The following is a 57671-nucleotide window of genomic DNA, read 5'->3' as shown; positions in this document are numbered from 1 at the left end:
TGCCTGAAGGCAACGAGGTCATCACCAGCGAGACGCGCGGCCAGTGGGTACACATCAAGACCATCACGGCGGGTCATATGGTCAGCCCGGTCAATGGCGGCTATTTCGGATGGGAGGACCAGAATGTGCCGTGGAAAAGTGAAACCGATAGCGCGAAAGTCACGCCTAAAAACGACTGGGGCTGGCTGTACAAGCCGAACCTGCACGGGATCAAGGAACCGGACCCGGTGGGTCTGGTGGTGATTCCCCCAAAGCCGGTATTCGTCAAGGCCGGGACGCCGCTCGGCCAGATCGGTGAGTATCACGATTACGAGCGCGCGACGCCGCTGCCGCCTGTGCCGAAGCGCCAGCTTTTGCATCTTGAAGTATTTGCCGACGATAGCTTCAGCGCCTTTCTGGACAAAAGCCGCGCGCGGGCGGCACAGTTACCCGTCGATCAGCGGACCCTCCTGGTGATAAATGTGGGTGCGAAACTGGTGAAAGACATTTCTCCGGCGGATCGCAAGTTGTGCAGTTGGCATGTCCTGTATCGGGCTGATGTGACACCGGACAGTCCCGCAAGCGGTCCTTGGATCAAGGTGCAACCGCGATATTACGACTCGACCACAGCCCTGCTTATGCCCGAGGGGCCACCTGTCTGGATTGAGCGCGAGAAACTCGCAACCGCAACGGCCGCAACGCCCGCATGGAGCCAGTTCCCGCTTAGCCTGCAAAAGATGGCTGACCCGGCGAACGCATTTATGCTGGTGTATCCACGCAGTCAACTCGACGGATTGAGCGCGCGGGACAAGGCCGTTGACGACGGCAAGACGCACTGGTGGTGCGTGAAATTTGGCAATGCAGACGGCCGCACGGCTACGGGCTGGGTCTGCGAAAAGGACCATCCCGGTACACAGTGGCAGAGTCCGTGGGCATGGCCTGGGTTTGAGAAGGTGGACGCCACCGGTATCGATCTCGCAGATGCCTTCAGGCGCAACCTGGTCCTCACCGGTGCGGCGGACTGGAAGGAACAGAAGGAATTCGAACCATCGATCACAGCAGTCAATGGCAGTCCGTTGTTGCAGAAACTAGAACAGACGATTGCAAAGCTGGCTCCCCCTCCGACCTACGGTGCCAGTAGCAAGCCCAAACAGGAGAATCCTGCTGGGAAGGTCACGGCCAAGGCCATGCAGACCGCAATGCGCACGCCATGGCTCGCGCAAGCGCTATCACACCTGATCCTGCGCTACGAAAGCGAATGGGGCGGAGATATGTCGCGATGGGACGCAATTACGCCGCTGATGCGAAACGCAAAGGAAAACTAGCTGGTTGAGTTGCAACGTATCCATAAGCTGCAATGGTGGAACGATGTGAAGGGCGAGATTGCAGGTTTTCCTCCCAGCGCGACGGTGCTGCATATTCACCCTATTGGTCTGATCGCGAATTTCAGCGGTTGTCCCCCGACATGTAAAACAGAAGTGTTCGAGTTTGAGACTACGGAAGGTACATTCAGAATCTCCAAGAAATCTTTTCAATTTATTCTTTCTAATGAAGGCTATAAGGATCATCCGTATGTTCCAGGCGGCGACCAATCAAGCGGCGTAACGATTGGCTATGGCTATGACTTGGGGCAACAGAGTCCTGCTCAAATTGCAACCGATCTGAACGACATTTTTTCGCCTGCTCAGATCACCCGACTCCAAAGAGCGGCTGGAAAGCATGGAGATCAAGCCAGACATATACAGCCTTCGCTGGCAGACATACCTGTCACGATGGATATGGCCTTGCGTTTGGCGACGGTCATGAAGCGACGATATGCTCAACAGACGGTTGACGCCTTTCCGGGCGCCTCAAATCTTCACCCTCATTGCTCGGGCGCGCTCCTGGATCTCGTGATTAATCGCGGTCCAGGGATGCAGGACAAGCCTGGGCAGAAAACGAGAGTACATATGCGTGCGATTCGGGCTGATATTAGTGCAAATAATGTATCTGACGTTCCACTCCAATTGCGTGCCATGAAAACACTGTGGGAGTCGGTTACGCAAAAAGGACTTCTGATTCGACGCGATGAAGAAGCGAATTTGTTTGAAGAAGGCATGAATTGCAATTGCTGGAGATAAATAAATGAAGCGAATTAGTATGCTATTGGCGGGATTATTTATGCTGTCAAATTCCGCTCATTCCAGGTCGGTATGTGACAGTCAGATAACGCGCGAGATTGAGACTTGTGCTGAATCAAATTTCAAGGAAGCTGATTTTGAATTAAATCGCGTTTATCAGGCTATGGAAAAAAATTGGGTGGATGCGGATCGCAAGAAGCTACAGCAGGCGCAACGCTACTGGATTAAGTACAAGACCAAGTACTGCCAAGCAGCATTTGATGAAACCAGCCCAGGCCAGGAAGCGAGTATCGATAAATTTTCCTGTTTGGAATCGGTAACGTCCACGAGGACCCGCGAACTCCTTTTCCTTGATAACGCGTATGGTATGAATGATTTTAAGCAGGCTTTAAATTTCATGGCGAATGAATATGAACATGGCAATGAGGGACAGGTACTCATTAAATTAGCTCAGGATACGCCAGATGGAAAAAATCAGGACTGGTTGCAATACGTCGAAGCTAATTGCCAAATGACTCACGCCAAGCTTCGAGAGGAGCACGGCGTTTGTGTAGCGAGGATGAATTTTTACAAAAACTGGTAACCTCACGATGCCGAATGAACAGCACTGCTACAACGAGACGCGGAAATTACGGAGGATGATTCGCGATGCTGACCGACTCGGATTCATTGCCGACATCCAGATGGTAAAGAAGCTGATATTTTCACTGCTACTGCTTTCTGCAAGCGAACTATGCTTCGCATCCGCTGCTTCCAGCCCTTCACCGTTGGTAATTCCGGCCGATCAAATCAAAGAGGGCTGCACCGTAGAATTCATTTCGGAGCGCCCCACGAATGAGACTAACGCGCCTGGCTCGCAACCTCATGAAATAGCCGTGAAATGGATTTGCAAAGGAGTCGCAACTGCCACTATTGATCGATATCAGGTTGAAGGCGGAAGCCCACAAATAATCACGACCCTATTTTTAAAAAGAAAAATTTTTGTCGCGTTAGCGAAATGGCCAGTTACCTCTCATGCATCCGACTTCCAGGGAGATTTTTATAAAGTCTACATATACAAATATAACCGCGAAAGCAATACGCACCCGTTTATACGCGACGACAAGATGATGGATAAGTTCGGTCTGGGATGGGATGGAGTGAAAGATGGGATCACTGTCACTTATCCATTCAAGGATGCGGCGTTAATTCGCAGCAGACTGAATCAATTAAAAATTATTAATATGAACCGAACACGCTCATGATAATGATTGGTCATATTTTCATGAAAAAAACTATATTCTCCATTGTTTCCGCGTGTTGCATTTCTCAAGCTAATGCTGCTGCGATTTCCAAAACGATCAGGGTGGACTCTCCACATGACAGTCGCACAACCGACGTGACGATTAAAGTGGGAGATCGCCATGGCCCAATTGAATTTTACGAGAATGAAAAATTGATCGGAACATATCGCAACTTGACCGTAAATGAAACCTCTCTTTCTTCTGGCGTATTGCCTCTTGCCGGAAAAGGACTTGCTCTCGTAATAGATTCAAACGGTTCCAGAAACAAGTTTCATATCGTGGCACCAATAAATCGGTCCGGCAAAAAATTTTACGTCAACTGCGCGTACAAAATCGCCTACGACGCCGTTGACGACCTGCTTTCGGTTGGGACATCGTGCAATAAAACAGAATTAAGCAAAATTGACGTTTCCACAATGATTAATCAAGACGGGATGACGCTATACAGCGATAAACCAAAGTGGCTTAAAACCGTTCCTCATCCTGCATGCCCCAACGCGGTCGGGTTGAATTATGGCGCTTATCGCATTGCACGATGCAGTGCTGGCGGAGCTTCGGATTCTAAAGATCAAATAATAAAAATTTTCAATAAAAACGGCAGCCTGATTTTTTCCGTTTCCGGCTATGAGTTTATCCCGAAAACCAATGGTTCGCACTTTTCATTACTGACGGACCTTAAAGATCAATCAGTCATATTTGATGGAAACATCCAGTGTTTTTATAAAAATAACGGCACTGCAGCTTCATCACGATGGACCGGGAAAATTTCCAACCGATTAACTATTAATTACACAATTTCCAAAATTAACGGATGCTTGAAAGTCGACCGCTCCTATATCAGGAAAAAAGTGAACGCCTCCTTAAATGGATATAGCAATGGTAATTTATTTTATTTGCTGGAAACGGACGAGCGCAACGCATCAACTGGTCTATTCATACTCAATCAACTCTCTGATAATTTTCATGGGGTATGGGTCGGAGTTCCACCGAAAGACGCGTTGACCGTAAATTAAACCGGAGGAAACTCATGCAGAACATGTTCTCAGCACTGCCGCACGACAACAATGCAAATCCCTTCTTCAGCATCATCCCCGCCTATGTCCTGTACTTCACGGACGACAATGGAATCCCACATGTCCGCTCCGAACGAACCGAACTCGGTAGGGCGATCACCTGCTTCCTAACGCCTTTCGACGCCATGATCGAAGCGGCTCACCTCACAAGACTCGGCAAGCCGTATCTGGTCATGTCCGCGTCGGATCTCGGTCGATACATGTTTCGCGACCTCGACGGACGCGGCCTGGTCGCCGACATACACCTCGGCTGGCCCACCAAAAGCGGCCGGCTTCTACTTCGACCCAGCGGCAGGTTGGCAAGATATTCGAGGGTGACGCACCAATGGGCTCGTGACCCACTCATGTTCGAAGTCGACGACATCGCGCTCGCCGAGTACGCCAAGCTTCGCGAACTCGCCGGCCTCTATGCGTGGCAGGAAACCGCAAGGGAATTTCTCAACTAGCCCCCCGAGCGCCGTTATACCGCAATCGAATACGCAATCGACTCAATCGGTTCAGTCGAACGATCGGGCAAAGGCGCTTCGGAATGTGAAAAGATCGCCTTATTCGATCCCGAGTTTGAGCAGTGGCATTTCGTGCCCCCTGCGGCACCATGACGAAGACATAAAGTCAGTTCCCACCTGATACAAACCTGTTTTCAAGGAATTAAGAATGAGCCAACGTTTTGATATCCGCGAAGGCGATGCCACCACGGCGGGAGGAACGGTCTACGCAAACTCGCAAGCCCACCAGCTTCACGGTCGCGCGGTTGCCTATGAGGGCGATCCCGTTTGGTGTCCCAAATGCAACACAACGGGCGAAATTCTCTGCGTGGGCAGGCGTTTGCCAAACCGAGGGGTCGATGGCCGTGAACAGGCGTTGAGCTATGACTGGTGCCTGTGCAAGTGCGAGCCCAAGCCGTTGCTCATCGCCTCGCAAAACCAGTCGGGAATGTGCGCCTGAGAATCAGGCAGGTAAATCCAAAGGCGGCCTTCAGCCAATGGAAAGGTGTGATTGTTCCGCACCTTCCTTTGCGGCAATGACCGGAGGGAACGAAATACCCCATTCACGCATCCCCGCCGCCTACCCCCTCGCCTCCCGCATCCGCTCAGTCAGCAGCCGATGCATCAACCCGATTTCCCCCACCGCATCCGCCTCCAGCGACGTCAGCCCGTCTCGCTGGGGAAGCTCACGCCGTATCGGCCGTAACGTCCGATTCAACGCAGCGTCGATGTCGGCGCTCGTGGCGGCGATCCACGTGCCGAGCTCGTCGTGCATGCTGTGCCGGTTCGTGCTCAGGCGCAGTTGCGTCGCCGTTCCCGCCATTTTTCGCAACAGGCTCAGCATCGTCAGCGACACCGTATCGACCATCGAGTCTTCGAGCTTTTCGAGTCGAACGCGGCCGATGGCCTCCTCGGCGTTATTGCTGCCCAATCCAGCGGCGCGGCGCAAGCGTTCAATGTCGTTTTCGCCCCGGCCGGTGTCCTCCAGTGCGGCCCTGAGATACGCGAGATTGGCTCGCACCGCCTGGCTCAAGTAGGCCCGGTAGTCGGCCTTTTCGCGCGTCGGCCACAAATAGAACGTGGCCAGCAGCGCCAATACACAACCGAGCACATTGTTGCCCAGACGCGTGAGCGCATAGGCGAATTCGCCGACGCCCGGCGTCGCAAGGTCGGCGACCAGCACGAAGGTCGGCGTCAGGAAAAGCACAAAGAGGCTGTAGCTGACAGGGCGTAGCGCCATCGTGGCCACCACCAGCGGAAACACCGCCAACGAAATACCAAGAGGCGAATGGATCGCATAACCAATGCCGGCCGCCAGCACGCCGCCGACGATGCTGCCGGCAGCGCGCTCGATACTCCTCGGCCAGGTCGCGGCGATGGACGGTTGCAGTATCAGCAGCGTCGCCATGGTGGCCCAGTAGCCGAATGGCAGCCCCAGCGCCCGTATGACCAGAAAGCCCGTCGTCGTCGTGACGCCCACGCGCGCAGCGTGGCGCATTCCGACAGACTGACTCGACAGGTTCGCCTTGAGTGTCGACCACGTGCGCGTCAACAGCGTGGCGGCGCCAGCCTGCCACCCCCCGGGTTGCGCAAACGCCGGCGCGAAATCAACCAGTTCGAAGTCGGATTTAAGCTTCACGGGTTCCATCAGTGCGGCTTCAAGTCGCCGGGCAAGGCGGCGCAAACGTCGTTGCAGATCGGCGAGACGGCTCCATTGCGCTTCGTTGGCGGCTGCGCCGATTCTTCGCAGCGCCTCGCCCATCCCGCTCAGCAGTCGAGCCGCGCGTCGCGCATGCCGCAAGTCGTCCGGGACTTTTTCGCAGGCGCCGGTAACCGCGATCAGATAGGCAAACAGCGCTTCACTTTCGGTCAGCAGGGCGAGGAGATTGTCGTAGGTTTCCCGGCCACTCGTTCTCGATCCAGGCACGTTCGCGAGTGCCGTACGCGAGCGCTCCAGCGCAACGCGCGCATCGGCGCGAAATTTCGCGGCATGCGTGGCCCACGCGCCGGGCGCCGCGCGCTGGTCGAGCAGACGGGCACTGTCGAATGCGATATCCGCCAGGCGCAGATACACGGCACGCAGCGAAGCCCGGCTCGCACCGAACGGATGGATGCGCCACACGGTCAGGCTCAGCACGATGGCAAACAGGCAGCCGGCCAGGTAGATGCCAAGAAATGCCATGCCCTCCCGGAGCTCGCGCATCGGCCGGTCGACCATCACGACGCACGCGGTCGCAGCGAGAATCGTCACCTGCGATGTAGCGGCGCCCCAAATCCTGCCGAACGCACCGAGCGTCGTGAATGCCAGGACGGCGAGCGCCGCGAACGCCGTGCCCGCACCGGAGGCGAAGGCCGTCAAACCGCCGCACACGGTCGACAGAAGCGCAAAGCCCATCATTGACGCGAAGCGGGCCCGATTGGAGCCGGCCGCGTCGGCGAGACAGGTCCAGAAAGCGCCGATCGCAGCCCATGCAAAGGTCGGGTCGTGCAGCAGATTGCCAAGCACCAGCATGGCGGTGGCGGCACAGGCGGCTCTCAGTCCTTCCGACAGATTCGCCTCGCTCGCCGAAAACGAAACCATCCACACCGGCCGTCTGCGGTAGATCGCGGTGACGACGGCATATAAGCGGCTCGACCCGCGTGGCGACGATGGGTTGGACTTGCGATTCAGCATCCGGACGGTGGCTCCCAAAAACGCGCGTTGGCACTGCATCAGCGCATTGATACGCCGACGGCAGGAAGTCTGCCGCGGCCACCGCATGATAAGGGTTTACACCTAACTATAAAAATGCCTTCGGTTCATCTTCGCGATGCGCTGCGTCTATGCCTGGAACAGCGGCCCCGGCGCGCGAGTGTCAAATACGCATTGAGCGCCAAATGGGACCTCTGAAAAAGCCGGCCATGAAAAAACCGCGCGGCCCTTTCAGGCTCGCGCGGTTTTTCATCAACCACCGGTGTGACGCAGCTTACTTCTTGTAGTTCGCGGCGCCGTCAGTGATTTCCTTGTGCGCGGCTTCGATGCCTGCCCAGCCGTCGACCTTCACCCACTTGCCCTTTTCCAGCGCCTTGTATTGCTCGAAGAAGTGCTTGATCTGGTCTTTCAGGTACGCCGGGACATCGTCGATCGACTTCAGGCCGGCGGTCATCGGGCAGATCTTGTCGTGCGCGACAGCGATCAGCTTTGCGTCGACGCCCGACTCGTCGGTCATTTGCAGCATGCCGAGCGCGCGTGCGCGGATCACCGAGCCGGCCAGCAGCGGGAACGGCGTGATCACCAACACGTCGACCGGGTCGCCGTCGCCCGACAGCGTTTGCGGAATGAAGCCGTAGTTAGCCGGATAGCGCATGCCGGTGCTGATGAAGCGGTCGACGACGAGCAGGCCCAGGTCCTTGTCGGCTTCGTATTTCACCGGGTCGCTTTGCGCCGGGATTTCGATGATGACGTTGAAATCTTGCGGAAGGTCTTTGCCTGCAGGGACGTGATTGAAGCTCATAAGCGCTCTCTGATCAGATGGAATTCGGAACACGGCTTGCGGCGCGTGAGCTCGAGTGGCGTACATCGTGAAACGCGCCTCGACGAGCGGCGCCGCGGCCGGACATGGCGGAATGCGACATTATAGCGAATCGGCCGATGGCGCCTCTGCGGGGATCGGCGCGATAATCATCGGGCGTCGTTCGATTGTGCCTCTCGTTTGTGAACACAAGGTTGTGAACCTCAGTTTGTGAATCTGCAAGGAGCATGCATGAAAGAAGCCAGGCATTTCATCGGCGGCGAGTGGGCCGCTGCTTCAAGCGGCGAGACAATCGCCATGCTCGATCCCTCGGACGGCCAGCCGTTCACCCAGTTGGCGCGCGGCACCGCGGCGGATATCGAGGCCGCCGTCCACGCCGCCCGGCGCGCCTTTGAAGGCGCCTGGGGCAACGCAAGCGCCGCCGAACGCGGCCGCGTGCTGTACCGGCTGTCGATGCTGGTCGCCGCCCGTCAGGAAGAACTCGCCCAACTCGAAGCCCGCGACACCGGCAAGCCGCTCAAGCAGGCGCGCGCCGATTCGGCGGCGCTAGCCCGCTATTTCGAGTTCTATGCCGGCGCAGCGGACAAGCTGCACGGCGAAACGCTGCCCTATCAGGCCGGCTACACGGTGCTGACGATCCGCGAGCCGCATGGCGTGACCGGCCATATCGTGCCGTGGAACTACCCGATGCAGATTTTCGGCCGCAGCGTCGGCGCGGCGCTCGCCACCGGCAATGCGTGCGTCGTCAAACCCGCCGAAGACGCTTGCCTGTCGGTCCTGCGCGTCGCCGGCCTGGCGGCCGAGGCGGGTTTGCCGGCCGGCGCGCTGAATATCGTCACCGGGTACGGGCATGAGGCGGGAGCGGCGCTCGCGCGCCATCCCGGCATCGATCACATCTCGTTCACCGGATCGCCGGAAACCGGCAAGCTCGTCACGCAGATGGCCGCGGAGAACCACGTGCCGGTCACGCTGGAGTTGGGGGGCAAATCGCCGCAAATCGTGTTCGCCGACGCGGATCTCGACGCGGCGCTGCCCGTACTGGTGTCGGCCATCGTGCAAAACGCCGGGCAAACCTGCTCGGCAGGCAGCCGCGTGCTGATCGACCAGGCCATTTACGAGCCGCTGCTCGACCGGCTGAGCGGCGCGTTCCAGGCGTTGCGAGTCGGTCCGTCACATGCCGACCTCGACTGCGGGCCGCTCATCAACGCGAAGCAGCAACAGCGCGTGTGGGACTTCCTGTCGGACGCGCAGCACGACGGCATTCCGATGGCGGCGCACGGCGAAGTGATTCCCGAAGCCCCGGAAAGTGGTTTCTATCAGGCGCCCACGCTGCTGCGCGACGTGCCCGCGAGCCACCGTCTCGCGCGCGACGAAGTGTTCGGCCCAGTTCTCGCCGCGATGTCATTCAGCGACGAAGACGAAGCGCTCTCGCTAGCAAACGGTACGCAGTACGGGCTGGTCGCCGGTATCTGGACGCGCGACGGGGCCCGTCAGATGCGCCTCGCGCGGCGCCTGCGCGCGGGCCAGGTGTTCATCAACAACTATGGCGCAGGGGGCGGGGTCGAATTGCCGTTCGGCGGCGTCAAGCATTCGGGTCATGGCCGCGAAAAGGGTTTCGAAGCGCTGTATGGCTTCACGGTGTTGAAGACCATCGCGATTCGTCACGGTTAGGCGCGGTGAGTATCACAGCGCGTCGGGCATCACGCATCACCATCCACAGCAAAGAGAGGAGACATCATGCGGTTGACAGGTAAAACGGCCATCGTCACGGGTGGCGGCTCGGGTTTCGGCGAAGGCATCGCGAAGACCTACGCGCGCGAAGGCGCGAACGTGGTGGTCAACGATCTCAATGGCGCGGCAGCCGAACGCGTGGCGAGCGAAATCGCGCTGGCCGGCGGCAAGGCGATCGCGGTGGCCGGCAATGTCGCGCAACGCGAAGACTGGCACACACTGCGCGAGGCCGCGCTCGAAGACTTCGGCAGCGTGCAGATCGTCGTCAACAATGCCGGCACCACGCATCGCAACAAGCCGGTACTCGAAGTCACGGAAGCGGAGTTCGACCGCGTCTACGCGGTGAACGTCAAAAGCATCTACTGGAGCGTTCAGGAATTCGTGCCGTATTTCCGCGAGCAAGGCGGCGGGATCTTCATCAATATCGCCTCGACGGCCGGCGTGAGGCCGCGTCCGGGGCTCGTCTGGTACAACGGCAGCAAAGGCGCGGTGATCATCGCGAGCAAGTCGCTCGCCGTCGAACTGGGCCCGGACCGTATTCGCGTGAACTGTGTGAACCCGGTGATCGGCGAGACGGCGCTGCTGTCGGAGTTCATGGGCGTGGAAGATACGCCGGAAAATCGCAAGCGCTTCCTCGCGGGCATTCCGCTCGGCCGGTTTTCGACGCCGCAGGATATCGCCAACGCGGCGCTGTATCTCGCCTCGGACGAAGCGGAGTTCATCACCGGCGTGTGCCTCGAAGTGGACGGCGGCCGCTGCGTGTAGCGTCATTCTTGAAGTCAGTGTTTTCCCCGGGTATCGATTTAGCATGCAAACCACCCAGCACGGCTAGAATCGATCGACGGCGATACTTCATTTCCACAAGAAAAGAGGACACACCATGGGTAGTCCCGCAAATCCGCTCCACCATCCCGGCGCGGGCGCGCCACCTTCCACTTTCGAAGAGGCAACCTACCGCAAGGTCACCTGGCGGCTCGCGCCGTTTCTGATGCTCTGCTACGTGGTCGCGTATCTCGATCGCGTGAACGTCGGCTTCGCCAAACTGCAGATGACCACCGATCTCGGGCTGAGCGATGCGGTATACGGCTTCGGCGCAGGGATTTTCTTCCTCGGCTATTTCATCTTCGAAATTCCGAGTAACGTGATCCTGCACAAAGTGGGCGCACGCGTATGGATCGCGCGGATCATGGTGTCGTGGGGCGTGATCTCGATGCTGACCATGTTCGTCACCACGCCGACCATGTTCTACGTGATGCGCTTCCTGCTCGGACTCGCCGAAGCGGGCTTCTTCCCCGGCATCATCCTGTATCTCACATACTGGTACCCGTCGCATCGGCGCGGCCGCATGACCACCTGGTTCATGACGGCAATCGCGTTGTCCGGCGTGATCGGCGGGCCGACGTCGGGCTATATCCTGAAGAGCTTCAACGGCATGAACGGCTGGCATGGCTGGCAGTGGCTGTTTCTGCTCGAAGGGATTCCATCGGTGATCGTCGGCATTCTGGTGTTCCTGATGCTGGACGACCGTGTCTCGAAGGCGAAGTGGCTCACCGAGGAAGAAAAGCAGTTGCTCGAACGCCAGGTAGCCGCCGAGGAAGCCACCAAGCACGACATGCCGATCCGCGAGGTACTCACGAACGGCCGCGTGCTGATGTTTAGCCTCACCTACTTCTCGTTCGTGATGGGCCTCTATGGCGTGAGCTTCTGGCTGCCGACCATCATCAAGGCGACCGGCGTGACCGACGCGTTCAGTATCGGCCTGCTGTCGGCGATTCCGTTCGCGGCCGCGGTGGTCGCGATGGTATTCGTGTCGCGCAGCGCGGACCGCAACCGCGAGCGGCGCTGGCACATTGCATTGCCGGCGTTCGCGGGCGCGATCGGCCTGGTGCTCTCCGTGGTGTGGGCGCACAACACGGTGCTGGCCATGGCGTCGCTCACGCTCGCGACCATGGGTATCATGACCACCCTGCCGCTGTTCTGGAGTCTGCCGACGGCGATCCTCGCCGGCACGGGCGCGGCGGCCGGCATCGCGATGATCAATTCGATCGGCAACCTTGCGGGCTTTCTCAGCCCGTATGCGGTCGGCTGGCTCAAGCAGGCGACTGCCGCGAACGATTCCGGCATGTACATGCTGGCGGCGTTCATGATCCTGGGCGGTTTGCTGGCGATCAGCGTGCCCGCGAAGATGGTCGACAAGTGAGGTGGCCTGTCTCGTGACGTAAGGCGGGAAGCGCCGTCAAACGCACTACGTCGCGAGTCACGGGTCACGCATCACGCAGTCAACGAAAAAGCCCCCGGCATTCATCAACGCCGGGGGCTTTCTTACTTGCTTCTACTGGGGCACCCGATCAAGAGAATGCCGCGGTGAGCAAAGCATCAAACCACATTCATCGCCAACGCACTCTCGCGATAGTGCTGGCTCGCCTTATCCGCATCGCCAAGCTGTTCATGCAGACGCGCCAACGCGCGATGCGAACGGATCTTCAAGGTCTCGTTATCGGCGAGTTTCAGCGCACGCTCGAGGAACGATTGCGCCTTGCCCCACAACTGCTGGTGCAGACACAAGCGGCCCAATGCGAACAGCAAGTCAGCGTCTTCCGGTCGATCCTTTTGCCACGCTTCGGCCTTCTGGATCAGCGGCAATGCATCGCCCGCGGAAGTGTCCGGATAACGGCGCAGCAAACGCGCGTCCCAGTTCTGCGCCAACGCCTCTTCGACGATCTTGCGCGCTTCCTGCGGCCGATTCAGCGACACCAGCAACTCAGCCGCAAGATCGGCAAGACGCGGCGAATGACGTTCGGTGGTCGACAGCGAATTCCACAACTCCAGCAACGCGTCGGCGTTGTGACGCCGGTCGCGCAGCAGGTTTTCCGCCGCGAGCTGACGCAAACGCACCGCCACCGCCGGATGGATCGCCTCGCGCTTTTCCAGCGTCTTGACGAGCTTGAGCACTTCGCCCCAGTTCTTCAATTGCTGTTGCGCGCGCAACATGATCTGCTGCGCGTGAATCCGCCGTGCGCCCTGCGATTGCATTTCCGTGAGCGCGGTCAATGCGCCGTCGGCATCGCGGCCGTCGGCGCGCATATCGGCGGTCGCCATCAGGCGTGCGTCCTGCCAATCGGCTTCGTCGATCTGTGACAGCCATTCGTCGCGCCGTGCGTATTCATGCATACGGTGCGCCGCCGTGGCCGCGATCAACCCGGCCGCGCCCTTGTTGTCGCCGTTCGCGAGCGCATCTTTCGCGGCTTTTTCGGCACGCGAAAAACGCCCGGCATACAGATTGCCGATCGCGTCACGCAATGCGGCATGCGCCTTTGCGACACGCGAGCGAGCGCGATAGGCGGCCACGCGCTGCGGCATGCGCCAGATATTGCGCACGATGCGCAGCAGCGCGTACACCAGGATGAACAGCACGACCAGCCCGACCACGAACAGATTCAGCGAGATGTCGATGCGGTACGGCGGATAGATCAGCAGCACCTGCCCCGTGTCGAAGCGTCCGACCACCGCCAGCACCACCGCGATGGCGAACAGCAACGCGAGCCATAGAAGTCCCCGGATAGCCATGATTAACCTCGGCTCCGGTATTGATTGACGGCCTGCAGGCTCGTGTTCAGATTCGGCAGTTCAACCGCGACCGAGCCCGCATCCACCTGCTTGACGAGATCGATCACGGTCTGCGTCTTCTTCGATGTGTTGTCGAAGTAGCGCGTAAGCGTGGTGTCCGCTGCGTGCAGGTCGGATTTCAGCGTGGTCTGGTTGCGCGAGAGCAGCGCCAGCCGCGCCGACAGCAAGCGCAGCTTCAGATTCTCGCGCAAGAAGTAACCTTGGTCCGGTGTGACGAGCATGGCGTCGGCATTGTCGATGCGGCGCACCTGCACAAGGCTGGTGAGCTGCTGGCCGATACCGGCCGTGACTTCACGCCACCACACTTTCCAGCGCGGCTCGCCCGTCGCCGCCGCCACCTTCGCCGTGTCTTCCCACGTTGCGGCCTGCGGCGTGGCATGTGCGATCGGCGCTTCACCGGAGAGCGGCAAGCTGTCGACCTGTTCGATCGCGTTGTCGAGCTTGATGGCGAGCCCCGTCAGATCAGTGGACGGCGCGGCCTTCAGCTTGTCGATGTCTTGCGCGATGGCCTTGCGCACGGCCACCACTTGCGCGCTGTCGGACGCCGCGAGACGCGTGTCCGCGCTTTGCAGCGCGAACAGCGCGAGTTGCGTATTGCCCGTGAGCTGCAACTGCTGGCTCGCCGCCGACAGCATCTGGCCGACTTCAGCCAGGGTCCAGTCGTCGCGATTGCGCGCGAGATCGGCGTATTGCTGCTGGAGCGCCTGCTGCGCGGTTTGCGCATCGGCAAGCTTGCCCTCGAGTTGCGCGACCTGCGAGTCCGATTGATGAACCGTGGCCAGCGCCTGATCGGTCTTGATACGCAGCTCGTTGGTCTGCGCGTCGTTGGCCTGCTGGCGTTGCGCGAGCTGCTGCTCGGTGCGCTCCACCTTGCGATTGAGCGCATAGCCGCCCACGCCCGCCGCACAAGCGATGACCACGACGACAAACCACAGCAGCGGTCCGCTCGCGCTGCGGCGCTTTTGCGCTTCGTAGGGCGTGAAGGGTTGATTCGGCGGCAACGGTGGGGTCGCGGCCGGCTGGGGTGAAGCGTTCGTGGATGCGTTCGTTTCAGTCATGCGTGATTTAGCCGGTGAATGAGCCGGATTGGACGGTACCGGTTGAACAACGGGAGGCACGGCGGCAAGCAAGGCGCGGACAATGCGCTCATCGCCCGCGCCGGACACCGTAATGCTATCAAAACCCAATGCCCGCGCGGTCTGCGCGATACGGGGATGCGGCGTAACCAGGTTGGCGTGCTTCAGTTGCACGATTTCGTCGGCGGTCAGATGTTCCTGGGCGAGTTCGTGCAGATTGCGCACGCCTTCCGAACTGGTGAGCAGCCAGGCGTGCGGCACGCCTGCGAGCAGCGCGTGCACGCGCGCCCAGCCGCCGATCGACGGTTCCGGCACGAGGCGGCGATACGCCGCGACCGTCTCGACTTCGGCGCCCGCTTCGCGCAGGCGGTCGGCCAGCCACTCGCGGCCGCCGTCGCCGCGCACGATCAGTACGCGCTTGCCTTCGAGCGTGCTCGCGCCGAGCGCCGTGCCGATTGCGGCGAAGAGACCCTCGGAATCGAAGCGCGCCGTATCGTCGTCGGGTACGGATGGCGGGCTGATGACCTGGTACGCCGGCGCCGCAACGCCGTGACGCGCCAGCGCCTGCACACTGCCCGGCCCGACTACGCCGATCGGCAGCGCGTGCGGCCAGATCGCACCGCTGCGGCCAAACGCATGATCGACCGCATTGGGCGACACGAACACCACCAGCGCGTAGCGCTCCAGAGAAGCCAGCGCGGCGCGCAACGGGGCGTCGTCAGTCACCGGCGCGATGTCGATCAGCGGAAAGTCGAGCACGACGATTCCGGCCGCCGCGAGTTGCGCGATCAATTCGTTCGACTGACCGGCCGGTCGCGTAATCACGACCGTGAACGGCGCGCGGCCGACGGAAGAAGAAGTGTTGCCCGGGATGTCGGCCGCCATCACTCGCCGGTCGCCGCGCTATCCGCCGCGCCTTCCGGGGACGCTGCCGCCGGACCGCTGGCCGTGCTGAGCGTGCGGACGATCTCCATCGCGCCTTGCTGTTCGAGCGCGCTCGCCACTTGCCGGCCGAGCGCAATAGCACTTTCGACGGTGGGCGCGGGCGCCGACGCCTGCGCGCTCAAGACGCGCCGGCCATCGGGCGTGGCGACCATACCGCGCAAATGCAGTGCGCCGTCATGCCAGGTGGCATAGGCCGCGAGCGGCACCTCGCAACTGCCGCCGAGCGCGCGCGACACCATCCGCTCCGCTTCGACGGCTGCTGCCGTATGTTCGTGATGCAGCGGCGCGAGCCACGCCGCGAGGTCCGCGCGATCGGCGCGAATCTCAATGCCCAGCGCGCCCTGACCCGCTGCGGGCAAGCTGTCTTCGGGATCGAGCAACGCGCGGATGCGCTCGCCCAGACCCAAACGCTTCAAACCGGCCGCCGCCAGAATGATTGCCGCGTAGTCGCCGCGATCGAGTTTCGACAGACGGGTATCCAGATTGCCGCGCAACGGCCGCACCACGAGCTGCGGATAACGCATGCGCAGCATCGCCTCGCGGCGCAGGCTGGAGGTGCCGACCACGGCGCCGGCCGGCAGCGCGGCAAGCGAGTCGTAATCATTAGACACCAGCGCATCGCGCGGATCTTCGCGTTCCATGATGGTGGACAGCGCAAAGCCCGCGGGCAATTCCATCGGCACGTCTTTGAGCGAGTGCACGGCGAGGTCGGCGCGGCCGTCGGCCAGCGCGGCTTCCAGTTCCTTGACGAAGAGGCCCTTACCACCAACCTTCGACAAAGTGCGATCGAGAATCTGATCGCCACGTGTTGTCATCCCGAGGATTTTTACGTCACAAGATGGATATAATTTGTGCAGCGCACATCGCACATGCTCCGCCTGCCACATGGCAAGGCGGCTTTCTCGCGACGCAATCACAAGCGTGTGGGGTGGCGCGGAAAACGTCTCGGTGTTCATTAGCTTGCTGATCGAATGACGGGATGTAATAACAATCAATGTTAGCACGCGACCCTGTGTCTCAAGGCATGCAGGCGCGCCGTGCTGGCGCGGTATCGATGGAGGAGACGGGTCTCGCAGCCCGGCGCGCGCCTGCCCCATCCCAGCCTGTTCAAGCACGGTCGTTCGCGCACCGGGCCGCGGCATGCGGGATGATGCAATGCGGCGCAACGTGCCGGGCGTGCATGCAACGCATGTCATGCACGTCGTGCGCGTCGTACAAGCGCGCGGCCACCTCTCCGGCGTGGTGCCATCGGCGCATACCGTTTCGTGCAGTTCACGTTGCAACGCGTAGTGCAGTTCCGCAGTAGCAATTCATCACTCAACTGACCCTGGCTTCCCTGAGGAAACCCATCGTGACGTCTTCCGGATCGGCGCGCCCTGCCCGCCGCAACACTGCATCGCCCCACGCTCAAGCGGCCGACGCCGCCGCGGCGCCCGCCGCTTCTGCTGCCACGGCCGCTCAGGCCACGCCGGCCAAACGCGCCGGCAAAGCAGCCACAGCAACTCAGGCCGCTCACGTCGCCAAGGCCGCCAAAGCCGCCAAAACCTCTGCGCCCGTCAAGTCGGAAAAGGCGGTGAAGCCCGCCAGGACAAGCAAGTCGACGCAAGCCGCGAACGCCGCCCAGGCGCTGAAGCCGGCCAAGTCCGCGAAGGTCAAGGTCGTCGCGAGCGTTGCCGCCGCGCCGCAAGCCGCGAAGACGCCCAAACTGCAAGCCGTTTCGACGGATACGATCATGCCCGCGTCGAAAAGCAGTGGCCGCACGCGTGAGGACAAGGATCACCCGCTGTTCCAGGACATCCGTTATCTGGGACGCCTGCTCGGCGACGTGCTGCGCGAACAGGAAGGCGACGCGGTGTTCGACGTCGTGGAGACGATCCGCCAGACCGCCGTGCGCTTTCGCCGCGAGGACGACAGTGCCGCCGCGCAGACGCTCGACAAGAAACTGCGTTCGCTGAGCCCCGAGCAAACGGTCAGCGTCGTGCGCGCGTTCAGCTATTTCTCGCATCTTGCGAACATCGCTGAAGACCGCCATCGCAATCGCCGTCACCGGATTCACGCGCTGGCCGGTTCGACCTCGCAACCGGGCACCATGGCGTATGCGCTCGAACGGCTCGTCGAAGCGGGCGCCGCCGCGACGCCGGTCCTGCAGCAGTTCTTCAACGACGCGCTGATCGTGCCGGTGCTGACCGCGCACCCCACCGAAGTGCAGCGCAAGAGCATTCTCGACGCGCAGCACGATGTCGCACGCCTCCTCGCCGAACGCGACCAGCCGTTGACCAACCGCGAACGCGCGCACAACGAAGCGATGCTGCGCGCGAGTGTCACGTCGCTGTGGCAAACGCGCATGCTGCGCGACTCGCGCCTGACGGTCGCCGATGAAATCGAAAATGCGCTGTCGTATTACCGCGCAACGTTCCTCGAGGAAATTCCGGCGCTCTACGCCGACATCGAAGAGGCCCTCTCCGAACACGGCCTTGCGGCGCGTCTACCCCCCTTCCTCCAGATGGGCAGCTGGATCGGCGGTGACCGCGACGGCAATCCGAACGTCACGGCCGAAACGCTCGAACACGCGATCACCCGCCAGGCCGCGGTGATCTTCGAACACTATATGGAACAGGTGCACAAGCTGGGTGCCGAGTTGTCGGTGTCGAACCTGCTGGCCGGCGCGAGCGACGCGCTGAAAGAGCTCGCGGCCATTTCGCCCGACCAGTCGCCCCATCGCACCGACGAGCCGTATCGCCGCGCCTTGATCGGCATGTATACGCGGCTTGCGGCGAGTGCGCGCGTGCGTCTGGGCGAAGGCAGCGTGCCGGTGCGCAGCGCGGGCCGGGGCGTTGCACCAGTGCGCGCCATACCGTATAGCGACGCCGCCGAATTCGTGCGCGACCTGCATGTGCTGATCGATTCGCTCGCCGAGCATCATGGCGCGCCGCTCGCCGCGCCGCGCCTGTCGCCGCTCGCGCGCGCCGCAGAAGTGTTCGGCTTCCATCTGGCGAGCATCGACTTGCGCCAGAGCTCCGACATTCACGAAGCCGTGATCGCCGAGTTGCTGAAACGCGCGGGCGTCGAAGAAGACTACGCGTCGCTCTCCGAAGCGGACAAGCTCACCGTGCTGCTCGCCGAACTGGCGCAACCGCGTGCGTTGCGGCTGCCCTACACCGACTACTCCGATCTCGTGAAGAGCGAACTCGGGGTGCTCGAAGAGGCCCGCGTCACGCGCGAGAAGTTCGGCGCGCGCGCGGTGCGCAACTACATCATTTCGCACACGGAGACCGTCAGCGATCTGGTCGAAGTGATGTTGCTGCAAAAAGAAACCGGCCTCCTGCACGGACGTCTGGGCGACGCGAACGATCCGGCGAGAGCGGGCTTGATGGTGATCCCGCTGTTCGAAACGATCCCCGACTTGCGCAATGCGCCGCACATCATGCGCGATCTGATCGCGCTGCCGGGCGTGGACGCACTGATCGAACATCAGGGCAACGAGCAGGAAGTGATGCTCGGCTATTCGGACAGCAACAAGGACGGCGGCTTCCTGACCTCGAACTGGGAGCTGTATCGCGCCGAGCTCGCGCTGGTGTCGCTGTTCAATCAACGCGGCGTGACCCTGCGCCTGTTCCACGGACGCGGAGGCACGGTAGGCCGTGGCGGCGGCCCGACCTATCAGGCGATTCTGTCGCAGCCGCCGGGCACCGTCGACGGGCAGATCCGTTTGACCGAACAAGGCGAAGTGATCGCCAGCAAGTTCGGCAATCCGGAAATCGGCCGGCGCAATCTGGAAACGGTCGTGGCCGCGACGCTCGAAGCGTCCTTGCTGCCGCACGGCATTGCACCCGCGCAACTGCCTGCCTTCGAAGAGACGATGCAGCAATTGTCCGACGCGGCGATGGCCTCGTATCGCGCGCTCGTCTACGAAACGCCGGGCTTCAAGGAGTATTTCTTCGAGTCGACGCCGATCTCGGAGATTGCCGAGTTGAACATTGGCAGCCGCCCCGCTTCCCGCAAACTGCAGGACCCGAAGCAACGCAAGATCGAAGACCTGCGCGCGATTCCATGGGGCTTCTCATGGGGCCAATGCCGTTTGCTGTTGACCGGCTGGTACGGTTTCGGCAGCGCGGTAACCGCACATCTGGACAGTGCGCCGAGCGATGCCGAACGCACACGCCGTCTTGCGCTGCTGAAAAAAATGCACAAGACCTGGCCGTTCTTCTCAAACCTGCTGTCGAACATGGACATGGTGCTGGCCAAGACCGACCTCGCGGTGGCCTCGCGCTACGCACAACTGGTGTCGGACAAGAAGCTGCGCAAACACGTGTTCGAGCGGATCGTCGCGGAATGGGAGCGTACGTCGAAGGTGTTGTCGGAGATCACCGGCAAGAGCGAACGGCTCGCGGAGAATCCGCTGCTCGCGCGTTCGATCAAGAACCGCTTCCCGTATCTCGATCCGCTCAACCACTTGCAGGTGGAGTTGCTCAAGCGTCACCGTTCGGGCGATACCAATGCGCGCGTGCGGCGCGGGATTCATCTGAGCATCAACGGGATTGCGGCGGGCTTGCGTAATACGGGCTGATCGAGCAAAACCAGGCGGGTGGGTTGAACCACCCGCTTTAACAGGCGGCCTCTTCAGAACCGCTTGAAAAACGAAGCCGGGCGCGGATCAATTAGCCGTGCCCGGCTTCGGCATTTCCGGCGTGGGAATGTTGAATTTGAGCGGCGGCTCGCGCCATGCCTGAACCCGCGCGTCGCGCTCCGTGCGTTCGGACTGAACGCGCGCGTCAAGGTCGCGGCGCGCTTGCCGTGACATGTTCACATTGGAACCGGGCGTGGTAATGCCGATCGCCCCACCGGTTGAATCAGACATCACCGGATCAGACGAAAGTGCACGCGGCAAGGTCGTGTAGGGATTGCCGTGATAGGCCGGATTGCCCTGCGCCGACGTCGTGCCCGGCAGCGCAACTGTAGCCGCCACCAAAAAAATCAGCCGTTGCATCTGCATACCTCAGAATTGCTTAGCAATCCGCAGCGTAGCACGCCCGTGCGCCGCAACTTTCCAAGATGAAGCACACGTGTCGTTCGGCCGCATCCGCGGCCGACGCATCGGCGCCCGACGCACCGGCGCCCGCATCATTTCCAGACAGGCTAAAGCGCCTCGACCATCAGCGCGTCGAGCTTGAACGAGCCATCGTCTTGCACGTCGAAATACTGGCGCACTTCATCGGGCGAATTGCTCCACAGCGAGCGAATCGCCACCACGCGCGGCTCCGGCGTGCGCATGCGCGCCACCCACGAGCTGAACTCGATCGCGATGCGCCAACGCTCGCGAATCGACGCCCTGAAACCGGCCGCTTCGAAAAATGCGATCCATTCGTCGGCGCGGTAGTCGCGGATATGCGAGCCGTCGCGCAACACTTCCACCGCCTGAATATGCGTGTCGAGCAACGGATGATCGACGCCGGCGATGTCGATGAACAGCACCTTGCCGCCCGGCTTCAGCACGCGCCGCACTTCGGCGAGCGCGAGCGGCACGTCGTGCCAGTGGTGCGCGCTCATCCGGCTGATTACCCAATCGAACGAATGATCGTCGAACGGCAACGCTTCGGCGGCGCCCTGTTGCGTGCGGATGTTGGTCAGGCCGCGATCCTTCGCCGCGCCGTCGACTGTCGCGAGCATGGGCGGCGCGATGTCGTACGCGACCACCTCGTTTGCATGCGGCGCCACCGCGAAACTCGCGTGGCCCGCGCCGCAGCCCATGTCGAGCACCTTCGCGCCCGGCGTCGCGGCGATCGATTCGGCCAGCGTCCGCAGATCGGCGCCGGTGGCATGCGTTTGACTCGTCAAGTACGCGGCGGCGGTCGAGCCGAAGGCGTCGGCGACCTGATCGTGATGCTTCATGGGAGGCTCCGGTTATCTGTGTGGGATGGGCGAGGCGTGGCCCGGGTTGATCCCGGGTTGGCCAGGACGGCGCTGCGCCGTTCCAGCCGTTACAATAGAGCCCGCCGTGTACCAGTACAAGTTAAGCAATTATTCTGGTATCGATAACACCCCTCCAGGCGCTGCCCAAACAGAATGACCACGCCGTCCCCAGCCGACCACCCGCCGCCGCTCGCCGCCACACCTGCTCACGCGCTCGGCGATTTCATCCGCGCGCACCGCGAACGGCTCTCGCCGCAAGCGCTCGGCCTGCCGCCCGGTCCACGCCGCCGCACGCCTGGATTGCGGCGCGAGGAAGTGGCGCAGCTATGCGGCGTGAGCCCGACCTGGTACACGTGGATCGAGCAAGGCCGGCCGGTCTCCGCCTCCGCCGACGCGCTGGCGCGCATTGCCGTCGCGCTGCAACTGTCGCGCGCCGAGCGGGCCTATCTATTCGAGCTGGCCGCCCAGCGCGACCCGGCCGAGCCCGACCCGGCCGCCGCCGACGCGCCCGCCACGCTGCTGGAAACGGTGCAACTCGTGAACGCGCCGGCTTACGTGCTCGATCGCCAGTGGAACGCGCTCGCCTGGAACGAACGCGCCGCCGACCTCTTCGTCGGCTGGCTGGACGGCGCGCACGACCGCAATCTGCTGCGCTACACCTTCACCGAGCCCGCGGCACGCGAGCTGATCGTCGACTGGGAAACGCGGGCGCGGCGCCTGGCCGCCGAATTCCGCGCCGACTCGATCCGTCATCTGAACGACGCTCCCACGCGCGCGCTGATCGACTCGCTCACCGCCGCCAGCGATGCATTTGCACGGTTCTGGGCGTCGCAGGACGTGGGCGGCCGCGAAGGCGGCCGGCGCGAATTCAACCATCCGCGCGGCGGCTGCCTCGTCTACGACCAGATCACCTTCAAACCCGCGCATCGCGAGGATCTGAAGATGGTCGTGCTGGTGCGTGAATAGCTGCGGCTTTTGCCTGCACAGCCCTTGGGCTGGCGGTGTCGAAGACACCGCCAGCCAGTGTTAAAATCCCTGTCTTTCTTCGCTTTCGCGGCGCCCGCACCGTACGCAAACGCCGTCAGCGTCCTCACCGCTCGCTCAACTGCCCAACACCATGACGTCCCAACTGCACAAAAAAGGCGAAGCCTGGTCGGCTCGCTTCTCGGAGCCGATGTCGGAGCTCGTCAAACGCTACACGTCGTCGGTTTTCTTCGACAAGCGTCTGGCGCTCGTCGATATCGAAGGGTCGCTCGCGCACGCCTCGATGCTGGCTGCGCAGAAGATCATCGCCGCCGACGACCTCGCCGCGATCCAACGCGGCATGGCGCAGATCAAGGGTGAAATCGAGCGTGGCGAGTTCGAGTGGCAACTCGATCTGGAAGACGTCCACCTGAACATCGAAGCACGCCTGACCGCGCTGATCGGCGACGCCGGCAAGCGCCTGCACACGGGCCGCTCGCGCAACGACCAGGTCGCAACCGATATCCGCCTGTGGCTGCGCGGCGAAATCGACCGCATTGGCGGCCTGCTGACAGCGCTGCGCACGGCCTTGCTCGACATGGCGGAACAGAACGCGTCGACCATCATGCCAGGCTTCACGCACCTGCAAGTGGCGCAGCCGGTCACGTTCGGCCATCACCTGCTCGCCTACGTCGAAATGTTCTCGCGCGACGCCGAACGCATGATCGATTGCCGCAAGCGCGTGAATCGCCTGCCGCTGGGCGCGGCCGCTTTGGCCGGCACCAGCTATCCGATCGACCGTCATGCCGTGGCGAAGACGCTCGGCTTCGACGGCATCTGCGCGAACTCGCTGGACGCAGTGTCCGACCGTGACTTCGCGATCGAATTCACGGCCGCGTCCGCACTGGTGATGACGCACGTGTCGCGCTTCTCCGAAGAACTCGTGCTGTGGATGAGCCCGCGCGTCGGCTTCATCGATCTGGCCGACCGCTTCTGCACCGGTTCGTCGATCATGCCGCAGAAGAAAAACCCGGACGTTCCCGAACTCGCGCGTGGCAAGACCGGCCGCGTGAACGGTCATCTGATCGCGCTGCTGACGTTGATGAAAGGCCAGCCGCTCGCGTACAACAAAGACAATCAGGAAGACAAGGAGCCGCTGTTCGACACCGTCGATACGGTGGCCGATACGCTGCGCATCTTCGCTGAAATGGTCGCCGGCATCTCGGTGAAGCCGCAAGCCATGCGCGACGCCGCATTGCAAGGCTTCTCCACGGCAACCGATCTGGCCGACTACCTGGTCAAGCGCGGCCTGCCGTTCCGCGACGCACACGAAGCCGTGGCACTGGCCGTTCGGGTATGCGCGGATCGTGGCTGCGATCTGGCGGATCTTTCGCTCGAAGAAATGCGTAAGGAACTGCCCAACGTCGCGCACCTGATCGGCGAAGACGTGTTCTCGTATCTGACGCTCGAAGGTTCGGTGGCGAGCCGCAACCATCCGGGCGGCACGGCGCCTGAGCAGGTTCTCGCGGCGGTCAAGGCTGCACGGGAAGCGTTGAAGTAAGGCACGGCAGGCTTTGAGCGTGCTTCAAGCGGCGCGCGAATGGAAAGGCGAACTCATCGGTGGGTTCGCCTTTTTTGTATTCGGACCGGGATTGATTGCGCAAAATGCAGCGCACAAAAGAAAGCCCGCGCGAAGCGGGCTAAATGAAAGACTTCCACCGATGCCTCCCGAAAGAGGCCATGGAAGTGTAGGCGTGTTTTGGCCGCGGACAAATCCAGCCCTATTTCAGCCTATTACAAAGCGTGCAATCCTCGGTCCGTAAGCTAAACCGGCAATGCGCCGCCAGCCGCTTACGCACTCACACCGCGCTTTACGATGCCGCGGCCTGCGGCACCGGGTCAAGAAAGCCCGCATCGCGCAAATAGCCGACGTAGAGCCGGATCAGCGCGCTGTAGTCGACCGTCAGATCCACGCCGTACCGCGCCAGCTCCGTCAACGTGCCGATCTGTTCGACCGGCAATGGCGCAGCGGACAGGTCGCCGGTATAAAAGTCGCGAATCAGCGCGAGGCCATTCGACGCGTCGAGATCCGCCAGCCGCCGTTGCCAGTCGGCTGCCGCCTGCGGCTCGGCGTGCAACCCGCAAGCGGCGAGCGCGTCGAACCACTGCTGCTGGCTGAGTGCGATGGGATTGTTCAGATTCGCCACCCGCAAGCCGGCACGCGGATGCAACGCGACGGCCGACACCGCGCCGGCCAGCAGATCGACCGGCATCATCTCGACTTCCTGCGCCATCCGCGGATAGGCGCCCAGCTGCAGGCAGCCCTTGTTGAACAGCCAGAAGTGGTTATGCGCGAAGTTGCTGAAGCCGGTGCGGCTGTCGCCGGTGATATTGCCCGGCCGCGCGATTACCGCCGGCAAACCGAAACGGCGCGCACACTCCGCAACCCGCTGTTCACCTACCCACTTCGTCAGCAGATAGCCGTTGTCCAGAAGCGGGCGCGCGTCGTCAATGTGCTCGTCGATGCGCACCGCGTCCGCCAGCATCCCGCCGACCGATAGCGTCGAGATAAAGCAGAACGGCTTTTGCCGCTGCGTCAGCGCGAGCCGCAGCAAAGCCTCGGTGCCGCCGACATTCGCACCCTTCATCTCTTCATAGCTATGCAGGTGATGCACGAACGCGCCGCAATGCAGGATCGCGTCGACCTCCGCGGCGAGTTGCAGCCAGCGCGCGGCGTCGAGTCCAAGCTGCGGCGCGGCAAGATCCGCGGGGATCACGTCGACGCGGCTGAAGTCGATCGCAAGGGCCGCCTCGCGCGCCTTGCCCTGCAATATCGCGCGCCCCTCCGCCGCGCTCGAACAGCGTTGCAGGCAAACCACCTTGTCGAGCCGGCCGCATAGCGCGTGCAGCAGGTAAATGCCGAGGAAGCCGCTCGCGCCGGTCAGCACCATGGTGCGGATCGGCGCTGCCTCGGCGCCGTCGGCAAACGCCGGCGCGGCATGCTCGATGGCGAACGGCTCCGCCGCATCCGCTTGCGCGCGTTCGATCATGTCCTCGTCACGGCCGCCCGCGAGTGTCGCGACGGTGGGCGAGCGGTAGAACGCAGCCATCGTGAACTCGATGCCGAGCGTCTCGCGCAATTGCGCCTGCATCCGCACAGCCAGAATCGAGTTGCCGCCGAGCCGGAAGAAGCTGTCATCGCGGCCGATGCCGGAGACGCGTAGCAGCGTCTGCCAGATTTCCGCGACGCGTTGCTCGACACCCTCGCGCGGCGGCGTGCCGCTTGAGCGCGACGGCGCCGGCAACGCCTTGCGATCGTGTTTGCCGTTCGGTGACGCAGGCAGCGCGTCGAGCCTGATAAAACACGCGGGCACCATGTAGTCGGGCAGCGCCTGCGCCACATGGCGGCGCAGCGTGTCCTCGTCGAGCCCGGTGCCGCTCTCGCCCGGCCCGGCAACGTAATACGCGGCCAGATAGCGCGCCTCGCCCTCGCCCCACACCCGGCACGCCGCGTGCGCGACACCCGGCGCGGTCGCAAGGCAATTCTCGATCTCGCCGAGTTCAATGCGAAAGCCGCGCAACTTGATCTGCGCGTCGTTGCGGCCGAAGTATTCGATCGTGCCGTCGGCGAGAAAACGGCCGAGATCGCCGGTGCGATACATCAGCGCGTACGGCGCATCGCGGAACGGATCGACCACGAAACGCTCCATGGTCATGTCCGACTGATTGACGTAGCCACGCGCCAGATTCTCGCCGCCGATATAGATTTCGCCGACAGTGCCGGGCGGCGCCAGTTGCCGCTGCGCATTCAGCAGGTAGAGCCGGTACCCCGGCAGCGGCTTGCCGATGATGCGGCTTGGCTTGCCTGGCAGGACTTGCCCGCACGAGGCCATCACCGTGATTTCGGTCGGACCGTACAGGCTGAACAAGCGCGTGTGTTCGCTCCACCAGGCGGCGCTCGGCTCGTCGAGCGTATCGCCGCCGAAGCCGAGCAGTTGCAGATCGGGTAGCGGCTCGCGCGGCAAGCTCTGCACCACCACCGGTGCAAGCGATGCATGCGTGACACGCTCTGCCTTCAGCAACGTGTGCAGCAGCAACGGATCGCGGCGCGCCTCCTCCGGCAGCACAATCAGCGTGCCGCCGTGCAGCAGCGCGAGAAACAGATCGAGCACGCTGGCGTCGAAGTTGGTGGACGCCGCCAGCGTGCTGACGCTGCCGGGCGCATAGTCGAGCGCGCGGCTCGCACCGGCCACCATTCTGACGACGCTATGGTGTTCGACCAGCACGCCCTTAGGCTTGCCGGTCGAGCCCGAGGTATGGATTACATAGGCAAGCGCCTCGGGGCCGACAGCGTGCGACCGATGCGGCTGCACCGCCGTCGCCGCCTTCGCCAGCGCCGCCGGATCGATCTTGCGCAATTCGCCCAGACCGGCGGCCTCGAGCGCACAGCGGCTCGGTACATCGGCGAGCACCGTCTCGACCGAACAGTTCTCGACGAAATAGCGCAAACGCTCGGCGGGATAAGCGGGATCGAGCGGCACATACGCGCAACCCGCTTTGAGCACGCCCAGCACGGTCGCCACCAGCATGACACTTTTCTGCATGCTCAAACCGACGCGCGCCCCGGCCGGCACACAGGCACTCAGGGCGCCAGCGATGGCATCGCTGAGCAGGTCGAGTTCGCGATAGCTGAGCTGCGCCTCGCCACAGCGCACGGCAACGCGCGACGCATGTGCCGCGGCCACCTCGGCGAAACGCGCGGGGATCGACTGCGGCGCGTCCGGCAGCGGCTCGCCGCAAGCGAAGCTCAAACACTGCGCACGTTGCGCGTCGCTCAGATAGTCGAGCTCGCCGACCGGTGCATTCGGATGGTGAGCCGCGGCATCGCACAGCGTCATGAACACCTCGGCCATCCGTTCGACCGAGCTTGCGTGCAACAGCGAGCTGTCATATTCAAGGCGCCCGTCCAGGCCGCCGTCCGGCCGTAGATAGAAAACCGCCGACAGATCCACCTTCGACGTCAGCGAAGCGTATTCCTCGGCGTGATACAGCGCTTCGCCGATGCGGCCATTCAACTCGATGCCGTTCTGCAAACTGAAAATCGTGTTCAGGGCGCCGAGCTGGGCGTTATCGGTGTCGTAAGGCGTGGCGAGCAGATGATCGCGGTCGCCGAGCATCTGGCGTTGCACGGCTCGCGCCAGTTCGCCGAAGCCCTGCCGCGTATCGATGCGCTGCACCAGCACCGCCATCGAAACGAACATGCCATAGATGGTCTCGCTGCCCGGCACATCGCGGCCCGCATACGGATAGGCGCAGGCCAATTGCTGCTGGCCGCTCACGCGCCACAACCATACGAGGTACAGCGCGAACAGCACGGGCGGCAAAGTCATCTCGTGCGCCTCGGCAATCTGCTTCAGGCGCCGCATCTGGGCGGCCCGCACGTGCAGCGTCAGCGCGCGGTTCGCGTTGGGCTCGCGCTGCAGTGCGTCGAACGGCAGTTCGGTGCGCAAGGCAACCGTATCGAGCTTGTGCATCCAGTAGTCGCGCGCGGCGGCAAAGCGCGGCGATGCCGCCAGTTGCGATGCCCAATGCCCGTAGTCGAACCACGACAGCCGCCGCTCTGAAACCGGCTTGCCTTCGTAGCGCCACGTCAGTTCATCCAGCAACAGCTTGAACGACCAGCCGTCGAAAATCGCGTGATGAATGCAAAGCAGCAAGCTGGTGCGGTTCTCTTGCGGGGACATCAGCAGTTGCGCGCGCCACAACGGCGCGCAGTCGAGCGGCAAGGGCAGCGCACGCATGGCATCGACGCGCGCGTCGATAGCCCGGGCGTCGCAGCTTTCCAGCGAAATGGGCGAATTCAGCGGCATGGCGGCGGTGCCCGGCAACACCAGCAATTGTCCATCGCGCTCAGCGAAGCTCGCGTTGAAGATGGGATTGTGCGCGAGCGCGGCAGCGAACGCCTGGTGCAACCGAAGCGGATTCGCCGCACCGCCGAAGTCCACCCGCATCACGATGTTGTACGCGTTATCGTCCCGCTTGCTGAGCGTGCGGGTATGCATCATCCGCACGAGCCGGCTTGCCACCCGCGCGGGTATGGGGTCGCCAGGCTGCGCGACGAGCGGTGGCAGCACGGCGTCTTGTTCGACACCTTGCCGAGCCCGCGCGCAGAACGCATCGAACTGCGGATGCTCGAACAGCGTCGTTAGCTTGACCTGCGTGTGCAAGCTCGTGCTGACGCGGTTGCACACCAGGGTGGCAAGTAACGAATGGCCGCCCAGCTGGAAGAAATGGCTGTGCTCGCCGACGCTCTCGAGCGGCACGCCCAGCACCTCCGACCAGATCGCCTGCACCGCCTGTTCGAAGGCGTCGAAGGCGCGGGTCGCGCGGTCGACCGGACCGGCTTGCGGCGCCGGCAATCTGGCGCGGTCGATCTTGCCGTTCAGCGTCAACGGCAGCGCCTCGATTTGCAGCAGGAACGCCGGCACCATGTAGTGCGCGAGACGTTGTGCAAGACGATGCCGCAGCACTGCCGGCTCCAGCGCCGCGCCGACATACCAGCCCACCAGCGCCGTGCCGTCCTGTCGCTGGCACGTGCTGACAAACGCGCTGCGCACTTCCGGCTGCTCGACGATGCTGGCCTCGATCTCACCGAGCTCGATCCGGTAGCCGCGAATCTTCACCTGAAAATCGCTACGGCCGAGAAACTCGATCGCGCCATCCGGCTGGAAGCGGCCGAGGTCGCCGGAACGGTAGAGACGGCCCGGGCCGAATGGATTGCTCCGGAACTTCTGTCCGGTCAACTCGGGCCGCAGCAGGTAGCCGCGCGAGACAGCCGCGCCGCCAATGCAAATCTCGCCGACACCGCCGAGCGGCACCGCTTCGCCTTCCTCATCGAGCAAATGGATCTGGTAGCCGGGGAGCGGATGGCCCAGTTGATTGGCCGGCTTGTCGCCGTCGAAGGTGTTGTCCGTCGCCATCACGGTGGCCTCCGTCGGCCCGTAGATGTTCGACAGGCGCAGCACGCCGGACCAGAAACGGATCGTCTCGTCGTCGCTTGCCTCGCCGCCGCATAAGATCGTGTCCAGGTTTGGCAGCGCGCGCCGCGGCAGTAGCTTGAGAATCGCCGGCGGCAGGAATGCATGCGTGATGCGTTCGGCGTCGAGGAAGCGGGACAGCGCATCGGCGTCGGTACGCACCGCTTCCGGCGCGACGACAAGGTGGCCGCCATGGGTCAGCGGATTGAATATCTCCAGTACGCTGGCGTCGAAATTGACGGAGGCGAACTGCAGCCAGCGCGTGCCTTCATCCCGCCGGTAGCGGCCCGTCAGCGACGCGATGAAATGCGCCAGCATACCGCGCTCGATGACGACACCCTTGGGTTTGCCCGTCGTGCCCGAGGTGTAGATCACGTAGGCGGTGCGCTGCGGGTCAGCCGGCGCAAAGCGCGTTGCGGCTGTCCCAGCCGCCTCGGGCGGCGGCTCTTTCAGTAGATCGTCGAGCGGGTACAGCACGCAACCGCCCAAGGCGCTCAGGCGTTCGTGAGTCGTCGCATCGACAATCACCGCCCGCAGTTGCGCATCCTTGACGATGTGGCGCAAGCGCTCATCGGGCATCTGCGGATCGAGCGGCAGATAGCCCGCGCCACTGGCGAGCACGCCGAGCATCGCCGGAACGATGCGCGCGCCGCGCGAGACGCAAATGCCGATCAACGCGTCCCGCTGTTCCAGCGCGGCGGGTCCACGTGCGGCGAGCGCGGCGCCCACGCGCTGCGCGGCGAGCGCCAGTTGCGCGTAAGTGAAAGCGGCGTCGGGGCCGCTGAGCGCCGGACGCCCGGCGTGTTCCAGCGCAGCCTGCGCGAACAGATCCAGCACGTCGCGCGCGGGCGCGGCAAGCGGGCCGCCATCGGACCATGCAGCACAACGCTGCCGCAATGCCGACGTATAGAGATCGATCGCATCGAGCTTCTGCTCGAGATGCTCGCCGACGCGCGCGAGCAGCGCCGTCAAATGCTCGAACGCGAGACGCAAGCCGTCGAGCGCCTGAGGATGGCGGCTATGCACGTGCAACGCGATCTCCTCGCGCACATCGAGATAGACACCCACGTCCTCGTGCGCGAAACGGCGCGAGTAAGGCGCCAGCAACGCTGCCGGCAGTCCGTCGAGCGCGAGCGCGTCATAGGGCAAGCTGTCGGTTTCGCACACGACATTGGTCGCGCGCAGGAAACCCGGCTCGCGCCGCTCGATATCGTGCAGCACTTCGAAGGCCGGCAGCCCGGCGTGGAAATCGGCCATCTCGGCGCGCACCGCTGCGTGCCGAAGAAACTGCCGCAGCGTCATCGTGTCGTCGAAGTCGGTTTTCAACAGGCGCCGACGCTCGTCGAAACCGATGGTCTCGTCCCTCTGACGGCGGCCGCGCTGGTGATGCGCGGTGAGTACCGCGCGGCTGCCGGTCATGCGGCGCAGCAGCACGTGGACACACAGTTTGATCATCACGTCGGGCGCGATGCCGAGCGCTTTCGCCTGACTGCGCAATGCCGCGCCTGTTGGCGCGTCAAGGCGCACTGTGAAGCTGCTGTCGGCAAGCGCGTTCTGCCGGCGCGGCGCGTGCCATTCGAACGAGGCGTCGCCCACCTGGCCGATCCAGAAATCGAGGTCGGTCCGCAAACGGTCGCTCGCAAGCAGTTCATGCTCGGCTTCGAGCAGGTCTTGTTGATCGAGGCCGAGCGGCGGGCGAGGCGCCTCGCCTCGATAGGCCTGCGAAAGCGCATTGAACAACGGCTTGAGCGAAAAGCGGTCGAGTAAGGCGGGATGACAGGCGAACACGAGATAGCCGCGGCCACCGGCGCGTAGCAGCGTGAACGCCCACGGCAGCCCGGCATCCATGCGAAAGGCGCGCGCGCATAGGCCGTCGATCAACGAAAGCGCGGCGGCTTCGTCGCGCTCGTCACGGCTGTCGAGATCGATGACGTTCAGTTCCGCGTGCACGTCACGGCGGATAACCCAGCGCATACCCTGTTCGGCTTCCACGAGCCGGTAGGCGAGCGGCCGGCAATGCGCCACCAGTTGCGCCACGGCGTTGGACAGGCGCACGGCGTCGGGACGGCCGTCGATCCGGTAGACGGCGCAGAGATTGGGACCGGCTGCGTGCGCCAGCGTACGGGATTGCGTGCGCGTCAATGCGAAGGAAGAGTGTTCCAAGCGATACCTCGTTGTCGGGATGGACAGGTCCGATCGGCTCGCTTGGCGCCAGCCCCACGCGGCTCATGACCACGCTGCGGCGCCTCGCCCGATCGTCCGGCCCACCAACGTATTGACGTGAGGCTTTAGCCACCATCGGTAAACTCTTAGAACTCCTGTTATGTGCGGATCAAAGTTGGGGACGTTTGTTCAGACACGGGTTATGTCAGGCAGATTGCATCAGACTGAATGCGCTCATGCAGGCAGCAGAAAGGCAATGGAAAGCCCCCAAGGCGCGGCGTACGAGCGCGCCGAATCAGACGATTTTTGCATCGTCATACAGGGCGAACGACAATTGCATCCTGGTACTTTTTGACTACCATCAAGTTAGGCCCTGTCTCAGTGCTTCCTACGACGATGCTCACCCGCCCGCGTCACCTTCGCCGTCTGACTGGACGCTTCGCTTCCCGCGTCAACGCATCGCTATCGCATGCGCATGGCTCGGCGTCGGCGTTGACGGTGGCTTCGGTTTTGGCGCTCGCAGCCATGACCGGCTGCACCATCACACCGCCGCCACGCCCGCTCGTCAGTACGCCAGCGGCGGCCGTCAATAGTGCGACGCTTGACCAGTACCGCAGCGCCGTCGCCCGACGCATCCTCGAACGCAGCCCGTCCTATGTGTTGCGCGGCACGCCGCAAGCGATGCTGCGCTCGCTGGTGGTGGTGTCGTTCACGGTCGACCGCAACGGCCAGGTGGTGGAGTCGTCGGTCTATCGCACCAATGGCGACGACGAAGCCGAGAGCACCGCGCTCGCCACCTTGCGGCGTGCCTCGCCGCTGCCGCAACCACCCGGCGCCTTGCTGAACGGCCGCGGGCAGCTCGAACTGTTCGAAGACTGGCTGTTCAACGACAACGGCAAATTCCAGTTGCGCGAGTTCGCCTCGCCGCAAGCGCAGACCATCGACTGAGCACCTGGCTATTCCCGTGGTATAAGCGCGTTCGCCCGCGACCGCCGTCGGCTGCCGTTGTAAGCTGACGCTGCGTCGCCCGCGCCGCGCATGGCTTCGCACGCCAGCGAGACGCGCCGACGCGCACGAACCTGAAAACCGATGCCGCCTGAACGCGCGCCGCCAGCACATCGCGATGCACGGCGCCTTGCAGCATCACGCCATTTGGAGACCCTGCATGTCCACTTCGCCGATTTCCGCGGCCCAGCCCAATGCGGCCGGGCAGAACAGCAGCGCGCGGATCATCTTCGCGAGCTTTATCGGCACCGCGATCGAGTTCTACGATTTCTACGTCTATGCGACCGCTGCGGCGCTCGTCATCGGTCCCGTGTTTTTTCCGCACGGCTCGGCAACGGCTCAAGCCTTGTCGGCCTTTGTCACGTTCGGCATCGCGTTCGTCGCGCGCCCGATCGGCTCGTTCATTTTCGGCCACTTCGGCGACCGGATCGGTCGTAAGTCGACGCTGGTCGCTTCGCTGCTGGTCATGGGCGTGTCCACCACGCTGATCGGTTTCGTGCCGGGCTACGACTCGATCGGCAGCCTCGCGCCGATCCTGCTGTGTGTGCTGCGCTTCGGTCAGGGCATCGGCCTTGGCGGCGAATGGGGTGGCGCGGCGCTGCTCGCCACCGAAAACGCGCCGGCCGGCAAACGCGGCTGGTTCGGGATGTTCCCGCAGCTTGGGCCGTCGATCGGCTTTCTGGCGTCGAACGGTCTGTTCTTCGCCCTCGCCCTGTCGCTCTCCGACGAACAATTCCGCAGCTGGGGCTGGCGCGTGCCGTTCCTCGTCAGCGCGGTGCTGGTCGCGCTCGGCTTGTACGTGCGGTTGAAAATCGCCGAGACGCCCGCGTTTCAGGCGGCCATCGAACGCAAGGAACGCGTGAAGGTGCCGATCGTCACCCTGCTCTCGCAGCACTGGCTGCCCACGCTGCTTGGCGCGCTGGCGATGGTGGTCTGCTACACCCTCTTCTATAACGCCACGACGTTTTCGCTGTCGTACGGCGTGTCGGCGCTGCATATTCCGCGGCCAACATTCCTCGGCCTGCTGTGCATCGCGGTGGTGTTCATGGCGCTCGCCACGCCGCTGTCGGCCTGGGCAAGCGACCGCTATGGCCGCAAGCCGGTGCTGATCGTCGGCATCATCGCGGCGATCCTGTCGGGCTTCACGATGGCGCCGTTGCTCGGCAGTGGAGAACCGCCGCTCGTGCTGCTGTTCCTCGTGATCGAACTGTTCCTGATGGGCGTGACCTTTGCGCCGATGGGCGCGCTGCTGCCGGAACTGTTCCCGACCAACGTGCGTTATACCGGTGCGGGCGTGTCATATAACCTCGGCGGGATTCTCGGCGCATCGGTCGCGCCGTATATCGCGCAGGTGCTGGCGGCGCACGGCGGGCTGCCATGGGTGGGAGCTTATGTGTCGATCGCCGCGGCCGTCAGCCTGATCGGCGTGCTGTGCATGCGCGAGACCCGCGACTCGCATTTGATGTGAAGCGGGGTAAAGGGGGGTAAAGGCGCGCGGAGTGGAGGGCGCGCTGAGTCAATCCCCGGCCTTGCGCGTCTTTATGACTTGCCTATACTCGAATCCAATAACCCTATGGCAAGCAGGGAGGCTCGGATGAATATTCATCTCCACAACGCGGACGTTGTGATGATCATCGCGCTGGCGTTGCTGTGTTCGCTGCTACTGGCGTTGCGCTTTCGTCCGGCGACGTGGAAGGGCATCGTCGTGGAAGCGCTTGCCGCGAACGTGGCTGCGATCACCGCGGTGATCGCTTTCGAAATGCTGCTGGCCTGAGCGGTCAAGCGCGACCGCGCCGGTCGCGGCGCGCGGTGGCTTGAACCGGGTTGACGACTGCCGATGCCTGCTCATACACGCGGCAATCGCACGGCCTGGCGCTCTGTATGGCCACCGCTCTTGCCGCGAGCCTTGGCGGTTACCGGTAATAGTAGCCACCATGATGGTAGTAGCCGCCGCCACCGTAGTAATAGCCCGGGGCCGGGGCTACGATGCAGCCGCCGAGCGCCGTTGCCAGCAGCGTACCTGCGATCAGGGTAAGGACTAAGCGTTTCATATTGTTTTCTCCTTCGTGTCAGAGTCATTCGAGCCGAAACCCCGAATGACTCGATTGAACACGACCCCGCCTCGCACGAACGTTGCCATTTGTAAGGGAAAATCACCGGGGTGTTACACGTTTGAGCCCCGAAACCGGTGGCGCTCGAAGTACGGCAACGACGGACTCACGTCAGATGAAAACGCCACCTATACTGCCTTGAAGATGTGAAGCCGGCGCAGGCCCTGCCTAACGGCGGACGCGCGGATAAAGGCGCTGATGATGCGCATCGGGTGAGCGCTTTCGCGCCTCATGCCCAAACTCGCGATCACGCGAAAAACGACACGGTAGCCAATTGGGCACTCAACGAAAAGCGACAGATTTAACAGGCGTGTAATGTGCGGCGCCAATGTGGGGCAAACGAATGGACAAGCACTCGCACTGCACGTCTTGACTTTCAGTGCAGCGATTCCTCTCCGCCCGCAGTTCCCCGACGCGGGCGTTTTTCGGAGGCGTTCCGTGGCAGCGCTCGTTGACTGGGCGGACTGTGCGTCGCGCCTCTTTTCTTTTTAGGCAAACGATTGCGCGAAAGCGCGAAAAGCTGCGCTCAGGCGGCGGCCGAGTTGTGCGGCAATCCCACTGCATGCGGCTCGGTGTACACGTAGTCGATTGCCTCCAAGGCGGCGCTGATCGGGGGCACCGAGTGGCCGTCGCCGATCGAGATCGAGCGGAATGGCGCATCAATACCGCAATGCGACGGCGAGGTCGCCACAAAGATCATGACCGTGCGCTTCCGCAATGCATGCGCGAGATGGACGAAACCCGTATCGGTGCCCACCACCAGCGCGCATGCGTCGATCATCTGCGCGATTTCGGTCACGCTCATCTTTGGCAGCACGGTTGAACCCGGCACCTGCGACGCGATGTGCCGCGCCGCGGCTCGCTCGTCTTCCGAACCCCACGGCAACACCACGTGAAAACCGCGCTGCGCCAAATCGCGGCCGACCGTCATCCAATGGGTCAGCGGCCACTTCTTGTCGTCTTTCGAGGTGGCATGAAAGAGCGCCGCGACCGGCGCGCCGTTAGCGGCGAACGGCGCGGCAGCCGGGTCGGGCAGATGCAGATTGTAGACGGCCGGGCCTTCAACCTCGTAACCCAGCGCCTCGCCGGCGCTGATGCGCATGCCATGCCAGGCGTTGCACCGCGGACGCGGGCCGAAACGCCCGGTGTAGGCAAACGCGGCGCCCCGCTCGCCCAGATCCTGGGACTGGTAGCCGATTCGCTTCGACGAGCGCGCCAGAAAAGCAATGATCGCGCTCTTGTACACGCCGTGAATGTCGATGATGAAGTCGTAGCGATAGGCGCGAAGTTCGGCGATCGACGCCGCGATCGCCTTGAAATCGGCCCAGTGGCGCGCTTTCTTGAAGCGGCGCAGCGGCGCGCAAAGCACGCGATCTACGCTCTCGCTCCAATGCACCACCTCGGCGAACGCTTCGTCTGCGGCCCAATCCACTTGAACGCCGGGAAACGCGCGTTTGATATCGGCGACGACCGGCAACGCCTGCACGATATCGCCGAGTGAAGTGACCTTGACGATCAGGACTCGCTTCATGGGGACCTGTGAGTTGTTCATACGTCAAACTATTTTAGCTGACGATTGGAATAATCCTTAATGAACACTGTACCGGAGCGTGCAATCATTAATACCGCGCATTACATTACATGCCTTACGGATAGCCGTTTTATTGCGTTTCAAAATACTTTCATACGATTTCATCGAGTCGCCAAGCTCTATAATTCACCCTTTGCGCCAACACTCCCTCATGTCCCGGGCATTCCCTCCTCTCTCTTCCAGCATCGTGCGTCGCGCCAGGCGCCTGTGGCGGCAGTATGGTGTCTTCTGGCTCGGCGCAGTGGCGGTCGGACTGGTGGCGGTGTTGTATGCGAGGCTGATCGATTGGGGCTACGGCGAGTTCCGCACGATGCAGCAACAGCACGTGTGGGCGCCGTTGATCGTGACGCCCGCGGTCGCGGCGCTCGCCGTCTGGCTCACGCGCAAGTTCTTCCGCGGCGCCGAAGGCAGCGGCATTCCGCAAGTGATCGCCACCCTGCATTCGAAGCCTACCGAATACGGCAAACGGCTGCTGTCGTTCCGGATTCTGTTCGGCAAGATTGCCGTGTCGTTTCTGGCGATTCTCGGCGGCTTCACGATCGGCCGTGAAGGACCGACCGTGCAGGTCGGTGCGGCGCTGATGTTCAATCTGAGGCGGCTGTACCCACGCTCGAACGCGCTGATCGAACGGCAACTGGTGCTGGCCGGCGCGGCAGCGGGTTTGTCCGCCGCGTTCAATACGCCGCTGGCCGGAATCGTGTTCGCGATCGAGGAACTCACTCGCAGCTTCGAAGCCCGCGCGAGCGGCGTGCTGATTACCGCGATCATCATCGCCGGTGTGATCGCACTCGGGCTGAACGGCAACTACACCTATTTCGGCACCATCCAGATCGGCGCGCATTTCCCCGATCTGCTGGCGGTGGCGGTCCTGCTCACGGCGATCGTTACCGGTATCGCAGGCGGCGTGTTCGGCTGGCTGCTGCTGAACACCGCGCGCTGGATTCCGGCGCCGCTGCGTCAGCTGCATGGCGAGCGGCCGGTCGTGTTCGCCGCGCTGTGCGGTCTCGTAATCGCGGTGGCCGGCCTGATCTCCGGCGGCACGACCTTCGGCAGCGGCTATGCGGAAGCGCGTGGGCTGCTCGACGGGCATGAGCATCTGTCCGTGTTCTATCCGTTTCTGAAGATGATCTCGATGGTCGGCTCGTATCTGCCGGGCATTCCGGGCGGCATCTTCGCACCGTCGCTGTCGATCGGCGCCGGCTTCGGCAATCTGCTGCACATGGTGTTCGGCTCGATGCAATTGCCCATGCTGATCGCGCTCGCCATGGTCGGCTATCTTGCCGCCGTGACGCAGTCGCCGATTACGTCGTTCGTGATCGTGATGGAGATGATCGATGGTCACGCGCTGGTAATTTCGCTGATGGCCACCGCGTTGATTTCGACCCGTGTGGCACGTTTCTTCGCGCCGCCGTTGTATGAGTCGCTGGCGGAGCGCTATATGGCGCCGCTGCCGCAGCCCGCACCCGCGCCCGTGCCCGAAGTGCCCGAAGTCGAGGCGCCGGAGCCGGAACCGGCCGTGGTCGGCGAACTCAATGGCGAAGCCGATACTGAAAGCGGCACCGGCGCCCCGCCTCAGTAAACAACGATAGCCGGTGCGCGCATATACATCGGCCGCGCCGGAACGACCACGCAGCCGGCGAGCATGACCGCCAGCACGGCGCCGTGTACCCGGTAGCCCCGAAGTGCAACGGATTATTTCGAGCATGGCGTAGCAACGCGTGGACGTGTGCGGCACTACACGGCAGCGCAGCACGCTCGAACAGGAAGGAAAGAACGAAGGGACAGACAGCGCGTAGAACCTGCATCCACGCGTCAGATTGAACAGCAGAAAGAACAGGAAGAGGACAGCGCTTACGCGCTCCACCCTGTCACGTCACATCGACGAAACGAAGCAGAACGCGCAGCACGTTATGCAGAACCAGCCTGCGGTATTTCGATCTTGACCTCGAGCACTTCGAGGTCGTCCTGGCGTTCCAGGCTCACACGAATATCGTCGTTGGAGATTTTCACGTACTTCGAAATCACGGCCACCAGTTCGCGTTGCAACGCAGGCAGGTAATCGGCAGGCGCATGGCCGCCGGCGCGCTCGTGCGCGATGATCAACTGCAGGCGTTCCTTCGCTACCGACGCGGACTTCTTCTTCTCGCCCAGCAAAAACGAAAGAATCGACATGACGTGCGTTCCCCTTACTTGGTTCCGAAGAGGCGCTGCAGCAGCCCTGGCTTCTGGTAATCGGTAAAGCGAAGCGACTTCTGCTCGCCGAGGAAACGCGACACGACATCTTTGTAGGCTTCGGCGACATCCGTGCCGTCGAGGTGCACCGCCGGCAGGCCCTGATTCGACGCATGCAGCACCGCTTCCGATTCCGGAATCACGCCGATCAGATCGATGCGCAAAATCTCCTGGATGTCGGTAAGCGACAGCATTTCGCCTTCGCTCACGCGCTTCGGGTTATAGCGGGTGATCAGCAGGTGTTCCTTGATCGGCTCCTTGCTTTCGATCGCGCGCTTGGTCTTGGACGACAGAATGCCGAGGATGCGGTCCGAGTCGCGCACCGACGAGACTTCCGGATTGGTCACGATCAGTGCTTCGTCAGCAAAGTGCATGGCGAGCAGCGCGCCCGATTCGATACCCGCCGGCGAATCGCAGACGATGAATTCGAAGTCCATCGCGATCAGGTCGTTGATGACCTTCTCGACGCCTTCCATGGTCAGCGCGTCTTTATCGCGCGTTTGCGAGGCCGGCAGAATGAACAGGTTCTCGCACTTCTTGTCCTTGATCAGCGCCTGGTTGAGGTTGGCTTCGCCCTGGATCACGTTGATCAGGTCGTACACCACACGGCGCTCACAGCCCATGATGAGGTCGAGGTTGCGCAGGCCGACGTCGAAGTCGATCACGGCGGTTTTGCTGCCCCGCAATGCGAGGGCCGATGCAAAACTCGCGCTCGTGGTCGTCTTGCCCACGCCACCCTTGCCCGAAGTCACCACAATGATTTTTGCCATTACCCTTACCTTGTGTTCGTCAAATTCGTCAATTATGTGCGGCCCTATTTGCCGTGAAACGCCGCGCGTCGAGACCGTTCAGGACAGCGCGCGCGTCACGTCGATTACGTGAGCCGCAGCGGTTCGATCATCAGTTTTTCTTCTTCGAGCCAGATCTGCACCGGCTTGCCGAGCACGTCAGCCGGCAGCGGGTTCTCAGTCGTACGGTAGATGCCCGCGATCGAGATCAGTTCAGGTTCGAGACACGTGCAGAAGATGCGCGCGTCGTGATTGCCCTGCACGCCGGCCAACGCCCGGCCGCGCAGCGGCGCGTAAATGTGGATGTTGCCTTCCGCGATCACTTCCGCGCCGTAGCTCACGAGGCCGAGCACGACCAGATCGCCTTTTGCGTAGATGCGCTGGCCGGAACGCAGCGGCTTGTCGACCACCATGGTTTGCGACGAGGTGGCGAGGCGCACCGGCTCGGCGGCGGGTGCGGGTTCGACAGCGGCGGTCGTGGCCGGCGCGCCGGTTTCAGGGGGCGCCCCGGCTACTGCCGAGAACAGATCGGCCGCCGGCGTGGCCCTCATGGCGGCGGCGTCGGGTGACGCAGCGGCGCTAGCGCCTTCTTCGTCCGCGGATTTCGCGGCGGCGTCGGGTGACGCAGCGGCGCTAGCGCCTTCTTCGTCCGCGGATTTCGCGGCGGCGCCGCGACGGTCACGTGCTTCCAGCAACGGCAGCGCGGACTCAGCCGCCCACGCCTGCTGCGCATTGGCCACCACGCCGACCGGACGCATGCGTACGCTGTCGAGCAGTTGCGCGATGTCGGCGAGCGGCACGCGTTCGTTCTCGGCGAGACGGCGCACGTCGATGGCGACGACGTCGTTAGCGAAAAACTCGGGGGTCGCCTCGAAGCGCCGGGTCAGTTCGGCACGCATGGCGTCGAGGTCGGTTGTCTTGACCACGAACAGGAGCGTGTCGACAGAGCCGCTGCGGAGTTCGAAAAAGGGCGATTTCTTGGGCGACATAGCGTTCGGCAAAAAATTTTGCGTATTTTACAGGCGTCCAGGCGGACGGCGAGCTTTTTTGCCGACAGAACTCGCCGCCGCGGCCACGATCTGGCCGCGCCTCGGCCATTCAGGCCGCGCTTCGGCCGATTGTTCGGCCGTGAACGCTGTAGCAACGCGGATGGGATTTGAGCGGCAGGGCTGACGCGCCGCTCGCGGGATCACTGCTGAAACACCTGCGACGTGGTCGGAACGTGGCGCACCAGCAGGCTTTCGGCCTGCTCGGGCGCGCGTACGACGCGCCGATGCTCGCCGGTCGGACCAAAGCCGAGCGCCTCGTAAAAGCGCATCGCATTGCGGTTGGCGTCGGCGACCCATGCATAGATTTCCGTGGCGCCTTCGCCGGCGAGCCAGGCGCTGGCCGTATCGACCAGCAGCTCGCCACCTCGCAGATGACGCACGGCCGGCGCCACCCACAACTCGCAGACGAACCCACGGTGCGCCGCGGTGTCGTCGAAATAGGCTTCGATCAGTCCTGCCGGATGGCCCTCGGTGTAGAGGATGAAACTGGTGGCGGCAAACGAAACAGCGTGTTCCGCGGCGGTGGCATCGAAACTGGCGGCATCTGCCGATAACGCGTCCTCTAGCGTTTCGCCGAAGGCATAGGGCGCCTCCCGCAGCGACGCAGTACGGAGTTCGCGAAAAACGGCACCTTGATCAGCGGCGATACGGCGAACGGTCAATGACGGACTCATGCAGACGAAAACCCCTTGAAATCCTAAGGCGTAGCTTTAACCGAACCGGCGCGCGAGTCAAATCCTTATTTACTCGAGCGGACCGACCGACGCGCCGGTCCAACAAGGTACAGGAGCCGCGCGCCAATTGCGCGGCATTTCGCACGCCCGCCGCCTTGATAGCCGGTTCGTGGCGCGCGCTGGCCGCCGTGTTCAAGGCGCTTCGTAATCGCCGGTGCCGTCCGGCCACGGCGTCAGCAACTCGTAGCCCTCTTCGGTCACGGCGACCATGTGCTCCCACTGCGCGGACAGCGAGCGGTCTTTGGTGACCACTGTCCAGCCGTCGCGTTGCACCGAGGTACCGGCGCGGCCCGCGTTGACCATCGGCTCGATCGTGAAGACCATGCCGGGCTTCAGACGCGCGCCCTGCCCCGGCTGACCGTAGTGCAGCACTTGCGGGTCTTCGTGATAGACCTTGCCGATGCCGTGGCCGCAGTAGTCGCGCACGATCGAGAAGCCGTCGCGCTGCGCAACCTTCTGGATCGCGTAGCCGACGTCGCCCAGCGTGGCGCCCGGCTTCACCTCGCGGATGCCGGCCAGCATCGCTTCATAAGTCGTGTCGATCAGTTGGCGCGCCACCGGGCTCGGCTTGCCGACGCAATACATGCGGCTGGTGTCGCCGAAGTAGCCGTCTTTGATGATCGCCACGTCGATATTGACGATGTCGCCGTCCTTGAGGATTTCACCGCGGTTGGGAATGCCGTGACATACCACCTGGTTGACGGAGGTGCAGACCGTCTTCGGAAAACCCAGATAGCCGACATTTGCCGGAATCGAGTTTTGCGTATTGACAATGTAGTCGTTGCACAGCGCGTCGAGCTCGTCGGTGGAAACACCGGCCTTGACGTGCTCGCCGATCATCGCCAGTACGTCGGCCGCGAGGCGGCCGGAAACGCGCAACCTGGCGATGTCGTCGGGAGTCTTGTAGGTAATGGCCATGAATTCGGTCGGGGTGGATCGATGTTGACGATCGGCCAATTGTACAGAGGATCGCCGGACGGCCCGCGCGAATCGGGTCAAACTTGCTCGCTGGAGGCTTTGCCGCCCGCCGATCTGCGCTGAAGATCCGGCGGCCGTGGACAGGTCGATCACGTGCTGCGAGCGCACATAGAAATCTTTTGCGAGGTTTGCATCTAGCCGCGCATTCGATCCGTAAAGGCGGTTGAGGACTCGTTTCTTCTCCCCACATCGTTTAGTTCTTCTCAGAAGAATTGAGCCCTCTTTTGAGTCCGCGATTTGCGTCGTTGCATTGCGTGGGTAGAAATTTTCAGCGCGTATGCGTCGCGAGTCCGCGGCATTGGCAGCGAACCAACTGAGGAGCATCGCCATGTCAGAAACCAGCAATAAATCAGCAGAACTTATCGATACATTCGATCGCCGGGTCGAACGGCGCCTGCAACGCAGACAGTTTTTCCGTAACGCTGGCGGCCTGGGTCTAGGTTTAGTCGGCGGCACGCTGATCAGTGCGTGCGGCGGCGGTTCCGGCGACAGCGTATCGGCCGCCAGCGCACCCACCGATGCGGAGATTCTGAACTTCGCGCTGAATCTGGAGTACCTCGAATCGCAGTTTTATACGTACGCCACGACGGGCGCCGGACTGGCCGCGAGCATGACAGCCGGCGTCGGCACGATGGGCACGGTAATCCCAGGCCAGCAAGTGCCGTTCCAGGATCCGGTCGTCAAGGCGTATGCGAACGAGATCGCCAACGACGAACGCGAGCACGTCAGCTTCCTGCGCAGCGCGTTGGGGTCGTCGGCTGTCGCGATGCCTTCGATCGACATCGGCGGCACCGATCCGAACGGCGCGTTCTCGAATGCGGCGCGCGCAGCGGGACTGGTCGCCGCGGGTGTCGCGTTCAACCCGTATGCGAACGACAATAACTTCCTGCTCGGCGCGTACATCTTCGAAGACGTCGGCGTAACCGCCTACAAGGGCGCTTCCCCGCTCATCACCAACAAGACCTTCCTCGAAGCGGCTGCCGGCATTCTCGCGGCCGAGGCGTATCACGCAGGTCTCGTACGCACGGTACTGTTCGCAAAGGGCGTCAATACGGCAAGTATCTACACCGCCGCTAACGCGATCTCCGCCGCGCGCGCCAGCCTCGACCAGAACGGCCATGACGATCAGGGCATCACCGGCGCGACGCCCGGCTCGTCGAATATCGTGCCGCTCGACAGCAACGGGCTAGCCTTCAGCCGCGGCTATGGCAACGTGCTCAACATCGTCTATCTCACGAGCTCCGCGGCGACCAAGGGCGGGTTCTTCCCGAACGGTGTGAACGGTACGCTCAATATGAGCGCCTGACGCATGTAACTTGCCGTGCCAGCTGCACCGGCAACGGGTCGCCGCGATGACGATCGCGCTCACCCGTTGGCCGGCCTTCCCTGTATTGCCTTGAACACTTGACGACGTACAGGAGCAGTCATGAACGAAGCGATGAGCCAGGCCGCCGTGCCGCAGACCCTCACCGAGCAGACCTGCTTCGACGTCCGCGAGACGTTGGCGGGACGGCGCCGCGGCTTGCGCGCGATACTGCCGTTCGTCGGACCGGCAGTGGTGGCCTCGATCGCGTATATGGACCCGGGCAACTTCGCCACCAATATTCAGGCGGGCGCCGGTTACGGCTATACGCTGCTGTGGGTGGTGGCGGTGGCGAACATCGTGGCCATGCTGTTTCAGTCTTTGTCCGCCAAGCTCGGACTCGTGACCGGCAGCAATCTCGCCGAGTTATGCCGCTCGGCGCTGCCGCGCCGTTGCGTGCTCGCGATGTGGGGCATCAGCGAAATCGCGGCGATGGCGACCGATCTGGCGGAATTCGTCGGCGGCGCGATCGGCGTTTCGTTGCTGACGCATCTACCCATGATGCCGAGCATGCTGATTACCGCGGCCGTCACCTATGGCTTGCTGCAGTTCGAGAAACGCGGCTTCCGTCCGCTTGAACTGGCGATCGCGGCGCTGATCGGCGTGATCGGGCTGTCGTACCTCGCCGAGTTGCTGATTGCGCCCGTGCATTGGCCATCGGTCGTCAAGCATACGTTCACGCCGAGCATGCCCGACAGCAACGCGCTGACGATTTCGGTCGGCATCATCGGCGCGACAGTCATGCCGCATGTGCTGTTTCTGCATTCGGGACTCACGCAGAATCGTGTGAAGCCGCGCAACGAAGGCGAACGTGCCAAGCTGCTGCGGTTTTCGAATATCGAGGTGGTGGTTGCGCTCGGTGTCGCCGGGCTCATCAACATGGCCATGGTCATCATGGCGTCGAGCGCGTTTCATGCGGGTCACGCGGAGATCGCCAGCATCGAAACCGCGTGGCGCACGCTGACTCCGCTGCTCGGCGGCGCCGCGGCGGGGCTCTTTCTGGCTGCACTGATTGCGTCCGGCGTATCGAGTTCGGTCGTCGGCACGATGGCCGGGCAAATGATCATGCAGGGCTTCGTCGGCTTTCATATCCCCGTGTGGGCGCGGCGGCTGATCACGATGGTGCCGGCCTTCGTAGTGGTTGCCTGCGGAGTGGACGCGACGCGCGCGCTGGTCCTGAGCCAGGTGGTGTTGAGTATCGCGCTGCCGGTTCCGATGATCGCGCTGGTATGGTTCACCTCGCGCGGCGACTTGATGGGCCGCTACCGGAACCGCCGCTCGACGACGATCGCTGCGGTACTCGGGACGGTTGTCGTACTCGCGCTCAATCTCGTTCTGCTGCTGCAAGTGGCGGGTATCTCGCCCTGGCCGCCGTTTCACGCGGGCTAAGGCGATCGCGCCCGTCTAATTCGTCGTGCGGTTTGAGCGAGCGTTGCCGCCTAACCCAGGCCGGGCATCTGCATCCGGTCAGGGAAATGGCGCGTACATTGTTCGAACGAATCATTTCGGACGGACCTGACTCTCATGCCTCGACGCCTGCTTACCCTGACCGCCGCGTTGGCGCTCGCCGCTTTAGGCGGCTGCAGCGTTGCCGGCGTGCTCAACGCTGCCGTATCGCACAAGAATTTCCATTCCGACACCGGCCTCGATTACGGCAATGCAGCACGTCAGAAACTCGACGTCTACACGCCTGCCGCCAATGCGCCGCAAGCCGGCCCGCACGGCCGCCCGATCGTCGTGTTCTTCTACGGCGGAAGCTGGCAGAACGGCTCGCGCAGCAGCTATCTGTTCGTCGGCGCGGCGCTGGCCTCGCGCGGCTTTGTCGCCGTGGTGCCCGATTACCGGACGTGGCCGGAAACCGCCTTCCCCGGCTTTGTCGACGATGCGGCCGCGGCCGTGCGCTGGGCCCGCGATCACGCGACCGAGTTCGGCGGCGACCCCTCACAGATCTTTCTGATGGGACACTCCGCAGGCGCGCACATCGTGATGCTGCTGGCGACCGACGGCCGCTATCTCGCGGCGCAGAAGATGAGCAAAAGCGACGTGCGCGGCGTGATCGGCCTTGCCGGACCCTACGATTTTCTGCCGCTGCACGATGCCACGCTCGAAGAGATTTTCCCACCCGCCTTGCGCGCCGCCAGTCAGCCGATCAACTTCGTGGAAGGGGATGAGCCGCCGATGTTCCTCGCGGCAGGTCAGCGGGATACGACGGTCGATCCGGGCAACACCGACCGGCTCGCGGCAAAGTTGCGCGCTTCCGGCGATACGGCTGTTGAAGTGAAGCACTATCCGCGGATCGGGCACGCACTGCTGGTCGGCGCGATCGCGGCGCCCTTGCGTGGGTTTGCTCCGGTACTCGACGATACGAGCGCGTTTATCAATGCACAGGTGCGCAATACAGCGCAGCGTGACGGTGAGGCGCAACGTTCACCGGCCTCTTCAGACACGCCTGGCAACGTCTATCAAATGCGGCGAAGTGCCAGGATGAATGTCGCACCTTGTGCTGCCGCGTCCGCATCGGCTGCGAGTGCCGATTGCCAGAAGCAGAGCACATTGGGCCATAAGGATTGAATCGTGTGCGCGGCGCGAACTACTGCGCCGTGCCGAGCAGTTCCTTGCGCAACGTCGGCGCACGCGTCGACGGATCAAGCCAGATGCCAAAGAATGCACGGGCAAATGCCGGATCGTCGAATTCGCCGGTCATGCGTTCGCCTGCATAGAAGCGCACGCCTTTCCCCGGCAAATACACCGCACTTAGCTGATCGCCAGGCTCGACATCGACGAACGCTTGCAGCATGTCCGCGCGCCAGCGTTCGAGCGTGTCGTGCGGAATCGGCGTACTCGACAAACGCTTGATCTCTTTGATACCCGCGTCAACGAATCGCTCGCGCTTGATCCCGCGGGTATAAATGATATGCAGCGCGAAGCGTTCGTCATAGTCGACGGGCACGCGTTCGCTCCACATCTGCGCGCGATACAGCTTGAAGCCGAGGATGCTGAAATCGCCTTCGCCGACGAGTTTTGCGGACTGCACGTCGCCGCGCCAATCGGCGCAGGCGGCACTCGCCCACAACACCAATACGAGAGCCACGAGCGCGCGCATGTCAGTCCGCCGATGCGAGTACGAACTGCATCACGTCGGTGCGTCCTTCATCGAAGCCGGCTTCGCAATACGCCAGATATAGCCGCCACGTCCGCACAAAAACCTCATCGAAGCCCTGTGTGCGGATCGTATCGAGCCGCGCTTCGAACGCACTGCGCCAGCGACGCAGTGTCTCGGCGTAATCTCGACCGAACGACAACGACGTGCGCGCCGCGAGCTTGCCACGCCGCGCCGCGGCAATGAAACGCTGCGGACTCGGCAACATGCCGCCCGGGAAAATGAATTCGCGGATGAAGTCACTGGTCGCACGATAAGCGGCGAAGTGCGAATCGTCGATTGTGATGGTTTGCACGAGCGCGCGTGCGCCTGGCTGCAGACGTTCGCGGAGAGTGCGGAAGTACGTCGGCCAGAATTTTTCCCCGACGGCTTCGAACATTTCGATCGATACAATGCCGTCGTACTGGCCAGTCAGCGTGCGATAGTCGCGCAACTCGAGGTGCACCCGGTCGCTCAAGCCGGTTTCGCTCACGCGTTTCTGAGCGAATTCGAGTTGCGCCGGCGAGATCGTCACACCGTGCACGTGAATGCCCTGGCGTGCCGCATGCATCGCAAAACCGCCCCACCCGCAGCCAATTTCAAGAACGCGCATGCCCTCGCGCAAACCGAGCGTATCGATGATGCATTGATACTTCGCATGCTGCGCGTCTTCGAGAGATTGATGGAAATTGCCGTCGAACACCGCACTCGAATACGTGAACGTGGAGTCCAGCCACTGCGAGTAGAAGGCGTTGCCGATGTCGTAATGCGCGTGAATATTGCGTCGGCTGCCCGAACGCGTATTGGGCCTCAGCTTATGACGCAACCCGTACCAGAGTTGCGCGAGCCAGCCGCCGTAGACCGTGCGTTGCAGCGCGCGCTCGTTGAGGATTGCGACGCGAAGCAATGCGGCCAGATCGGGCGTGTCGACCCAGAACGCACGCCATGCGTCAGCGAAACCGATATCGCCTTTGCGCAGAATCGCACCGCAGGCACGCCAGTCGCGCAATTCCAGACGCGCGCCCGGCGCCGCGTGCGGATCGCCGAACACGCGCTGCTGACCGTCGGGCGTGATCAGCACCAGATGCCCAACCTGAATCCGTTCGAGCAGAGATAGAAACAGACGGCCTGACGCGGGGGCGGTTCGGTGCCCGCTCAGGGTTCTTGAAAGCGCCATGGCTGAATACTCCTCAATCGGACGAAATGGGGCGCGCAGCGGCGGACGGTTGGCCGGCTGCGGCGGGGTCGGTGGATGCGTCGGCGGTGCGGCCCGGCGCAGGATTTTTGCCGTAGAACGGCGCTTTTTTGATGGCGAGGCGCAACGCCTGCCAATGAATTCTTGCGACGACGCCGAAAGTCAGCAACGGCTGGCGAATCAGCGCGGCGAGTGCGCTCGAGCGCGTTAAGGGCTTTAAGCGGCCGCCCAGTGCTGTGCGAATCAGCAGACCATCAGCATCTTCATAATCGATCGAGACAAACGCACTATTCGGCGTCTGTCTGACGCGAAATGCGTAGCTCCCCTCGACACGGCAAAACGGCGACACGTGCAGCACTTTGCGGCATTTGAGTTGCGTTTCAGCCGTGATCGGTGCGTTGCCCGCAGCGCTCAGCAGATAGCTGTGGCGATCGCCGAAGGTATTGCGCACTTCGGCTAACAGTGCGCGCAGATGGCCGTCGCGGTCGTCGCAGAACCAGAAGCTGACCGGATTGAATGCGTAGCCGAACACGCGCGGGAACGCTTGCAACCAGATCTTGCCATCCGCTTCTTCAATACCCGCTGCCGATAGTTGCGCGCGCATCCATGTGGCGAGATCGCTGCCGTCGCGCGGACCGTGGTCGCGTTTGTGCAAGCCAAGCGGACGCCAGCGGTCGATGCCGAACCAGCCGCTATCGAGCGACGCCAGACGGTCCAGATCGCAGCGCACGTAGAACACCGGATACGTGAAGCGATGATGCCTGGGCCGCAGACGTTCGTGCATCACCTGGCCCGTCAGGAGCCAGGCGGCCGGACCGACGTCGGCGGTGCGGGCGGGATTCATAGCGTGGCCCATGCCGGCGAAGCGTCGAAATCGGCGGCGACGCGCAGCGCCGATTTCAGACCGTCTTCGTGGAAACCATAGCCCGTCCACGCGCCCGCGAACCATGTGCGGCGTTTGCCTTGCAGCGACGGCAGACGGTGCTGCGCATCGATGGCGGCCAGGTCGAACAGCGGATGGTCGTAGACGAAACGGCGCAGCTCGGTGCCCGGCGCGGGCGGCGTCACAGGATTGAGCGTGACGACAAGCGGTGTCTTGAACGGGAGCGGCTGGAGTTGGTTCACCAGATAACTGACACACACCGGGTGCGTGCCGTCGGCGCCGCGGCGCCCCAGATAATTCCACGCCGACCACACCCGCTGACGACGCGGCAGCAGATTCGTATCCGTATGCAGCACGGCAACGTTCGGTTGGTAGCGCACCGCGCTCAAGACGCTGCGCTCGTCCTGATCGGCGTCTTCGAGCAAGCGCAGCGTGGTCGGCGCGTGGGTGGCGAGCACGAGTGCGTCGAAACGCTCGGTGCCGTCGTCCGTGAAGACATCGACGCCGTCGGCATCGCGCCGCACGCCTCTAACGGCCGTGCCGACGCGAACGTCATTGAGCGTGCCGACGATGCGCCGCACATATTCGCGCCCGCCTCCGACGACCGTCTTCCACTGCGGCCGGCGATTTACCTGCAGCAGCGCGTGGTTCAGACAGAAGCGCAGGAAGGTCGTGGCCGGGAACGCGAGGATGTCGGCGGTGGCGCTCGACCAGATTGCGGCGGCCATCGGCAGCAGGTAGTGGCGCTGGAACGCGCCGCCGTAGCCGCCGGCCGTCAGCAGTTCGCCCATCGACGCACGCGTTTGCGTCGCGATCTCGAGATTGCTTTGCGCACTGCTGTTGAAACGCATGATGTCGCGCAGCATGCCGATGAAGGTCGGCGAGAACAGGTTGCGGCGCTGCGCGAACACGGTGTTCAGGCTGGTGCCCGCCCATTCGAGGCGGCCTTCGTCGAGCGAGACCGAGAAGGTCATTTCGCTCGGATGCGACTCCACGCCCAGTTCGGCGAACAGCGCGATCAGATTCGGGTAGGTGCGGTCGTTGAAAACCAGGAAGCCGGTATCGACGGGATGTGTGTGGCCCTCGAGCATGACGTCGACGGTGTTGGTGTGGCCGCCCGCGTAGGCCGCCGATTCGAACACGGTCACCTGATGGTTGCGCGCCAGCAGATAGGCACTGGCTAAACCCGAAATACCGGCGCCGATGACCGCGACCCGCGAGCCGCGCGGTAGTGGTGAGGTCGGTGCTGGGTGGGTCATGGGCGCGTCTCCTGGCCTTGCGGGCGCGCGGCTGGTTAGTGGGATGTGGCGGGGTTTGCGCGTCCTTGAGGGGATTTACGCAGCGGGGGCTGAAATGGATGCAAAGATGGCGGATTTTGGGGGCGGGGCTGCTCGACGCAGCGGCTAGCGATATGAGACCTCGATTCAAGGAAGAAGGTGGCGTAGGTCGTCAGCCAGACCCAGGACTCGACTTCGGCACCCCATAGCAAAAACCCCCGCAGAGCTTTCGCTTTGCGGGGGTTTTTTTAAATTTGGCGGAAAGGGTGAGATTCGAACTCACGGTACCCCTAAAGGTACACTGGATTTCGAGTCCAGCGCATTCGACCACTCTGCCACCTTTCCGGGTCTTCCGACTTACAGCAACGAGGCTGCTGAGTTGCTGTTGAATCAGATCCAAGCGGGTCGTTGCTCGGGAGAAAAAGATTATAAAACAGCTGAATACGATTTCCAAGCCCCTCGTTGAAAAATTTTGAAAGGGACTTGGCAATGGGCAGCGACATCAGCCCGGCACGAGCCCGACACCCATCAGGCCGCCGGCACTTCCAGCCGTTCCACGCCACCAAGGTACGGACGCAGCGCCGCCGGCACCGTCACCGAGCCATCCGCGTTCTGGAAGTTCTCCAGCACGGCCACGAGCGTCCGGCCGACAGCCAGCCCCGAACCGTTCAGCGTATGCACCAGTTCCGGCTTACCCTGCGCATTACGGAAACGCGCTTGCATCCGGCGAGCCTGGAACGACTCCGTATTCGAGCAGCTCGAAATTTCGCGATACGTATTCTGCGCGGGCACCCACACTTCCAGGTCATACGTCTTGGCAGCCGAGAAACCCATATCGCCCGTGCACAGCGTGATCACACGATACGGCAACTCCAGCTTCTGCAGAATCGTCTCAGCGTGGCCGACCATCTCCTCCAGCGCGTCGTACGACGTTTCCGGCGCGACGATCTGCACCATCTCGACCTTGTCGAACTGATGCTGGCGAATCAGGCCGCGCGTGTCGCGGCCATACGAGCCCGCTTCGGAGCGGAAGCACGGCGAATGCGCGGTCAGTTTGATCGGCAACGCGTCCGGTTCGACGATGCTGTCGCGCACCGTGTTGGTCAGCGAGATCTCCGACGTGGAAATCAGATATTGCGTCACCGTGTTCTCGTCGCCGCCCTTCTCGACGCGGAACATGTCGTCGGCGAATTTCGGCAGTTGGCCCGTGCCGTACAGAATCTCGGGATTCACGATGTACGGCGTGTAGACCTCGGTGTAGCCGTGGTGCAGCGTGTGCGTGTCGATCATGAACTGCGCCAGCGCGCGATGCAGCCGCGCAATCTGGCCGCGCAGCAACGTGAAACGCGCGCCCGACAGTTTCGCGCCGGTCTCGAAGTCGAGGCCGAGCGGCGTGCCGACGTCGACGTGATCCTTCACCTCGAAATCGAACTGGCGCGGCGCGCCCCAGCGGCGCACTTCGACGTTCCCGGCTTCGTCCTTGCCCATCGGCACGCTTTCGTGCGGCAGGTTCGGCACGCCGAGCAGCAGGTCCGACAGACGCTTCTGGATATCGTCGAGCCTGGCCGCCGACGCCTTCATCTCGTCGCCGATGCCGCCCACTTCGGCCATCAGCGCCGAGGTGTCCTCGCCCCGCCCTTTCATCCCGCCGATCTGCTTCGACAGGGTGTTGCGGCGCGCCTGCATCTCTTCGGTACGGGTCTGGGTGTCGCGGCGTTCCGCTTCGAGCGCGGTGAATGCCGCCACGTCGAGGGTATAGCCGCGGTCGGCGAGGCGCTTGGCGACGCCGTCGAGGTCTTTGCGCAGCAGCTGGATGTCGAGCATGGGATGGGGCGGGTATTCGTTGTATGAAGCGGGGATTTTAGCGCACCGGCGCGGGCGGCCGGGGCGTTAGATGGTCAAGGCGTGCGGAATGGCGACACGGCGTCCCAATCGGCCGCCGAAGCACAAGCAAAAAGCCTCAACCCTTCTTCGGCTTGTTCTCGCTGCGCCACTGCGCATCCAGTTCGGCCAGACGCGCCATCTTGTCGCCGATCTTGCCTTCGAGGCCGCGCGGCGTCGGCTCGTACCAATGCGGATCGCGCATGTTCTCCGGCAGATAGGTTTCACCGGCAGCATAGGCGTCAGGTTCGTCGTGCGCATAGCGATATTCGTGACCGTAGCCGAGTTCCTTCATCAACTTGGTCGGCGCGTTACGCAGATGCACCGGCACGCCGCGCGACTGATCCTTGCTCACGAAACGACGCGCTTCGTTGTACGCGTTGTACCCGGCGTTCGACTTCGGCGCGACCGCGAGATAGATAACCGCCTGCGCCAGCGCCAATTCGCCTTCGGGCGTACCGAGGCGCTCGTAGGTTTCGGACGCGTCGAGCGCAATGCGAGCCGCGCGCGGATCGGCGAGGCCAATGTCTTCCCACGCCATGCGCACGATACGTCGCGCGAGATAACGCGGGTCCGCGCCGCCGTCGAGCATCCGGCAGAACCAGTACAGCGCGCCGTCCGGGCTGCTGCCGCGCACGGATTTATGCAGCGCGCTGATCTGGTCGTAGAATGCGTCGCCGCCTTTGTCGAAGCGGCGCAGATTCTCGGCGAGCGCGCTGCCGAGCAAGGCACCGTCGATTTCGGTGCTCTTCTGCTGGGCCGCCGCGCGCGCGACGATTTCCAGGTTGTTCAGCAGCTTGCGGCCGTCGCCGTCGGCTGAACCGATCAGGGCGTCGCGTGCTTCGTCGGTGAACGTGAGGCCGCCGAGTTCTTTCTGCGCGCGGTCGAGCAGTTCGCGCTGCTCGTCGTCGGTGAGGCTTTTCAGCACGTAGACGGCGGCTCGCGAAAGCAACGCGCTGTTCACCTCGAACGACGGATTCTCAGTCGTCGCGCCGACGAACACGAACAGCCCTGACTCGACGTGCGGCAAGAACGCGTCCTGCTGACTCTTGTTGAAGCGATGCACTTCGTCGACGAACACGAGCGTCTGGTGCCCGTTCGCCCGATGAATCTGCGCGGTCTCGACGGCTTCGCGGATATCCTTCACACCCGACAGCACCGCGGACAACGCGATGAACTCGGCGTGAAACGCGTCGGCCATGAGCCGCGCGAGCGTGGTCTTGCCGACGCCAGGCGGGCCCCAGAGGATCATCGAGTGGGCTTCGCCGGATTCGAAGGCGACCCGCAGCGGCTTGTTCGGGCCGAGCAGATGCTTCTGGCCGATCACTTCGTCGATATTGCGGGGCCGCAGGCGTTCGGCGAGCGGAACATTGGCACGGGTTTCTTCAAACATGACGTTTTGGGGATAATCTCGGCTTTTCCGGACGCGGTCCGTGTGAAGGCGGCGTGCTGCCGGTGAGCCACGCCAGCACGCAAGGGTGCGGGCAACGTCCTGCATTATGACAGTGACGGCGCTCGGACGATGGCAGGCGGCACTCACACCGACACCGCGCGCGAATTTGCAGGCAACACCAACAGGGACAAGATTAGATGGCACAAGATCCACTCGCCGGCAACGCCGGCTCCACCTACGCACCGCTCACGCCGGTGCCCGACGCGCGCCGCGCGTTCCGCACCGGCGACGCGTTCGCGCTATGGTTCTCGCTCGGCATCGGCCTGCTGGTCGCGCAGGCGGGCGCGCTGCTGGTGCCGGGGCTGTCGCTGCCGCATGCGTTGCTGGCGATCGTCATCGGCAGCGTGATCGGCGTCGTATTGCTGGCGCTGGCCGGCGTGATCGGCACGGATACGGGGCTCGCGGCCATGTCGTCGCTGCGGCCGACGCTCGGCGTGCGCGGCGCATCGGTGCCGGCCGTGCTGAACGCGGTGCAGCTGGTCGGCTGGGGCTCGTTCGAAGTCATCGTGATGCGCGATTCCGCCGATGCACTCGCCAAGCAGGCCTTCGGCTTTTCGATGCCGCTGATCTGGACCGTGATTTTCGGCTTGCTCGCGACGCTGCTGGCGATTAGCGGCCCGCTGTCGTTCGTGCGGCGTTTCCTGCGCACGTGGGGTATCTGGCTGCTGCTGGCGGGCGCCGCGTGGCTCTCGTGGAACCTGCTCGCCAAGCACGATCTGGCCGCGCTGATGCGCCGTCCGGGAACCGGCGAAATGTCGTTCGGCGGCGCAATCGATCTGGTGGTCGCGATGCCGCTGTCGTGGCTGCCGCTGATCGCCGACTACACCCGTTTCGGCCGACGCCCCGGCGAAACCTTTCGCGGCACGCTGCTGGGTTATGGCATTGCGAACATCTGGTTTTATGCGCTGGGCGCGATCTATGGTCTCGCGGCAGGCGGTGGCGATGCGTTGCTCACCGGCGCACTTGCACAAGCGGGTGGGGGCTTGGCCCTGCTGCTGATCCTGATCGACGAAGTCGACAACGCGTTCGCCGACATCCATTCGGCAGCGGTTTCCACTGGCACGTTCTGGACGCGCGGCAGTGTGCCGTTGTTGTCGGCGGCGTTTGGCGCGTTGTGCACGGCGATCGCGTTGCTCGTGCCGATGGCGAAGTATCAGAACTTCCTGCTGTTGATCGGCTCGGTGTTCGCGCCGTTGTTTGGCGTGGTGCTGGTGGATCACTTCATCGTACGCAAGCGTCGCATTGAAGCCGCCGTGCTCGGCGACGTTCGCGGCCGTTATGGCTTCTCGGGCGGCTGGCATTTGAGCGCGTTCGCATCGTGGGCAATCGGGATCGTGTCGTATCAGGCGATCAATCAATGGCTGCCGAATCTGGGCGCGACGCTGCCCGCGTTGGTGATTGGCGCGGTGTGTTATCTGGCGCTGGTGTCGTCGCGTAAAACGGCGTACGCATAAGCCGCATCAGCATCGCCGTAGTACAAAAGGCCTGCATTTGCAGGCCTTTTCCCTTCATGCGTCATCGACCTGAGTCAAATCAACGGGTAGAAGCCCGATACTCGACGCCCGGCAACACACACAGCAATTCGAACGCGAGATTCGCGCCGAGCAAGGCGGTCGTGCCGAACGGATCGTACGGCGGCGCGACCTCAACCAGATCGCAACCAACGATGTTCAATCCATGCGAGCCGCGAATGATCTCCAGCGCCTGCGGCACCGTCAAACCCGCGATTTCCGGTGTGCCCGTACCCGGCGCAAACGCCGGATCGATACCGTCGATATCGAACGTGATGTACACCGGACCGTCGCCCATCCGTTCGCGCACGCGCGCCATCAGCGGCACGAGCGACTGGTTCCAGCACGCTTCCGCCTGCACGACTTCGAAGCCCTGATCGCGGCACCAGTCGAAGTCTTCGGCCGCGTAACCCGTGCCGCGCAGACCGATCTGCACGACGCGGTCGCAGTCGAGCAAGCCCTCTTCCACCGCGCGGCGGAACGGCGTGCCGTGCGCGATCTTCTCGCCCATCATCGTGTCGTTGACGTCGGCGTGCGCGTCGACGTGAATCAGGCCGACCTTGCCGTGCTTGCGATGAATCGCGCGCAGGATCGGCAGCGCGATCGTGTGGTCGCCGCCGAGCGTGATCGGCTTGCAATCGTGCTGGAGGATTTCGTCGTAAGCGGTTTCGATGCGTTTGATCGAATCGTGCAGGTTGTACGGATTGATCGCGACGTCGCCGAGATCGGCCACGCGCAGCGAATCGAACGGCGCGGCGCGCGTGGCCATGTTGTACGGGCGCAGCAGCACCGATTCGCTGCGAATCTGGCGCGGCCCGAAACGCGCGCCGGTGCGATTCGAGGTGCCGAGATCGAACGGCACGCCGACGAAGCAGGCGTCGAAGCCTTCGGCCGAGCCGACGTTCGGCAGACGCATCATGGTCGCGATGCCGCCGCAGCGGGGCATCGCGTTGCCGGAAAGCGGCTGCGGCCGCTCGCCGGCCTCGGGGGAAATGAAGGAGGAGGTATTCATCGTGTCTCGGCAATGAAAAGGGGCAGTAGGCAAATCCGTGCTACCGGCCGAGGGGACTGATAAAAAGCGCACCTTGCCGGGCGAATCTCGATTCTTGAGCAGTTTCCCTCAAGTTAAAATACGAACAGAATAAACTTCACATTGATCCGTAGCGATGTATCCTGACGTATGTTCTCCCAACTCACCGATCTCGACCTGCGCCTGATCCGCGTATTCCTCGCCATCGTCGACGCCGGCGGCGTCTCGCCAGCCCAGGCGACGCTCAACGTCGGCCAGTCGACCATCAGCACGCAACTCGCCACGCTGGAAACGCGCCTCGGCTACCGGCTGTGCGAGCGCGGCCGCGGCGGCTTCAGTCTGACCGCGCGCGGCGAGCAGTTCATCGACGCGGCCCGCGCGCTGCTGTCAGCCGTCGATACCTTCGGCATGCAGGCGCGTAATGTCGGCCGCAAGCTGGTCGGCACGCTGGATATCGGCATGATCGGCCACACGCCGGTATCGGCGAGCGCGCGTATCAGCAATGCAATCGGCCTGTTTCGGGCGCGCGATCAGTCGGTGCGGTTTTCGATTCTCGTGCGCTCGCCAGGCGAGCTGGAAGAACTGCTGCTGAACGGGCGGATTCAGATCGGCATCGGTTATTTCTGGCATCGGGTGCCGTCGCTCGAATACACCGAGGTGTTCGCCGAAGATCAGTTTGCTTATTGCGCGAAGGGGCACCCTTTGTTCGCTCAGGCGGGCGACGTGTCGCCCGCCGAGGCCGCGCTGCATGAATGGGCGTGGCGCAGCTATCCGCTGCCCGAAGCCGAAAGTTCGACCACGCCGCAAAACGTCACCGCCGTCGCGGACAACATGGAAGCGGTTGCAATGCTGGTGCTGTCCGGGCATCACCTCGGCTATTTGCCGGGGCATTTCGCGGCGCCGTTCGTCAAGCAGGGCTTGTTGGCCGCGTTGAATCCGGCACAGATGCGCTACCGCGTCGCGTTTCATATGGTCACGCGCGCGCGGCAGCATCGAACGGATATCGTCGAAGCGTTTATCGACGATATGAAGGCCGCGCATCCGGTGCAGGTGCTGGACGTGGATGAATGAACGGCGCTTCCGAGCAACCGGCGCAATTTCTGGAAGCGGACCAATAGTGCGTCCCGCGCGCGCGAACTGGCGGTCTGCAATCTATCCGCAATAAAAAAGGCCGCGCCAGATGCGCAGCCTTCTGCCGATCAGCGCACTTCAACCGCCGGTTTAACCGTTGATCACATCCGCGCCCTTCGGCACCGTGAACTTGAACGCGTCAGCCGGCAGCGGCGGGTTCTTCTGAATGTTCGAGAACGTCAGCAGCGTCACGTTGCCGAACACGTCGTGCAACTCCATCGCTTCGAGATTGCCGTCCTTAAAGCCGATGCCCACGCGCTGAAACTGCGTGTCTTTCGCCTTGGGCGTGAGTTCGAGCCAGTCGATGCCGGCCTTTACACCCGCATCACGCAGCGTGAAGTTCTTGTCCAGATCGTTGCTGCCGAACAGGATCGCCGCCGGGCTCGCGCCGAGCGCGCCGCCGAGGCTACGCACCG

45 protein-coding genes and 1 tRNA gene (2 of these 46 cut by a window edge) are annotated in these 57671 nt (G+C 62.8%); 22 read left to right on the top strand and 24 right to left on the bottom strand.

Going from position 1 to position 57671, the window contains the following annotated elements; translation table 11 throughout:
• The 7 genes from ACAX43_RS21490 to ACAX43_RS21460 form a co-directional block, all read left to right on the top strand.
• Positions 1-1304 carry the 3' portion of a lytic transglycosylase domain-containing protein gene (locus ACAX43_RS21490; protein WP_370710435.1) on the top strand. Its footprint begins 661 nt before the window's first position, so only the last 1304 of its 1965 coding nucleotides appear in the window; the start codon falls outside the window, past its left edge; the stop codon is at positions 1302-1304.
• Positions 1305-1349: 45 nt separating this feature from the next.
• Positions 1350-2099, top strand: a complete 750-nt coding sequence (locus ACAX43_RS21485) for a pesticin C-terminus-like muramidase (RefSeq protein WP_370710434.1) — start codon at positions 1350-1352, stop codon at positions 2097-2099.
• A 4-nt stretch (positions 2100-2103) separates the two neighbouring features.
• The gene (locus ACAX43_RS21480) at positions 2104-2682 is read left to right on the top strand and encodes a lysozyme inhibitor LprI family protein (RefSeq protein WP_370710433.1); all 579 of its coding nucleotides are present in this window, start codon (positions 2104-2106) and stop codon (positions 2680-2682) included.
• A gap of 55 nt (positions 2683-2737) precedes the next feature.
• Entirely contained in the window at positions 2738-3343 is a 606-nt protein-coding gene (locus ACAX43_RS21475) for a hypothetical protein (protein WP_370710432.1), read from the top strand.
• The gene (locus ACAX43_RS21470) at positions 3340-4395 is read left to right on the top strand and encodes a hypothetical protein (RefSeq protein ID WP_370710431.1); all 1056 of its coding nucleotides are present in this window, start codon (positions 3340-3342) and stop codon (positions 4393-4395) included. The genes ACAX43_RS21475 and ACAX43_RS21470 overlap by 4 nt, the downstream gene beginning before the upstream one ends.
• A gap of 14 nt (positions 4396-4409) precedes the next feature.
• Entirely contained in the window at positions 4410-4901 is a 492-nt protein-coding gene (locus tag ACAX43_RS21465) for a hypothetical protein (protein ID WP_370710430.1), read from the top strand.
• Between the two features lie 208 nt (positions 4902-5109).
• Complete coding sequence (locus ACAX43_RS21460) at positions 5110-5400, top strand: PAAR domain-containing protein (protein ID WP_370710429.1); 291 nt, start codon at positions 5110-5112, stop codon at positions 5398-5400.
• 120 nt (positions 5401-5520) lie between these two features.
• Here the strand turns inward: ACAX43_RS21460 and ACAX43_RS21455 are convergent, their stop codons facing one another.
• Both ACAX43_RS21455 and ppa read right to left on the bottom strand, forming a co-directional pair.
• Positions 5521-7614, bottom strand: a complete 2094-nt coding sequence (locus ACAX43_RS21455; protein ID WP_370710428.1) for an FUSC family protein — start codon at positions 7612-7614, stop codon at positions 5521-5523.
• Between the two features lie 292 nt (positions 7615-7906).
• Complete coding sequence (gene ppa, locus ACAX43_RS21450; protein ID WP_370710427.1) at positions 7907-8434, bottom strand: inorganic diphosphatase; 528 nt, start codon at positions 8432-8434, stop codon at positions 7907-7909.
• 249 nt (positions 8435-8683) lie between these two features.
• On the opposite strand from ppa, the gene ACAX43_RS21445 reads away from it, so the two are divergent.
• The 3 genes from ACAX43_RS21445 to ACAX43_RS21435 all read left to right on the top strand — a co-directional run bounded on the left by ACAX43_RS21445 (position 8684) and on the right by ACAX43_RS21435 (position 12383).
• A complete protein-coding gene (locus ACAX43_RS21445) occupies positions 8684-10123 on the top strand; it encodes an aldehyde dehydrogenase family protein (protein WP_370710426.1) in 1440 nt (479 codons plus the stop codon).
• A 66-nt stretch (positions 10124-10189) separates the two neighbouring features.
• Positions 10190-10948, top strand: a complete 759-nt coding sequence (locus ACAX43_RS21440; protein WP_370710425.1) for an SDR family oxidoreductase — start codon at positions 10190-10192, stop codon at positions 10946-10948.
• Positions 10949-11063: 115 nt separating this feature from the next.
• Positions 11064-12383, top strand: a complete 1320-nt coding sequence (locus tag ACAX43_RS21435) for an MFS transporter (RefSeq protein ID WP_370710424.1) — start codon at positions 11064-11066, stop codon at positions 12381-12383.
• A 176-nt stretch (positions 12384-12559) separates the two neighbouring features.
• On the opposite strand, the gene ACAX43_RS21430 is transcribed toward ACAX43_RS21435, so the two are convergent.
• From ACAX43_RS21430 to hemC, 3 genes are read right to left on the bottom strand one after another with little or no spacing between them, the layout of a single operon-like run.
• Positions 12560-13750, bottom strand: a complete 1191-nt coding sequence (locus ACAX43_RS21430; protein ID WP_370710423.1) for a heme biosynthesis protein HemY — start codon at positions 13748-13750, stop codon at positions 12560-12562.
• A 2-nt stretch (positions 13751-13752) separates the two neighbouring features.
• Positions 13753-15771 carry a fused uroporphyrinogen-III synthase HemD/membrane protein HemX gene (hemDX, locus tag ACAX43_RS21425; RefSeq protein ID WP_370710422.1) on the bottom strand — a complete coding sequence of 673 codons (2019 nt, stop codon included), beginning with the start codon at positions 15769-15771 and terminating at the stop codon, positions 13753-13755.
• On the bottom strand, positions 15771-16787 hold the full coding sequence (hemC, locus tag ACAX43_RS21420; protein WP_370710421.1) for a hydroxymethylbilane synthase: 1017 nt from the start codon (positions 16785-16787) through the stop codon (positions 15771-15773). Before hemC ends, hemDX begins: the two co-directional genes overlap by 1 nt.
• A gap of 395 nt (positions 16788-17182) precedes the next feature.
• On the opposite strand from hemC, the gene ppc reads away from it, so the two are divergent.
• Positions 17183-20398 (top strand): phosphoenolpyruvate carboxylase, encoded by a 3216-nt coding sequence (gene ppc, locus ACAX43_RS21415; protein ID WP_370710420.1) that lies wholly within the window; start codon positions 17183-17185, stop codon positions 20396-20398.
• 87 nt (positions 20399-20485) lie between these two features.
• Here ppc and ACAX43_RS21410 read toward each other — a convergent pair whose 3' ends face one another.
• Both ACAX43_RS21410 and ACAX43_RS21405 read right to left on the bottom strand, forming a co-directional pair.
• Entirely contained in the window at positions 20486-20818 is a 333-nt protein-coding gene (locus tag ACAX43_RS21410; protein WP_370710419.1) for a hypothetical protein, read from the bottom strand.
• Positions 20819-20967: 149 nt separating this feature from the next.
• A complete protein-coding gene (locus ACAX43_RS21405; protein WP_370710418.1) occupies positions 20968-21720 on the bottom strand; it encodes a class I SAM-dependent methyltransferase in 753 nt (250 codons plus the stop codon).
• 174 nt (positions 21721-21894) lie between these two features.
• Between ACAX43_RS21405 and ACAX43_RS21400 the strand changes: the two genes are divergently transcribed.
• Positions 21895-22707 carry a helix-turn-helix transcriptional regulator gene (locus ACAX43_RS21400; RefSeq protein ID WP_370710417.1) on the top strand — a complete coding sequence of 271 codons (813 nt, stop codon included), beginning with the start codon at positions 21895-21897 and terminating at the stop codon, positions 22705-22707.
• Positions 22708-22858: 151 nt separating this feature from the next.
• The gene (gene argH, locus ACAX43_RS21395) at positions 22859-24265 is read left to right on the top strand and encodes an argininosuccinate lyase (RefSeq protein WP_370710416.1); all 1407 of its coding nucleotides are present in this window, start codon (positions 22859-22861) and stop codon (positions 24263-24265) included.
• Positions 24266-24575: 310 nt separating this feature from the next.
• On the opposite strand, the gene ACAX43_RS21390 is transcribed toward argH, so the two are convergent.
• Positions 24576-31904 (bottom strand): amino acid adenylation domain-containing protein, encoded by a 7329-nt coding sequence (locus tag ACAX43_RS21390; RefSeq protein WP_370710415.1) that lies wholly within the window; start codon positions 31902-31904, stop codon positions 24576-24578.
• 396 nt (positions 31905-32300) lie between these two features.
• Between ACAX43_RS21390 and ACAX43_RS21385 the strand changes: the two genes are divergently transcribed.
• The 3 genes from ACAX43_RS21385 to ACAX43_RS21375 all read left to right on the top strand — a co-directional run bounded on the left by ACAX43_RS21385 (position 32301) and on the right by ACAX43_RS21375 (position 34683).
• On the top strand, positions 32301-32852 hold the full coding sequence (locus ACAX43_RS21385) for an energy transducer TonB (RefSeq protein WP_370710628.1): 552 nt from the start codon (positions 32301-32303) through the stop codon (positions 32850-32852).
• A 217-nt stretch (positions 32853-33069) separates the two neighbouring features.
• Complete coding sequence (locus ACAX43_RS21380; protein ID WP_370710414.1) at positions 33070-34377, top strand: MFS transporter; 1308 nt, start codon at positions 33070-33072, stop codon at positions 34375-34377.
• Between the two features lie 126 nt (positions 34378-34503).
• Positions 34504-34683: a hypothetical protein gene (locus ACAX43_RS21375; protein ID WP_370710413.1), complete on the top strand. Its 180-nt coding sequence runs from the start codon at positions 34504-34506 to the stop codon at positions 34681-34683.
• Positions 34684-34822: 139 nt separating this feature from the next.
• Here ACAX43_RS21375 and ACAX43_RS21370 read toward each other — a convergent pair whose 3' ends face one another.
• The gene (locus ACAX43_RS21370; RefSeq protein WP_172737638.1) at positions 34823-34960 is read right to left on the bottom strand and encodes a hypothetical protein; all 138 of its coding nucleotides are present in this window, start codon (positions 34958-34960) and stop codon (positions 34823-34825) included.
• A gap of 586 nt (positions 34961-35546) precedes the next feature.
• A complete protein-coding gene (gene waaC / locus ACAX43_RS21365) occupies positions 35547-36551 on the bottom strand; it encodes a lipopolysaccharide heptosyltransferase I (RefSeq protein WP_370710412.1) in 1005 nt (334 codons plus the stop codon).
• Between the two features lie 211 nt (positions 36552-36762).
• Here waaC and ACAX43_RS21360 point away from each other — a divergent pair, with 211 nt between their 5' ends.
• The gene (locus tag ACAX43_RS21360; RefSeq protein WP_370710411.1) at positions 36763-38190 is read left to right on the top strand and encodes a chloride channel protein; all 1428 of its coding nucleotides are present in this window, start codon (positions 36763-36765) and stop codon (positions 38188-38190) included.
• Positions 38191-38519: 329 nt separating this feature from the next.
• On the opposite strand, the gene minE is transcribed toward ACAX43_RS21360, so the two are convergent.
• The 5 genes from minE to map form a co-directional block, all read right to left on the bottom strand.
• On the bottom strand, positions 38520-38783 hold the full coding sequence (minE, locus tag ACAX43_RS21355; RefSeq protein WP_028196771.1) for a cell division topological specificity factor MinE: 264 nt from the start codon (positions 38781-38783) through the stop codon (positions 38520-38522).
• 14 nt (positions 38784-38797) lie between these two features.
• Positions 38798-39613, bottom strand: a complete 816-nt coding sequence (minD, locus tag ACAX43_RS21350) for a septum site-determining protein MinD (protein ID WP_063495093.1) — start codon at positions 39611-39613, stop codon at positions 38798-38800.
• Between the two features lie 104 nt (positions 39614-39717).
• Positions 39718-40620, bottom strand: coding sequence for a septum site-determining protein MinC (gene minC, locus ACAX43_RS21345; protein ID WP_370710410.1), 903 nt, complete (start codon positions 40618-40620; stop codon positions 39718-39720).
• A 200-nt stretch (positions 40621-40820) separates the two neighbouring features.
• Positions 40821-41354: a GNAT family N-acetyltransferase gene (locus ACAX43_RS21340; RefSeq protein ID WP_370710409.1), complete on the bottom strand. Its 534-nt coding sequence runs from the start codon at positions 41352-41354 to the stop codon at positions 40821-40823.
• 192 nt (positions 41355-41546) lie between these two features.
• Positions 41547-42332, bottom strand: coding sequence for a type I methionyl aminopeptidase (map, locus tag ACAX43_RS21335; protein WP_370710408.1), 786 nt, complete (start codon positions 42330-42332; stop codon positions 41547-41549).
• A 388-nt stretch (positions 42333-42720) separates the two neighbouring features.
• On the opposite strand from map, the gene ACAX43_RS21330 reads away from it, so the two are divergent.
• The 3 genes from ACAX43_RS21330 to ACAX43_RS21320 all read left to right on the top strand — a co-directional run bounded on the left by ACAX43_RS21330 (position 42721) and on the right by ACAX43_RS21320 (position 46326).
• On the top strand, positions 42721-43698 hold the full coding sequence (locus ACAX43_RS21330; RefSeq protein WP_370710407.1) for a ferritin-like domain-containing protein: 978 nt from the start codon (positions 42721-42723) through the stop codon (positions 43696-43698).
• Between the two features lie 120 nt (positions 43699-43818).
• Positions 43819-45144: an Nramp family divalent metal transporter gene (locus ACAX43_RS21325; protein ID WP_370710406.1), complete on the top strand. Its 1326-nt coding sequence runs from the start codon at positions 43819-43821 to the stop codon at positions 45142-45144.
• A 135-nt stretch (positions 45145-45279) separates the two neighbouring features.
• Positions 45280-46326, top strand: a complete 1047-nt coding sequence (locus tag ACAX43_RS21320) for an alpha/beta hydrolase (protein WP_370710405.1) — start codon at positions 45280-45282, stop codon at positions 46324-46326.
• Between the two features lie 19 nt (positions 46327-46345).
• Here the strand turns inward: ACAX43_RS21320 and ACAX43_RS21315 are convergent, their stop codons facing one another.
• The 7 genes from ACAX43_RS21315 to ACAX43_RS21285 form a co-directional block, all read right to left on the bottom strand.
• The gene (locus ACAX43_RS21315; protein ID WP_370710403.1) at positions 46346-46858 is read right to left on the bottom strand and encodes a chalcone isomerase family protein; all 513 of its coding nucleotides are present in this window, start codon (positions 46856-46858) and stop codon (positions 46346-46348) included.
• 1 nt (position 46859) lies between these two features.
• Entirely contained in the window at positions 46860-48071 is a 1212-nt protein-coding gene (locus ACAX43_RS21310; protein ID WP_370710402.1) for a class I SAM-dependent methyltransferase, read from the bottom strand.
• A 13-nt stretch (positions 48072-48084) separates the two neighbouring features.
• Complete coding sequence (locus tag ACAX43_RS21305; RefSeq protein ID WP_370710401.1) at positions 48085-48933, bottom strand: DUF1365 domain-containing protein; 849 nt, start codon at positions 48931-48933, stop codon at positions 48085-48087.
• A complete protein-coding gene (locus ACAX43_RS21300) occupies positions 48930-50231 on the bottom strand; it encodes an NAD(P)/FAD-dependent oxidoreductase (protein WP_370710400.1) in 1302 nt (433 codons plus the stop codon). Before ACAX43_RS21300 ends, ACAX43_RS21305 begins: the two co-directional genes overlap by 4 nt.
• A 273-nt stretch (positions 50232-50504) precedes the next feature.
• Positions 50505-50594, bottom strand: a tRNA-Ser gene (locus ACAX43_RS21295).
• A gap of 183 nt (positions 50595-50777) precedes the next feature.
• Entirely contained in the window at positions 50778-52073 is a 1296-nt protein-coding gene (gene serS / locus ACAX43_RS21290) for a serine--tRNA ligase (protein ID WP_370710399.1), read from the bottom strand.
• 136 nt (positions 52074-52209) lie between these two features.
• The gene (locus tag ACAX43_RS21285) at positions 52210-53523 is read right to left on the bottom strand and encodes a replication-associated recombination protein A (RefSeq protein ID WP_370710398.1); all 1314 of its coding nucleotides are present in this window, start codon (positions 53521-53523) and stop codon (positions 52210-52212) included.
• A gap of 197 nt (positions 53524-53720) precedes the next feature.
• On the opposite strand from ACAX43_RS21285, the gene cytX reads away from it, so the two are divergent.
• On the top strand, positions 53721-55037 hold the full coding sequence (gene cytX, locus ACAX43_RS21280) for a putative hydroxymethylpyrimidine transporter CytX (protein WP_370710397.1): 1317 nt from the start codon (positions 53721-53723) through the stop codon (positions 55035-55037).
• A gap of 79 nt (positions 55038-55116) precedes the next feature.
• Here cytX and speB read toward each other — a convergent pair whose 3' ends face one another.
• A complete protein-coding gene (gene speB / locus ACAX43_RS21275; RefSeq protein ID WP_370710396.1) occupies positions 55117-56106 on the bottom strand; it encodes an agmatinase in 990 nt (329 codons plus the stop codon).
• A gap of 168 nt (positions 56107-56274) precedes the next feature.
• Between speB and ACAX43_RS21270 the strand changes: the two genes are divergently transcribed.
• Entirely contained in the window at positions 56275-57195 is a 921-nt protein-coding gene (locus ACAX43_RS21270) for a LysR family transcriptional regulator (RefSeq protein WP_370710395.1), read from the top strand.
• Positions 57196-57345: 150 nt separating this feature from the next.
• On the opposite strand, the gene lolA is transcribed toward ACAX43_RS21270, so the two are convergent.
• Positions 57346-57671: the 3' end of an outer membrane lipoprotein chaperone LolA gene (gene lolA, locus ACAX43_RS21265; protein ID WP_370710394.1), read on the bottom strand. It continues 418 nt past the right edge of the window; only the last 326 of its 744 coding nucleotides appear in the window; its start codon lies off the right edge, out of view — the gene reads right to left on this strand; the stop codon is at positions 57346-57348.

This window comes from Paraburkholderia sp. IW21 (assembly GCF_041321145.1).
In the GTDB taxonomy this organism is placed as follows: Bacteria; Pseudomonadota; Gammaproteobacteria; order Burkholderiales; family Burkholderiaceae; genus Paraburkholderia.
Note: the sequence above shows the minus strand (reverse complement) of the source record. Positions and strands in the feature narration are given on the sequence as shown.

Bases quoted from the DNA above. Each gene is read 5' to 3' on its own strand.
- ACAX43_RS21480 (WP_370710433.1), top strand. From the start codon at position 2,104: ATGAAGCGAATTAGTATGCTATTGGCGGGATTATTTATGCTGTCAAAT.
- ACAX43_RS21475 (WP_370710432.1), top strand. From the start codon at position 2,738: ATGATTCGCGATGCTGACCGACTCGGATTCATTGCCGACATCCAGATG.
- ACAX43_RS21470 (WP_370710431.1), top strand. From the start codon at position 3,340: ATGATAATGATTGGTCATATTTTCATGAAAAAAACTATATTCTCCATT.
- ACAX43_RS21465 (WP_370710430.1), top strand. From the start codon at position 4,410: ATGCAGAACATGTTCTCAGCACTGCCGCACGACAACAATGCAAATCCC.
- ACAX43_RS21460 (WP_370710429.1), top strand. From the start codon at position 5,110: ATGAGCCAACGTTTTGATATCCGCGAAGGCGATGCCACCACGGCGGGA.
- ACAX43_RS21455 (WP_370710428.1), bottom strand. From the start codon at position 7,614: ATGCTGAATCGCAAGTCCAACCCATCGTCGCCACGCGGGTCGAGCCGC.
- ppa (WP_370710427.1), bottom strand. From the start codon at position 8,434: ATGAGCTTCAATCACGTCCCTGCAGGCAAAGACCTTCCGCAAGATTTC.
- ACAX43_RS21445 (WP_370710426.1), top strand. From the start codon at position 8,684: ATGAAAGAAGCCAGGCATTTCATCGGCGGCGAGTGGGCCGCTGCTTCA.
- ACAX43_RS21440 (WP_370710425.1), top strand. From the start codon at position 10,190: ATGCGGTTGACAGGTAAAACGGCCATCGTCACGGGTGGCGGCTCGGGT.
- ACAX43_RS21435 (WP_370710424.1), top strand. From the start codon at position 11,064: ATGGGTAGTCCCGCAAATCCGCTCCACCATCCCGGCGCGGGCGCGCCA.
- ACAX43_RS21430 (WP_370710423.1), bottom strand. From the start codon at position 13,750: ATGGCTATCCGGGGACTTCTATGGCTCGCGTTGCTGTTCGCCATCGCG.
- hemDX (WP_370710422.1), bottom strand. From the start codon at position 15,771: ATGGCGGCCGACATCCCGGGCAACACTTCTTCTTCCGTCGGCCGCGCG.
- hemC (WP_370710421.1), bottom strand. From the start codon at position 16,787: ATGAACACCGAGACGTTTTCCGCGCCACCCCACACGCTTGTGATTGCG.
- ACAX43_RS21410 (WP_370710419.1), bottom strand. From the start codon at position 20,818: ATGCAACGGCTGATTTTTTTGGTGGCGGCTACAGTTGCGCTGCCGGGC.
- ACAX43_RS21405 (WP_370710418.1), bottom strand. From the start codon at position 21,720: ATGAAGCATCACGATCAGGTCGCCGACGCCTTCGGCTCGACCGCCGCC.
- ACAX43_RS21400 (WP_370710417.1), top strand. From the start codon at position 21,895: ATGACCACGCCGTCCCCAGCCGACCACCCGCCGCCGCTCGCCGCCACA.
- argH (WP_370710416.1), top strand. From the start codon at position 22,859: ATGACGTCCCAACTGCACAAAAAAGGCGAAGCCTGGTCGGCTCGCTTC.
- ACAX43_RS21385 (WP_370710628.1), top strand. From the start codon at position 32,301: ATGCTCACCCGCCCGCGTCACCTTCGCCGTCTGACTGGACGCTTCGCT.
- ACAX43_RS21380 (WP_370710414.1), top strand. From the start codon at position 33,070: ATGTCCACTTCGCCGATTTCCGCGGCCCAGCCCAATGCGGCCGGGCAG.
- ACAX43_RS21375 (WP_370710413.1), top strand. From the start codon at position 34,504: ATGAATATTCATCTCCACAACGCGGACGTTGTGATGATCATCGCGCTG.
- ACAX43_RS21370 (WP_172737638.1), bottom strand. From the start codon at position 34,960: ATGAAACGCTTAGTCCTTACCCTGATCGCAGGTACGCTGCTGGCAACG.
- waaC (WP_370710412.1), bottom strand. From the start codon at position 36,551: ATGAAGCGAGTCCTGATCGTCAAGGTCACTTCACTCGGCGATATCGTG.
- ACAX43_RS21360 (WP_370710411.1), top strand. From the start codon at position 36,763: ATGTCCCGGGCATTCCCTCCTCTCTCTTCCAGCATCGTGCGTCGCGCC.
- minE (WP_028196771.1), bottom strand. From the start codon at position 38,783: ATGTCGATTCTTTCGTTTTTGCTGGGCGAGAAGAAGAAGTCCGCGTCG.
- minD (WP_063495093.1), bottom strand. From the start codon at position 39,613: ATGGCAAAAATCATTGTGGTGACTTCGGGCAAGGGTGGCGTGGGCAAG.
- minC (WP_370710410.1), bottom strand. From the start codon at position 40,620: ATGTCGCCCAAGAAATCGCCCTTTTTCGAACTCCGCAGCGGCTCTGTC.
- ACAX43_RS21340 (WP_370710409.1), bottom strand. From the start codon at position 41,354: ATGAGTCCGTCATTGACCGTTCGCCGTATCGCCGCTGATCAAGGTGCC.
- map (WP_370710408.1), bottom strand. From the start codon at position 42,332: ATGGCCATTACCTACAAGACTCCCGACGACATCGCCAGGTTGCGCGTT.
- ACAX43_RS21330 (WP_370710407.1), top strand. From the start codon at position 42,721: ATGTCAGAAACCAGCAATAAATCAGCAGAACTTATCGATACATTCGAT.
- ACAX43_RS21325 (WP_370710406.1), top strand. From the start codon at position 43,819: ATGAACGAAGCGATGAGCCAGGCCGCCGTGCCGCAGACCCTCACCGAG.
- ACAX43_RS21320 (WP_370710405.1), top strand. From the start codon at position 45,280: ATGCCTCGACGCCTGCTTACCCTGACCGCCGCGTTGGCGCTCGCCGCT.
- ACAX43_RS21315 (WP_370710403.1), bottom strand. From the start codon at position 46,858: ATGCGCGCGCTCGTGGCTCTCGTATTGGTGTTGTGGGCGAGTGCCGCC.
- ACAX43_RS21310 (WP_370710402.1), bottom strand. From the start codon at position 48,071: ATGGCGCTTTCAAGAACCCTGAGCGGGCACCGAACCGCCCCCGCGTCA.
- ACAX43_RS21305 (WP_370710401.1), bottom strand. From the start codon at position 48,933: ATGAATCCCGCCCGCACCGCCGACGTCGGTCCGGCCGCCTGGCTCCTG.
- ACAX43_RS21300 (WP_370710400.1), bottom strand. From the start codon at position 50,231: ATGACCCACCCAGCACCGACCTCACCACTACCGCGCGGCTCGCGGGTC.
- serS (WP_370710399.1), bottom strand. From the start codon at position 52,073: ATGCTCGACATCCAGCTGCTGCGCAAAGACCTCGACGGCGTCGCCAAG.
- ACAX43_RS21285 (WP_370710398.1), bottom strand. From the start codon at position 53,523: ATGTTTGAAGAAACCCGTGCCAATGTTCCGCTCGCCGAACGCCTGCGG.
- cytX (WP_370710397.1), top strand. From the start codon at position 53,721: ATGGCACAAGATCCACTCGCCGGCAACGCCGGCTCCACCTACGCACCG.
- speB (WP_370710396.1), bottom strand. From the start codon at position 56,106: ATGAATACCTCCTCCTTCATTTCCCCCGAGGCCGGCGAGCGGCCGCAG.
- ACAX43_RS21270 (WP_370710395.1), top strand. From the start codon at position 56,275: ATGTTCTCCCAACTCACCGATCTCGACCTGCGCCTGATCCGCGTATTC.